This is a genomic window from Mycobacterium hackensackense (assembly GCF_025822555.1).
Lineage (GTDB): Bacteria > Actinomycetota > Actinomycetes > Mycobacteriales > Mycobacteriaceae > Mycobacterium > Mycobacterium fluoranthenivorans.
The window spans coordinates 56,667-114,337 of record NZ_JACKUC010000053.1; the positions used below are offsets into that span (position 1 = coordinate 56,667).

The 57,671-nt window shown below is 64.2% G+C and carries 55 protein-coding genes and 2 pseudogenes (2 of these 57 cut by a window edge); 36 read left to right on the forward strand and 21 right to left on the reverse strand.

Translation table 11 applies throughout. From position 1 onward, the window contains the following. Together eccB and H7J86_RS32170 are read left to right on the forward strand one after the other, a co-directional pair. On the forward strand, positions 1–899 hold the 3' portion of the coding sequence (gene eccB / locus H7J86_RS32165) for a type VII secretion protein EccB (protein WP_267295980.1). It extends 628 nt beyond the left edge of the window; the window shows 899 of its 1,527 coding nt (coding positions 629–1,527); its start codon lies off the left edge, out of view; it ends in the stop codon at positions 897–899. Between the two features lie 65 nt (positions 900–964). Further along, positions 965–5,140 carry an FtsK/SpoIIIE domain-containing protein gene (locus H7J86_RS32170; protein WP_267295982.1) on the forward strand — a complete coding sequence of 1,392 codons (4,176 nt, stop codon included), beginning with the start codon at positions 965–967 and terminating at the stop codon, positions 5,138–5,140. Positions 5,141–5,492: 352 nt separating this feature from the next. Here H7J86_RS32170 and H7J86_RS32175 read toward each other — a convergent pair whose 3' ends face one another. The 4 genes from H7J86_RS32175 to H7J86_RS32190 all read right to left on the reverse strand — a co-directional run bounded on the left by H7J86_RS32175 (position 5,493) and on the right by H7J86_RS32190 (position 7,625). Then, positions 5,493–5,810 (reverse strand): hypothetical protein, encoded by a 318-nt coding sequence (locus H7J86_RS32175; protein WP_267295984.1) that lies wholly within the window; start codon positions 5,808–5,810, stop codon positions 5,493–5,495. Position 5,811: 1 nt separating this feature from the next. After that, entirely contained in the window at positions 5,812–6,063 is a 252-nt protein-coding gene (locus H7J86_RS32180) for a hypothetical protein (RefSeq protein ID WP_267295986.1), read from the reverse strand. A gap of 17 nt (positions 6,064–6,080) precedes the next feature. Then, a complete protein-coding gene (locus tag H7J86_RS32185; RefSeq protein WP_267295988.1) occupies positions 6,081–6,368 on the reverse strand; it encodes a hypothetical protein in 288 nt (95 codons plus the stop codon). 537 nt (positions 6,369–6,905) lie between these two features. Further along, a complete protein-coding gene (locus H7J86_RS32190; RefSeq protein ID WP_267295990.1) occupies positions 6,906–7,625 on the reverse strand; it encodes a hypothetical protein in 720 nt (239 codons plus the stop codon). Between the two features lie 863 nt (positions 7,626–8,488). Here H7J86_RS32190 and H7J86_RS32195 point away from each other — a divergent pair. From H7J86_RS32195 to H7J86_RS32240, 10 genes are all read left to right on the forward strand, one after another. Next, positions 8,489–8,911 (forward strand): hypothetical protein, encoded by a 423-nt coding sequence (locus H7J86_RS32195; RefSeq protein WP_267295992.1) that lies wholly within the window; start codon positions 8,489–8,491, stop codon positions 8,909–8,911. Positions 8,912–9,048: 137 nt separating this feature from the next. Next, positions 9,049–9,264 (forward strand): hypothetical protein, encoded by a 216-nt coding sequence (locus tag H7J86_RS32200; RefSeq protein ID WP_267295994.1) that lies wholly within the window; start codon positions 9,049–9,051, stop codon positions 9,262–9,264. A 6-nt stretch (positions 9,265–9,270) separates the two neighbouring features. Continuing rightward, positions 9,271–12,087, forward strand: a complete 2,817-nt coding sequence (locus tag H7J86_RS32205; protein ID WP_267295996.1) for an ATP-binding protein — start codon at positions 9,271–9,273, stop codon at positions 12,085–12,087. A 5-nt stretch (positions 12,088–12,092) separates the two neighbouring features. After that, positions 12,093–14,285, forward strand: a complete 2,193-nt coding sequence (locus tag H7J86_RS32210; RefSeq protein ID WP_267296340.1) for a hypothetical protein — start codon at positions 12,093–12,095, stop codon at positions 14,283–14,285. A gap of 70 nt (positions 14,286–14,355) precedes the next feature. Next, entirely contained in the window at positions 14,356–16,053 is a 1,698-nt protein-coding gene (locus H7J86_RS32215; RefSeq protein WP_267295998.1) for a MinD/ParA family ATP-binding protein, read from the forward strand. A 65-nt stretch (positions 16,054–16,118) separates the two neighbouring features. Further along, positions 16,119–16,430: a hypothetical protein gene (locus H7J86_RS32220; RefSeq protein ID WP_267296000.1), complete on the forward strand. Its 312-nt coding sequence runs from the start codon at positions 16,119–16,121 to the stop codon at positions 16,428–16,430. 69 nt (positions 16,431–16,499) lie between these two features. Beyond that, positions 16,500–17,984 (forward strand): type VII secretion integral membrane protein EccD, encoded by a 1,485-nt coding sequence (gene eccD / locus H7J86_RS32225; RefSeq protein ID WP_267296002.1) that lies wholly within the window; start codon positions 16,500–16,502, stop codon positions 17,982–17,984. Positions 17,985–18,004: 20 nt separating this feature from the next. Further along, positions 18,005–19,378, forward strand: coding sequence for a type VII secretion-associated serine protease mycosin (gene mycP, locus H7J86_RS32230; protein ID WP_267296004.1), 1,374 nt, complete (start codon positions 18,005–18,007; stop codon positions 19,376–19,378). A 73-nt stretch (positions 19,379–19,451) separates the two neighbouring features. Beyond that, positions 19,452–21,212, forward strand: coding sequence for a type VII secretion protein EccE (eccE, locus tag H7J86_RS32235; protein WP_267296006.1), 1,761 nt, complete (start codon positions 19,452–19,454; stop codon positions 21,210–21,212). A 67-nt stretch (positions 21,213–21,279) separates the two neighbouring features. Further along, positions 21,280–22,221, forward strand: coding sequence for an MPT63 family protein (locus H7J86_RS32240; RefSeq protein ID WP_267296008.1), 942 nt, complete (start codon positions 21,280–21,282; stop codon positions 22,219–22,221). A 24-nt stretch (positions 22,222–22,245) separates the two neighbouring features. Here H7J86_RS32240 and H7J86_RS32245 read toward each other — a convergent pair. Continuing rightward, positions 22,246–22,725: pseudogene (locus H7J86_RS32245) on the reverse strand (transposase); the annotation flags it as partial. Positions 22,726–22,772: 47 nt separating this feature from the next. Between H7J86_RS32245 and H7J86_RS32250 the strand changes: the two are divergent. The 3 genes and pseudogenes from H7J86_RS32250 to H7J86_RS32260 form a co-directional block, all read left to right on the forward strand. Beyond that, positions 22,773–23,393, forward strand: a pseudogene (locus H7J86_RS32250) (site-specific integrase); the annotation flags it as partial. Between the two features lie 316 nt (positions 23,394–23,709). After that, positions 23,710–24,183, forward strand: a complete 474-nt coding sequence (locus H7J86_RS32255) for a helix-turn-helix domain-containing protein (protein ID WP_267296010.1) — start codon at positions 23,710–23,712, stop codon at positions 24,181–24,183. Next, complete coding sequence (locus tag H7J86_RS32260; protein ID WP_267296012.1) at positions 24,180–24,743, forward strand: hypothetical protein; 564 nt, start codon at positions 24,180–24,182, stop codon at positions 24,741–24,743. The genes H7J86_RS32255 and H7J86_RS32260 overlap by 4 nt, the downstream gene beginning before the upstream one ends. Before the next feature lie 172 nt (positions 24,744–24,915). Here H7J86_RS32260 and H7J86_RS32265 read toward each other — a convergent pair whose 3' ends face one another. From H7J86_RS32265 to H7J86_RS32280, 4 genes are all read right to left on the reverse strand, one after another. Then, on the reverse strand, positions 24,916–26,097 hold the full coding sequence (locus tag H7J86_RS32265) for an RNA-guided endonuclease InsQ/TnpB family protein (RefSeq protein WP_267296013.1): 1,182 nt from the start codon (positions 26,095–26,097) through the stop codon (positions 24,916–24,918). Further along, the gene (gene tnpA, locus H7J86_RS32270) at positions 26,097–26,504 is read right to left on the reverse strand and encodes an IS200/IS605 family transposase (protein WP_267296015.1); all 408 of its coding nucleotides are present in this window, start codon (positions 26,502–26,504) and stop codon (positions 26,097–26,099) included. The genes H7J86_RS32265 and tnpA overlap by 1 nt, the downstream gene beginning before the upstream one ends. Before the next feature lie 75 nt (positions 26,505–26,579). Further along, positions 26,580–26,792: a DUF6247 family protein gene (locus tag H7J86_RS32275; protein WP_267296017.1), complete on the reverse strand. Its 213-nt coding sequence runs from the start codon at positions 26,790–26,792 to the stop codon at positions 26,580–26,582. A gap of 24 nt (positions 26,793–26,816) precedes the next feature. After that, positions 26,817–27,548 carry a hypothetical protein gene (locus tag H7J86_RS32280; RefSeq protein ID WP_267296019.1) on the reverse strand — a complete coding sequence of 244 codons (732 nt, stop codon included), beginning with the start codon at positions 27,546–27,548 and terminating at the stop codon, positions 26,817–26,819. 99 nt (positions 27,549–27,647) lie between these two features. Between H7J86_RS32280 and H7J86_RS32285 the strand changes: the two genes are divergently transcribed. The 7 genes from H7J86_RS32285 to H7J86_RS32315 all read left to right on the forward strand — a co-directional run bounded on the left by H7J86_RS32285 (position 27,648) and on the right by H7J86_RS32315 (position 31,452). Next, positions 27,648–28,565 (forward strand): ESX secretion-associated protein EspG, encoded by a 918-nt coding sequence (locus H7J86_RS32285; protein ID WP_267296021.1) that lies wholly within the window; start codon positions 27,648–27,650, stop codon positions 28,563–28,565. A gap of 117 nt (positions 28,566–28,682) precedes the next feature. Further along, positions 28,683–28,985: a hypothetical protein gene (locus tag H7J86_RS32290; protein ID WP_267296023.1), complete on the forward strand. Its 303-nt coding sequence runs from the start codon at positions 28,683–28,685 to the stop codon at positions 28,983–28,985. A gap of 99 nt (positions 28,986–29,084) precedes the next feature. After that, positions 29,085–29,237, forward strand: coding sequence for a hypothetical protein (locus H7J86_RS32295; RefSeq protein ID WP_267296025.1), 153 nt, complete (start codon positions 29,085–29,087; stop codon positions 29,235–29,237). Then, positions 29,234–30,454 carry a PPE family protein gene (locus H7J86_RS32300; RefSeq protein WP_267296027.1) on the forward strand — a complete coding sequence of 407 codons (1,221 nt, stop codon included), beginning with the start codon at positions 29,234–29,236 and terminating at the stop codon, positions 30,452–30,454. The genes H7J86_RS32295 and H7J86_RS32300 overlap by 4 nt, the downstream gene beginning before the upstream one ends. Before the next feature lie 62 nt (positions 30,455–30,516). Next, entirely contained in the window at positions 30,517–30,849 is a 333-nt protein-coding gene (locus H7J86_RS32305; protein ID WP_267296029.1) for a hypothetical protein, read from the forward strand. Positions 30,850–30,882: 33 nt separating this feature from the next. Continuing rightward, the gene (locus H7J86_RS32310) at positions 30,883–31,233 is read left to right on the forward strand and encodes a hypothetical protein (protein WP_267296031.1); all 351 of its coding nucleotides are present in this window, start codon (positions 30,883–30,885) and stop codon (positions 31,231–31,233) included. A gap of 24 nt (positions 31,234–31,257) precedes the next feature. Further along, the gene (locus H7J86_RS32315) at positions 31,258–31,452 is read left to right on the forward strand and encodes a hypothetical protein (protein WP_267296033.1); all 195 of its coding nucleotides are present in this window, start codon (positions 31,258–31,260) and stop codon (positions 31,450–31,452) included. Between the two features lie 37 nt (positions 31,453–31,489). On the opposite strand, the gene H7J86_RS32320 is transcribed toward H7J86_RS32315, so the two are convergent. The 5 genes from H7J86_RS32320 to H7J86_RS32340 form a co-directional block, all read right to left on the reverse strand. Then, the gene (locus H7J86_RS32320; protein ID WP_267296035.1) at positions 31,490–31,735 is read right to left on the reverse strand and encodes a hypothetical protein; all 246 of its coding nucleotides are present in this window, start codon (positions 31,733–31,735) and stop codon (positions 31,490–31,492) included. A 657-nt stretch (positions 31,736–32,392) separates the two neighbouring features. Beyond that, positions 32,393–32,713 (reverse strand): hypothetical protein, encoded by a 321-nt coding sequence (locus H7J86_RS32325; RefSeq protein WP_267296037.1) that lies wholly within the window; start codon positions 32,711–32,713, stop codon positions 32,393–32,395. 396 nt (positions 32,714–33,109) lie between these two features. Beyond that, complete coding sequence (locus H7J86_RS32330) at positions 33,110–34,828, reverse strand: hypothetical protein (protein ID WP_267296039.1); 1,719 nt, start codon at positions 34,826–34,828, stop codon at positions 33,110–33,112. After that, on the reverse strand, positions 34,798–35,412 hold the full coding sequence (locus H7J86_RS32335) for a hypothetical protein (RefSeq protein ID WP_267296041.1): 615 nt from the start codon (positions 35,410–35,412) through the stop codon (positions 34,798–34,800). The genes H7J86_RS32330 and H7J86_RS32335 overlap by 31 nt, the downstream gene beginning before the upstream one ends. 31 nt (positions 35,413–35,443) lie before the next feature. Beyond that, positions 35,444–37,945, reverse strand: a complete 2,502-nt coding sequence (locus H7J86_RS32340; RefSeq protein ID WP_267296043.1) for a hypothetical protein — start codon at positions 37,943–37,945, stop codon at positions 35,444–35,446. A 155-nt stretch (positions 37,946–38,100) separates the two neighbouring features. On the opposite strand from H7J86_RS32340, the gene H7J86_RS32345 reads away from it, so the two are divergent. Both H7J86_RS32345 and H7J86_RS32350 read left to right on the forward strand, forming a co-directional pair. Next, positions 38,101–38,835: a S1 family peptidase gene (locus H7J86_RS32345; protein ID WP_267296045.1), complete on the forward strand. Its 735-nt coding sequence runs from the start codon at positions 38,101–38,103 to the stop codon at positions 38,833–38,835. A gap of 104 nt (positions 38,836–38,939) precedes the next feature. Continuing rightward, the gene (locus H7J86_RS32350) at positions 38,940–39,374 is read left to right on the forward strand and encodes a hypothetical protein (RefSeq protein WP_267296047.1); all 435 of its coding nucleotides are present in this window, start codon (positions 38,940–38,942) and stop codon (positions 39,372–39,374) included. A 166-nt stretch (positions 39,375–39,540) separates the two neighbouring features. Here the strand turns inward: H7J86_RS32350 and H7J86_RS32355 are convergent, their stop codons facing one another. The 5 genes from H7J86_RS32355 to H7J86_RS32375 all read right to left on the reverse strand — a co-directional run bounded on the left by H7J86_RS32355 (position 39,541) and on the right by H7J86_RS32375 (position 42,588). Beyond that, positions 39,541–39,786: a type II toxin-antitoxin system RelE family toxin gene (locus H7J86_RS32355; RefSeq protein WP_267296049.1), complete on the reverse strand. Its 246-nt coding sequence runs from the start codon at positions 39,784–39,786 to the stop codon at positions 39,541–39,543. Further along, a complete protein-coding gene (locus H7J86_RS32360; protein WP_267296051.1) occupies positions 39,786–40,085 on the reverse strand; it encodes a DUF6247 family protein in 300 nt (99 codons plus the stop codon). Before H7J86_RS32360 ends, H7J86_RS32355 begins: the two co-directional genes overlap by 1 nt. 173 nt (positions 40,086–40,258) lie before the next feature. Beyond that, positions 40,259–40,741, reverse strand: coding sequence for an MbcA/ParS/Xre antitoxin family protein (locus tag H7J86_RS33495; protein WP_267296053.1), 483 nt, complete (start codon positions 40,739–40,741; stop codon positions 40,259–40,261). 55 nt (positions 40,742–40,796) lie between these two features. Beyond that, the gene (locus H7J86_RS32370) at positions 40,797–41,882 is read right to left on the reverse strand and encodes a DUF6036 family nucleotidyltransferase (protein ID WP_267296055.1); all 1,086 of its coding nucleotides are present in this window, start codon (positions 41,880–41,882) and stop codon (positions 40,797–40,799) included. Between the two features lie 445 nt (positions 41,883–42,327). Next, entirely contained in the window at positions 42,328–42,588 is a 261-nt protein-coding gene (locus tag H7J86_RS32375) for a hypothetical protein (RefSeq protein WP_267296057.1), read from the reverse strand. Between the two features lie 229 nt (positions 42,589–42,817). Here H7J86_RS32375 and H7J86_RS32380 point away from each other — a divergent pair, with 229 nt between their 5' ends. Continuing rightward, positions 42,818–43,162 carry an IS3 family transposase gene (locus H7J86_RS32380; RefSeq protein ID WP_267296059.1) on the forward strand — a complete coding sequence of 115 codons (345 nt, stop codon included), beginning with the start codon at positions 42,818–42,820 and terminating at the stop codon, positions 43,160–43,162. 97 nt (positions 43,163–43,259) lie between these two features. On the opposite strand, the gene H7J86_RS32385 is transcribed toward H7J86_RS32380, so the two are convergent. Beyond that, positions 43,260–44,288 (reverse strand): PAS domain-containing protein, encoded by a 1,029-nt coding sequence (locus H7J86_RS32385; RefSeq protein ID WP_267296061.1) that lies wholly within the window; start codon positions 44,286–44,288, stop codon positions 43,260–43,262. 146 nt (positions 44,289–44,434) lie between these two features. Further along, complete coding sequence (locus H7J86_RS32390) at positions 44,435–45,676, reverse strand: cation:proton antiporter (protein WP_267296063.1); 1,242 nt, start codon at positions 45,674–45,676, stop codon at positions 44,435–44,437. Positions 45,677–46,347: 671 nt separating this feature from the next. Here H7J86_RS32390 and H7J86_RS32395 point away from each other — a divergent pair. The 11 genes from H7J86_RS32395 to H7J86_RS32445 all read left to right on the forward strand — a co-directional run. Continuing rightward, positions 46,348–46,854, forward strand: coding sequence for an SRPBCC family protein (locus H7J86_RS32395; protein WP_267296065.1), 507 nt, complete (start codon positions 46,348–46,350; stop codon positions 46,852–46,854). Further along, positions 46,851–47,684 (forward strand): LLM class F420-dependent oxidoreductase, encoded by an 834-nt coding sequence (locus H7J86_RS32400; protein ID WP_267296067.1) that lies wholly within the window; start codon positions 46,851–46,853, stop codon positions 47,682–47,684. Before H7J86_RS32395 ends, H7J86_RS32400 begins: the two co-directional genes overlap by 4 nt. Positions 47,685–47,689: 5 nt before the next feature. Then, positions 47,690–48,769, forward strand: coding sequence for an LLM class flavin-dependent oxidoreductase (locus tag H7J86_RS32405; RefSeq protein WP_267296069.1), 1,080 nt, complete (start codon positions 47,690–47,692; stop codon positions 48,767–48,769). Further along, complete coding sequence (locus H7J86_RS32410) at positions 48,766–50,373, forward strand: amino acid adenylation domain-containing protein (protein WP_267296071.1); 1,608 nt, start codon at positions 48,766–48,768, stop codon at positions 50,371–50,373. The genes H7J86_RS32405 and H7J86_RS32410 overlap by 4 nt, the downstream gene beginning before the upstream one ends. Then, positions 50,363–50,614 (forward strand): acyl carrier protein, encoded by a 252-nt coding sequence (locus H7J86_RS32415; protein WP_267296073.1) that lies wholly within the window; start codon positions 50,363–50,365, stop codon positions 50,612–50,614. Before H7J86_RS32410 ends, H7J86_RS32415 begins: the two co-directional genes overlap by 11 nt. Before the next feature lie 35 nt (positions 50,615–50,649). Further along, positions 50,650–51,618 (forward strand): chlorinating enzyme, encoded by a 969-nt coding sequence (locus H7J86_RS32420; protein ID WP_267296075.1) that lies wholly within the window; start codon positions 50,650–50,652, stop codon positions 51,616–51,618. Positions 51,619–51,741: 123 nt separating this feature from the next. Then, positions 51,742–52,827 carry a monodechloroaminopyrrolnitrin synthase PrnB family protein gene (locus H7J86_RS32425; protein ID WP_267296077.1) on the forward strand — a complete coding sequence of 362 codons (1,086 nt, stop codon included), beginning with the start codon at positions 51,742–51,744 and terminating at the stop codon, positions 52,825–52,827. Continuing rightward, the gene (locus tag H7J86_RS32430) at positions 52,828–54,075 is read left to right on the forward strand and encodes an FAD-dependent monooxygenase (RefSeq protein WP_267296079.1); all 1,248 of its coding nucleotides are present in this window, start codon (positions 52,828–52,830) and stop codon (positions 54,073–54,075) included. Continuing rightward, the gene (locus H7J86_RS32435; protein WP_267296081.1) at positions 54,065–55,813 is read left to right on the forward strand and encodes a beta-ketoacyl [acyl carrier protein] synthase domain-containing protein; all 1,749 of its coding nucleotides are present in this window, start codon (positions 54,065–54,067) and stop codon (positions 55,811–55,813) included. Before H7J86_RS32430 ends, H7J86_RS32435 begins: the two co-directional genes overlap by 11 nt. Next, a complete protein-coding gene (locus tag H7J86_RS32440) occupies positions 55,810–56,853 on the forward strand; it encodes a cytochrome P450 family protein (protein WP_267296083.1) in 1,044 nt (347 codons plus the stop codon). The genes H7J86_RS32435 and H7J86_RS32440 overlap by 4 nt, the downstream gene beginning before the upstream one ends. 151 nt (positions 56,854–57,004) lie before the next feature. Then, a protein-coding gene (locus tag H7J86_RS32445) for a glycosyltransferase (protein ID WP_267296085.1) crosses the window boundary here: on the forward strand, positions 57,005–57,671 show its beginning. It continues 1,232 nt past the right edge of the window; 667 of the gene's 1,899 nt are visible here — the first part of the coding sequence; the start codon lies at positions 57,005–57,007; its stop codon lies beyond the right edge, outside the window.

The window sequence follows — 57,671 nt, forward strand, 5'->3', positions numbered from 1 at the left end:
CGCTGATCGCCCCCCAGGACATGGCCACCCGCGCCGCACTCGCGCTCAATCCGACCGTCATCGCCGACGCCATCCCCATCTCGCTGGGCCTGTTCAACGCCATCCCGGCCGCGCCGACACTCACCACGCCCTACATCGCCGACCGAGGCCAAGTAAACCCCGGTCTGCCCGCAGTCCGAAACGGCGACGTCATCACCACCAGCGACGCCGACGGACAACGCCAATATCGCGTCGCGCTCTCCGACGGCCTGCAACTGGTACCTGAATTCGTCGCCCAACTGCTGATCAACACCGGAAGCAACCAGATCACCACCATCGACCCGTCCGACCTTGCCAAACAACCTCTGGCCAACGACATCGACGTCAACCACTACCCCGACCGCGCTCCGACCTTCCGCACACCGCACGTCCTGTGCTGGTCATGGGAGAAGGGCGCACGAGACCAGCGCGCCACCACGACCATCTCCACCGGCGAATCCCTACCCATCGCCCCCGAGGACCTCAGCAAGGTCGTTCCGCTGCTCAAGTCCACCGATCCGAACGCCACAGCCAACGCCAGCTTCACCGACCCCGGCCATGGCTGGTTTGTCCGAATCACCGGCGCCGCACCGGATTCCCACGCCGCCGAACAACTCATGTACATCGACGACACCGGGATCCGCTACATGATCGGGCCCGATTCCTCCGGCCAGTACGACGAGGTGGTCAAGGCGCTCGGGTTGGGAACCCGCGACCCGCTACCCATCCCGTGGTCGATCGCCAAGCTCTACGCACCGGGGTCCACCCTGTCACGCGCCAACGCGCTCACCGTGCACGGCCTACTGCCCGATGACCTCAACCAAAAGGCCCTTCCCGCCAACCCGCAACAGGCCGACCAGGCCGCCGCACCGCCGGGCTGACCCAGTGTCACACCGCCCAAATCCGACTCAACCAATAGCCAACTGCCACAGGGGGAAACGTTCACATGGCCACTGAAGCCTTCGTCTCGCCACCACGGGTACTACCACCGATCGACAGCCAGCCCGTCGTGGTCCCCGACCCGGAGATCCTCGAGGAACAGGCCCCCGGCCCGTGGTACATGCGCCTGATCCCCGTCTTCATCGGTGTCATCATGATCAGCTTCTTCGGCATGATGATCTTCACCGGAACCCGCGTGATCTCACCCATGATGATGATGGCCCCAATGGGCATGGCCGTCGGCGCGCTGGCCTACCTCGGCGTCGGCGGCGCCGGCGGCGGCTCGATGGGCGAACTGAACATCAAGCGCAAGAACTACCTGCTCTCGCTAAGGGAGAAACGCAAACTCGCCCACCAACACGGCCGCCAAATCCACGCCCTGCAATCACAGGTTTACCCGCACCCCGACCTACTGTTCACCCGCGTAGGCCGCCCCACCATGTGGACCGTGCGCCCGGACACCGCCGCCCTCGACGACGCCGACGACGAGCCCGAAGCAGCGCACCCATGGCTGACCGCACGCATCGGCGTCGGCATCACCCGAGTCTTCCCGCGCATCAAGGCCCGCGATCAAGAGCCCGTCGACGAACAGCAGGAGCCCTTCACCTACGCCGCCTACCGACGGTTCCTGCGCACTCAGCAATTCGTCACCAACTGCCCCCTGGGTATGAGCCTGCGAGAACTGCCCGCCTACGCGTTCCGCGGTGACCCGGAGGCCGTCATGGCACTGGCTCGCGCCGTCATCGTCTCCCTCGCCTACAACTCCTCGCCGCGAGATCTGACCATTGGACTCATCTGCGACAACCCCAGCCGCGATGACTGGGACTGGCTCAAATGGTTGCCGCACACCCAAAACCGATTCAGCACCGACCGATCCGGCACCGCTCGCCTGGCATGGCGATCGGTATCAGAATTCGTCAACGACACCCGCGACCGCCCCGCTGAGGACATCAGCCACACCATCGTCTTCGTCGACACCCCCGACTCCGATGTCGCTCTACCCCCCGGCGCGTCTACTGCCAACACCACATTCGTCATCCTGCGCGCTATCAGCGAATCGCTGACCGAGACCGCCGGACGACTCAGGGTCACCGCAAACCGCGAACTATCCACCCCGACCCAGAAGAACTTCGCGCACGCCGACTCGGTCAGCGTCATGCAAGCCCGCCTCATTGCCCAGAAGATGAGCCGGTACCGGCCGCCCAACTGGGACGGCGTCAGCCACACCGAGACAGCCGTCGAAGCCGCAGCTCTGGACTTCCTGACCTCGCTGGGCATCACCAACCTCGAAACCTTCGACCCGCGACCACAGTGGCACCGCAACGCCACCGACTCACATTTCGAAGTGCCGATTGGCTACCGCTCGACCGAGAAATACGAACGAACCAACGAGCTGGTCACCCTCGACTTCGGCGAAGCGTCCGTGCAGGGCAGTGGCCTGCACGGAGCAATTCAGGGCATCACCGGTTCAGGTAAGAGCTACCTGCTCAACGGCATTGTGCTCGCCCTCTGCGTGCTCTTCGGCCCCGACAAGCTCAACCTCATCCTGATGGACTTCAAAGGTGGCTCCACCTTCGCCGGCTTCGAGAAGCTGCCTCACACGGTCGCCAACATCACCAACCTCGTCAAAGAGGAGGAACTCGTCGAACGCGCCTACGAGGTCATCGAAGGCGAGATCTACCGGCGGGAGAACTATCTGCGCGAGTACAAGGCCAAAGACATCGTCGCCTATCGAAAGATGCGCGCCGCCAAGCCAAATCAGTACCCCGCTCTGCCGGAGCTGTTCATCATCGTCGACGAGTTCCGCGAATTCATGGAAACCCACAAGGAAAAGGGCTACCTGAAACTACTGACTCGCACCGGCGCGGTCGGCCGCGGCCTCGGCATGCACATCATTCCGTGCTCGCAGTACATCGACCAGTCGCTGCTGCAAGACCTCATGGAACACCTCACCTTCGGCATCTCACTGAAGACCCAGACCGGACAACGCTCGCGCGCTGTCCTCAAGGACACCGACGCTGCCAAGGATCTGCCGATGGGCCGCGGCGCCTTCATCCTGCGCCGCGATACCGGTGAACGACTCACCAACGCAATCAGCTTCGACGTCGAGGCCCCCTACATCGCCGCCCGCAGCGTGGCGGCCGCCGCGAAAACCGCGACGAAGGACAAGACCGGCGCAGGAGGCCGCCTACACCGCTTCACACTGGCCAACAACTACGAGCAAGCGGCCCCCGAGGAAACCGCCTTGGACGCACCCGCCCAAGCCAACGTCGAACACCCGACCATGCGCGACGCGCTGATCGATCACCTCGCACACTTCGACGACGTCAAAGCCCTCGAACTGTGGAAGCCATCGCTGCGAGCCCCAATCAGCTACGCCGACATCGACATCGCACCAGCCAGCTCCCAACGGCTCGAACTCCGTCTCGGAGACACTGACGCACCACGCCTGCACACACGCCTGCCCTACGTCATCACCCCCGAGGGCGGCAAAGCCCACATCCGAGTCATCGGCCGCGGCTCCTCAGGCCGCACAACGGCAATCGGGGCCATCGTCGCCGCCGCGTGCCGCGCCTACTCGCCAGCATTCTGCTCGTTCTACCTCGTCGACTACGCCGGCGCAAAGCTCGGCGAGATGGAACAGATGCCCAACGTCGGCGGATACGCTCGCAAGTCCGACACCGACAAAGTGGCCCGCCTCATCGGCGAGACATTCCGCCTCATCGACATTCGGGAACGCGAATTCGGTAAGCGCGCCGGCGTCGTCTCACTGGATCAGTACTTCGCCTCCCGCGCCACCGACCCCGTCGAAGACGACCCCTACGGCCACTACTTCCTCGCCATCGACGGATTCCCGAGCTACGTCGACGAGAACCCCGAAGTCAAAGAGACCTTCCTACGGCTCCTCAATGACGGCGGCCGACTCGGAGTGCACCTCATCGTCTCCGGCGAATCGCAGACCCGCATCCCGCTCAAACTCAACGAGTTCTTCGGCACGACCGTGCAGCTGGCCGTCGAAGATCCGGCCGCCGCAATGGGTTTGGATCAGCGGCAGAAAGCACTCCTACGTGCGATACCAGCCCAGCAACCCGGACGCTGCGTCGACCTCGAACGCAGCCTCGCGGCCCGCGTGGTCATCCCCATGTTCGACCCGGTCCAGCCAGTGGGGGAGGAGGAGGGCAACCCTGTCTACGACCCGCACGCCGACTACAGCGCTGGCATCGCGCGGTTCGTGGCAGCCATGCAACAGCTGCACACCGACGACCGAGGTGAGGTCATCCGTGCACCTCGCGTCGACCCGGCGCCCCCTGTCATCGACTACAGCGTGGTGTGGGACGTCTACGACCGCCATCGTGTGCAGACGTGCCAGAGCAAGCTCGGGCATGCCCCGACGCCCGCGGAGTTCGCCGAGTGGTGGAGTGGCCAACGCGCCCTCGACAAGCACCTTCCTATCGGCGTCAGCACCGAGGATCTGCGCATCGTCACCATCCCCGACATGACCTCGCCACACCTCGTTGCGGTCGGCGAGCCGAAGTCGGGGCGGACATCGCTGCTTCGCGGCATCATCAACTCGATCGTCCAGCAGTTCACTCCCGACCAGGCTCAGATCGTCATTTTGGAGACGAAGTACGAGTTCCTGACCGAGCAGGAGGAACTCGCCAAGCGCGGCTACCTCATGGGCTATTCCAGCGACAAGACGACCAGCAGTGAGATTGTCGCGAAGGTCAAGACCGAGATCGAGCGCCGCAACCCGACAATGGACCAACAGCTCACCGCGGCCATGATCCGAGACCGCTCCTGGTACAGCGGCCCCGAGATCTTCGTCTTGGTCGACGGCGTCCAAGCCTTCGGCGGGTCGACCGCCATGTTCGGGCAGGAGAACCCGATCGACCCGATCGCCGGCCTCGTCGAGGGCCGCAACGACCTTGGCCTGCACGTCTACATCACCGGCCCGGCCCAGGGCTTCGCCACTACCCGGATGAGTTCGCGCATCTACAAGGCTCTCGCGGGCGCGCAGTCAGCAACGCTTCTGCTCAGCGGGCCGGTCGCCGAGGGAACGTTGTGGCCCGGAACGGGCATCAAATTCGCACCTCGTCGAGCCGGTCAGGCGATGCTCGTCGATGCGGAAACCATGGTGCCCGAGATCATCCAAACCGCCCACGCACGCCCCTGGGAGCAATAGGGCAGACGCCCGTCCGTCACCTACCGGTCGGACACCTTGAATCTGGCGCTGTGCCTCGGAGCCCGTTTCCGACGCGCAGCGCCAGATTCGTATCTGCGCCCCCTCGCGACGCGGTGCTCCGCCAAGCGTCGTCGTTAAGCGCAGCCTCGCTGCTGCCAGTCGCGCCAAGCGCGTTGGGCAGCTCCACCGCGCCCACACCCGTGCCCCAGAAACTCGCCGTGATCACTGCTGGCCACCCAGCCCAATATGCGGTCGAGGTAAACACGGCCAAAGCATGTCCTCGACTCCCGATCAACCAGTGTGCCGTCACGGCGGATGGTGAACGGCTTCGGCTCGGGCGGACCGATCCGCTTCATCCTGACCGCCGAGAACACACCCGGTAGGGGGACACGGTGCGCTCTTCCAAATGCCACAGCCTCGGAGGGTAGAGGCGGCGGACGTCCTCGAATCGACCCGTGATGCCTTCGACGCTGAGCGAACTGTCAGCGTCCCTGGGCGTGGCTCGATACTCGATGTTGTAGCCGCTGAGTTCGCTCGCATCGCCGACGAGATAGCCGGCCAGCAGGCGACGCAGGACGTCGGTCAACGTGTCACCGTGGGATTGCGCCTTGAGGTGTCCGGCTTCCCACTCGGCGTCGGGTATGCGCACAGTCCGGCGCGGGATTCCCACCTCAGATCACCTGCATCAAAGTCCGGTCGTAGCGCTGCAAAAGGTCGCAGACCTGCTCGTCCTTATAGCGTCCCGTGAACTGCACGGTGCGACGGTCCGGTGTCCAACCATGCCCGCTGGTGACTGCGCCCTTGCGGGACACATTGACCACCGCGACGACGCGATCCTGCGACCGGTCCTTCACCCACAAGGTGCCGGCGGCGTCAGGCTCGGGTAAGGCCACATCGAACCCCACTTCCTTGGCACGCGCCACGACCCGATACATGCCTTTCACCGACTCGCCAAACCCTCCGCGCTGACACTGGTGAGGTGAAGGTTGAGGGCTTCAAGGGCAGCGCGCTTAGCGTTCCGCAATCCCTCCTCGTGGCCGCTGGCGATGGGGCCGGCGCAGTGGCTGTCGTTGTACAGGGCCCAGTCTCGCGCGTTTGTGCCAGTCGTCCACATCGACGGCCGGACCCGGCCAGTGATCTCGATGTAGCACTCGCTCTGGTCGTGGTACCCGTAGACCTCGCCGTCGCGCGACGTGTCCCACGCAATCTCCGCGTTCCTGACTGTCATGCTCATAGCATACATATTGAGCATGACGATGCTCGGTGTGTCGAGCGCCGCCGGGCTCCCTTTCACCGCGCGCCACAGAGCATCGAAGGGCCCACGCGGGCGGCTGGTTGGCTCGCGTGTTGGCATGGGTCATCCGGGAGCACCGGCCACGTCGAGTTCGCACGTCGTTCTGGTAGCGGACGTGGAGTGGGGAGCCCAGAAGCGGTCAAGCCCGACCACACAAGCCAATGGCCGTGAGGTCTGGAGCCGACGCTCGAATTCGGCCGGCCCGAGGGATGTGCAGAGCGGTGTGATGCTGCGCCACCGGGCGTAAACGCATCCGGTAATCGCAGGCTTGTTGGACCAGGAGAGCGGGAACGCTACACCACACACCACACCGAGACGAGCCAGGCTGTCGAGCCCAATCTGACGCGTACCACGTTGGAGTGTCGCCGGAAGCGCGTGGGCACTGGCCGCACGCCCCGCTCCAAATCAGAGTCAGATACATACCGTCCGGCGGCCCGCTGCGGGGTCCGATCAGATCGGCGCCCAGCGGAATCAGTCCGGCGGGGTGGTACCTGAATGCGCGCGGGCGAGACGGTCGTACAACGCCTCGGCGAACCCGTCGGCGAACGTCTCTACGACGTGCAGATGCTCATTGATCGCGGCGATCTGTTCGGCGGATATGTCGAACGCGAAGAGCCCGAGATGGCTGCGAATCAACTCGGCATTGTCGGCGTTCAAGCTCGACATCATGTGGTTCACACCGTGATAACGGGCGTGATTGACCTCGAATTCGCCGGCGGCGGCCACGTCTGTAGGCGGCCTGTAGGCGGCTAGATCGATGACGGTGGCCTCAGGGCGGGTGTAGGAACCGTCGACGAGCTCGACCAACCGCGAACCGTCGATGACTTTCACCAGCCGCCCCGGTGCGCGGTGTTTGACGATCAACGTGAGGTGCTTGTCGGGCTCGCCCGCGATGTTGCGAGTGTCGACATCCACCTCGAATTTCTCGAGCGTGCCATCGAAACTGCGCCCCCAGCGCAGCCGTCCCGAAGTTAGCCGAACGTAGCCGGGCTCGGTGGCGCGGTGGACGTACACGTACTGGCTTCGATCCGTGAGCGCCCAAAAACTCGCATCCGGCGCTTCGGCATTGGCCCACACGATCGAGTCGTCCCGTAGGAAGCCGCGTCGATACAGCTCGGCGAAATCACTGAAGCATTGAGACAGCACATGCGCCGCCGCTCCCGCAGGACTGGCGTAGATGTAGGCCTTCATGACGCGCACGGTAATGGTCTCACCAGCATCAGGGCGGAGGCAGGGGCGTGTCGGGGCATATTTAGGGAGTAGCTAGGGAGCCACGCGGGCGAGAACCGAATTGAGACAGGGGCTTCCAGGGACCTTGTGGGGAGATTGATGCGGACCAAAGCGGTGCTATACACGCATGCACTGCACCCCCTGCGCTCACGGAAATACACACTGAAGCAGACACGGCACCTGGGAAAACGTGTGTGTTCCAGGCTATCGACGCTTTACGCGCAAGCATCGGCTGCATTGCGCCCCATGGGGAGCGGCCGCAAAGTGCTCATGGCAGGGAGATCGGGGCCGTACCGACTGTCTGGGGACCTCCTGGGGCCACCTGCGACGCAACCGCATGACATGCCTCTCGCCGTGATGTTCGGCTGATGCCTGACCACGCAGCGTCTTTCACCTCGGGTCAGACCTTGCGCAGTAACCATCGCCGGCTCCGAGGACCGGCCCGCAGCCCGCACGTACCCAGCACCCACGCCGGGGGCCCACCCCGGCAGGGGCGCCAGGCGGCCGGGTTTGCTCGCAACCAACTCCCAAACCGGTTGTCCTGCGGGTCTGGCCGTGACAACCGTGAGTGTGAGCACCACACCGCTGGGGCCTAACGCCGCCGCCGGCACGGCGTGCGGCGGTATCAGTCGCCGCACGCGGGGGCGGCGAGCGCCGAACGACGCTTTCGGCCGACGATTCCGTCGACGCAATTCGGCGACACTCGCGCACGGCTTGAGATGCGAAAAACGAGACGCCGCAGGGAATGTGGGGCCGGAGAAACTTTGTGCCCCGTAGAAGTGTCGTGTCGCGTCGGCCTCGTGTGGCGTTGTTAGGTTCCCCGCATGAACGGCCCGCTTAGTGTGGCCCGCTCACCCGAACCACCGGACCACAAGCCTCGCCGCCGGGCCGGCGAGGACATGGCCGACGACTGCAGAGGAGCCCTCATGCTGGACCTCATCGAACCGGCGGTGACCGCACTGGCCGCCCACGGTCAGACCGTGCACATCCTGGCGGACATCTCCAGTGACGGCACCTCCAACGGATCCATCATCAGTATCGTGCGCCGGCTGCTCCTCGCCGTCGCTGTCATCGGCGGCGGAGTATTCGGTGTTCTCCTGCTAAAGACCTACATGAAAGACGATGCCGGCAAGACCAAGAAGCTAATCGACGAAGCGAAGAACTTCGCATTGTTCGAGGGCTTCCTCGGTGTCATTTGGGTGATCGCCGAAATCGCCCAGAGCGTCTTCGGTGGCGCAGCGAGCTAGCTCGAACACCAGCGACGTCACCCAGATAGTGAGGGCACTGCGCAATGCGCGTATCGCGAATCTTCAACGGCGTCGACCGAGTCGACGTGGAGTGGACGATCCTAGGGCAACGCTACCGACCGCCCACGATGGGCTTGATGGTCATCGGCATCGTTGTTGGCATTGCCGTCGCGGTGCTCACCAACGCCTGGATCGGATTGGCGGCCACCGTTGTCATGGCTGCAGCGACGATCGCCGCCAACTGGAACCTCAACCAGATGGACCCTGATGGCGCCTTGGGCGAGACCACGCGACTGGCCCTGCTGTGGAGGGCGGCCCGCTACCCCTACATCACCAACACCGGAAGGCACTGACAGCTCATGGGTGACTACTTCCCGGCCCTGAAAAAGCAAGACGGCAACATCCTCTACACCGCCGACGGCACCGTCTGGGCCGTGTACCTCCTGCGGGGTATCAACACCAATCCCTACGACGTCGACAAGATCGACGCCTGCCAAGCAGCGCACGACCGACTGTTCACCCAACTGTCCAAGCTGCGCGCCGCTGATTTCCTCCTGATGGGCGCTAAGGCCAAGACCCCTGCCGCCACGATCATGGCCCGGTGCGCGGCCGGCATTCCGAACTTCACCAAGGAGAACTACCCCGAGCTCGACGACCAGTTCAACGCGCTCTACACCAAAGTCGCCAAGACTGGTGAGCTTGCTGAGTACCAACGCATCTACCTGTTGGCGATCGGTTTCCCCGTCAGTCGCTCCATCGTCGAGTCGATGCTGTCGTCGGTAGCCGTGATCGATCCACACCGTAACGTCTCACGGCGCATGATCACCGAGCTGGAGAACCAGTACTTTCGTGCACTTCCTCGTGAATTCCTCCCGATTCGCGCCACCGAGGAACACACCGCGTGGGTGTTCGACCGAATTCGGCTCCGCGGCATCACCGTCCCGGATTTCCCTGACGCCACCGTCACCCGCGTCGCTGTGCGTAACCCGCGCAGCTTTCCCGAAGTTCACATCAACAAGGCCGCCGACACTGACGCGCTCTACAAGAACTTCCTCGAGAAGGTCAAAGACGACAACCCGGCAGTCACCCAGCGCGGTGGCCGCGGTCTGCCCACCGCGGCGCTGGCCGTGGCATGCCTGGCCGCAGCGGCCGCCGCGGCGACGTTGACCAGCTACCGCTGGATCGGCATCGCGCTCACGGCGCTGGCGATCGCCGCGGTTGTTGCGGGCAGTGTCATCGTCAAGAATTCCTCCCAGACCGCCCGAAACACCCTGCGGCAGAATTTCAAGTCCACGCGGTGGTCTCGGGCGCTGGCCGTGCACAACGTCGAGACGCGATCCCCGGAGTTCCCCGACGGCTACACCAGCTATCAAACCCAGATCGCCATCTCGAGATACCCGTCGGTGGACAGTTTCGACATCAACACCTTCACTTATCTCGTCGACCAGGAGATCGACGTCGACGCCGACTTCGCGTTGCGGTTCGACTTCTCTCAGGAGCTGATCAGCAAGACCGGGATGCGCCGTGCCCGTAAGGAACTCGACGCCGAAGACGCCGCCAACACCCAAGACGAATTCGACGCCGAGGACTACGCCGATCAGCGAGGCGAGCAGCGCGAGTTCCGTCGCCACGTCAAAGTCGAATCCGGTCCCCGCGGCATGCGCGTGGCAGCGATCTTCTCCTTCGCCCACCAACATCTCGAAACTCTCGACGAGCGGGTCGGGGCTATCACCCAGCATTTCACCGACCACGGTTTCACCCCGTTGACCCCGGTAGGCGGTCAGTTTGACTTGTGGCAGGCCATGATCCCCGGCGCACCCTGCCCCGCAGTAGTCGAAGACCTCAAGCAGGCAACCACAGTCGGATTGTTCAGCGGCTTCATGCCGATTCGCCGCACCGTCGTCGGCGATCCGGTCGGCGTCCCCGTGATGATCAACGAAGAGAACGCTCTGGGGCAGATCGTCCACTGGGACATCCTCAACGCCACCGACAAGGGCAACGCCTCCACTGCTGCCAACGGCGCCCAAGGCGCCGGCAAGTCCGAATTCGTCAAGAGCCTGATCGGATGGATGCACGACCTGCGTCGTCCCTGCCACATCATCGACCAAGACCCCGCCGGCGAATACGTCGTGTTCGCCCAATCGCTCACCCAACCCGAGATCGTCGACGTCACCGACCCGACCGTCGAGATCGGCGGTGGCCTCTCACTCGACATTCTCAAGTGCTTCCCACCCGCGGAGGCTGCCCGAATCTTCCTCGACCTGTGGCTACCGCTGCTCGGTTTCGACCGCCGCAGCGAGGAGGTCGCCCTGCTGGCCAACATGTTGGCCCCCGACTACCGGAAAGCAATGCGCATCGCCTCCACCCGCGACCTCATCGAGCACCTGCCGACCGTCGCAGGACAACCCTCCCGCAACCTCAACATGGCGCTCTCCGCGTGGGCGCGGCTGCCCTACACCCACGCGTTCATCGATCCCATCATCAACGGCGAACGCATCACCTACCCCGCCTTCACGGCGCGCGCCCAAACCGTGGTCTTCCGAACCCACAAACTGTCGGTGCACCGCCCCAAGCCGGGCGAATCCTCCACTGAGGCAGAGGATTCACAGAACTTCGCCGCCATGGCCTACACCGCGATCGCTCACCTCACCGCGGAACGGTTCGCCACGATCCCGGGCGCCTGCGCGTTCGTCGCCGACGAACTCAAACTGCTCAAGGGCTCCAAGGTGATGCAACGCCTCGTCGAACAACCCGACCGGATGGGCCGCAAAGCCGGCAACTTCGTCCTCATCGCCTTCCAGCTCGCCGCCGACGCCGACGAACACACCGCACTCATCGAACGAAAACTCGTCATGCGTCAAAAGACCAGGGAAAACGCCGCCGCAAGCCTGCGTTGGGCCGACGTCCCGCCCACGCAGCGCCTGGTCACCCGATGCGTTGAGCAAACGTCTCCCATCGACCAGGAGACAAAGCGGCCCATCGCCAATCGCGCCGGCGAGGGTTGGTACAACGACAGCGGCAACATCGCCCGGGTCCGCACCATCGGACATCTGCTGCCCGAGCGCCGCCGCTACAGCGACACCACCTCGTCCAAGCGCATCCGGGCCCACGACCTCGTCGCGACGCCGTCGTCGCCCATGCCGACTGGTCCCGTTGCGGACGGGGTCGCGTCGTGACCACGATGCTGCCCGCAGCACCGCAGTTGCCGGGCCCCGACATCCCCGCCACCCAGCCGGCCAATCCATTCCTCGACTGGCTCAACCTGTCCGACAGCGACGGTGGCGACGTCGCCCACTACCGCCTGCTGCTGGAACCGAAATTCTTCGACATCCTGCACCGGACGGTCTACAGCGGCGCAGCCGAGACCTTCTACAGCATCTATCTTCTCGGGGCCTCGTACGCGGCCGCCCTGATGAAACTCATCCTTGACCCGGACCTGTGGCTGAATCCGCTGACCGACTTCTACAACGGGGTCACCTCCAGGGTCTACGCCGTACTCCCACCTACCGCAATCATGGTCGGCACCTTCGCCATCCTGCTGCTCAGCGTCTTCCTCGTGCGCTCCGGTCCCAAGCCAGCTGGCCCCCCCGGCCGCCCGGCCACCACTGCTCCGTCGTGGCTCGATCAATGGCTGCCGTCGGACACGCAAATCGGCAAAGCGCAATGGCAACGCCTGGGATCCGGGCTGGTCATGATGGCCGTCGTCGTCGTGCTGGCCGCCAACCCGTTCAAGATCATCCGAGAGATCATCAACGGTGTACTGGCCCTTTCCTCGACGCTGTCCTTCACCGGTGGGGACGCCGACGCGACCACGAACTACGTCACCACCACCCACAACGACATGATTCGGTCGGTCACCTTCCTGGTGAACTATCGCGAATTTCTCGACCCGGCGTGCGCACGCCTGTGGTCAATCAGCATCAACGCCGGCGGCGCGAACCCCGCCTGCCTGACCCCCGCCCAATCCACGGCCGCCGACCCCGATCTGTGGACCGTTCTCATCGCCTTCGCGACCGTGTTCATCGCCTGGGGCTTCCTGAGCTTCGGCATCATCGTCGCCATCGAATTCTTCAAACATCTCTCCCTGGCCGTCGGTTACGGCATCGGCGCGACGTGGGTCGCAGCCCTCACCCTGGCCAACCGCCGCCCCTACGACCCGCTGGCCACCGCAGCCAGCCGCGGCGCAGTGCACTTCATCCTGGCGATCGCCGTCCTGTTCGTCTCCGCCACCGGACCCACACTCTTCCTGCAGCTCGTCACCTCGGTTCTCTCGTTCCTTCCCACCCTCATCCAGGTCCTCCTCGCCGCTGCTGGCTACTACCTTTCCGGCAAGCTCATCCTGTTCATCATGGAGAAGAAGACCTCGCTGTTCAGCCTCTTCAAATCCAAGGTCACCGCATCCAAGACCTGGCTCAACCTCTATCCACCGAACCCCCCGGAAACGGTCATGTCCACCATGTTCGGCGGTGCCTTCGACCAACCAACAACCTGGGCCAAGCACAACTACCAACAGCTACGTGAGCGCACCACCAACCAGTGGAGCAAACTCAAAGACACAGCCACCGCATGGGGTGCAAGCCAGGAAGGGAGCGCGAGCATGACAACGCCGATCCTGCCGGACACGCCGGAATTCACCGCCGCCACCGAGCGAATCAAACTCGCCGACAAGCCCACCGACACCGTCATCGTCTCCGGCCTCGGCAACATTGTCACCGCCGGCCATCAGGGCGACCACCCCGCCGGCACGGTTGCACCGGTGGCAGTGCTCGGACCCACAGGGGCCCTCCTGCCCGCCGTGCCCGCACCGATCGGCAGCGACCCGCTGCCAGTGGCCGACATGCCGACGGTGTGGTTCCGCGGTGGAATACCGCAGCTCGCGCCGCCGCCTGACCACGCCATCTCAGCGCTCACCACCACCGCCGGACAGGACACCCAGCCGGTCGCGGGAGGCGCGACCGAGCAGGCCGCGGCAACTGTCCCGCCAGCGGCTCCAGGCACGCTGCAGGCCCGGCGCCTGGACTCCGCACGCGCTGAAGCCGCACAACTCCACGGTCAGACAACCCCGCAACTCGACCAAGACGACGCCATCGCGCGCACCACCGCACTGTTCCGGAGTTACCGCTCTACGCCGGCGACACCCACTGAATCACCCCGTCGAACCGACTTGCCAGGACTGCGGTCGGTGGTGTCGGCAGCCCAGTGGACCCAGAAGTTCAACCACGCCCGCAACGTGCTGCTCGCCCGGGGCGTCGAGGCCATCCCGGAAATTCCCGCGGATGAGGAGGACATCGACCGCCTAGTGTTTGCAGCAGACACAGCAGGGCTGATCCGCATCGAGCGGAAAAATGATCGTGGTTTCGGGGACTGGATATGACAGCCACCCACAAAGCAACTGTAAACTTCGCCGTAAGAATCGACGCCGCGCCAGCCGGGGGACAGGGACAATGACCAAATACAACAGCAGCGAACTCGACAGCGCCGCGCTGCGCGCCGCCCAAGATCGCTTCGCCAACGAAAACCGGGCCGCCGAACCAGGTAGCCAGCCGCCCGCGCCGCCCGCCGCCCCCGACCAGCCCGACACCGGACAGGAAGCACCCTCGCTGGGGCAGGCGCTGGAATCGCAGGCGGCCACCGACAACGAACCACCACCGCCGGCACGCAACCCCGCTGCACCGGAACACCCGGACACCCACACCCCGCCCGCCGCGCTCGAACCCGAACCGAACGCCGACCCCGCGCCGGCCACCCGCGCCGCAGGGCCGCCGCTCTACCACGCCACCCCCGACGCGCCACGCCACGCGAGTCCCGACGCCCCCACCCCGGGCAACCCTCCGCAGCCCGCCCAGCCTCCGGCGCCGGGAACGCCTCCGCGCCCCACGCACTACGGACCACCGCAGCCTGCCAGCCAGGGAATCCCACCGGCGTCACCGCAGCGGCCCTCGCAGCAGTTCACCCCACCGCCGCCGCCGAGCTGGCCGCAGCGACCGGCAGGCTTCGGCGCCCAACCCCACCCCGACATCGAGCGCACCGAGGTCGTGCAGCGCCGCGACCTCTACCCAGGAGCGGGTAGCGACTGGCCTCGCCCGCCGCAGACACCAGCCGCGCCATCGCAAGAGGGCTACAGCGGCTACCCGTCGCAACCTCCCGCGCCGGGCCCCGACACCGGCTACGGCCAGCAACCCCGCGGAGGGTTCACCGCCACCCCACGCCCGCCCGCGCCGTTCACCCCGGCCGGCGACCGCGGCGCCGACCGCTCCTTCACCCTGCAGAGCCAGCGCAAAGAAGGCCCGCAGCAGGGATGGCGCGCCAAGCTGCACCGCATGCACATCCCGGTCGGCAAGAGCGCGGCCGAGGTCGAGTACGACCTGGACATCTCCAAGATCAACAAGGTTCTGCGCTATCCGAAAGCCATCGGTTTCGCCGCACTCAAGGGCGGTGTCGGCAAGACAGTCTGCGCGATGAGCATCGCCTCCACCATCGCCGCTCACCGGCAGAAGGGCGAGGTCGTCGCCCTCGACACCGATCACAGCGGATCCCTGGCCCGTCGCGTGCGCGGCGACCAGATCAGCGACATCAAGCGCTTCGTCGCCGACGAGCACCTGTTCTCAGCCAACGACGTCAAGGCCCACATGCAGTCCAATCACCACCGCCTGTCGGTGCTGGGCTCCAGCCGCGAACCGTTGGCGACCGCCCTGACCCCCGAGGAATACCTGCGGGCACTGGAGATCCTCCAAGCCGGACACCTGTTCACCATCGTCGACATGGACCACTCAGCAGCCTCACCGGCCTACGAGACCGTCATGCGCAGCCTCGACGCCCTCGTCGTGGTCACCGCAACCTCCCTCGACAGCGCCGAAGCCAGCCAGGACATCATGGACTGGCTGCGAGCCCGCCATCTCAACGAATTACTCACCCGCACAGTGGTGTTGATCAACCACCAGAGCCCGGCCAAGCCGCACCTGGACCTCGACGCCACCGTGTCGCATTTCCGCAACAGCGAGCAACACGAGGTAATCGAAATCCCGTGGGACGAGCACCTCGCCGAGGCCGGACCCATCAACCTCGATCTACTCAACAAGACGACCCGCCGCCAGTTCGTCAAGGTCGCCGCCATGCTCGTCGACAGCCTGCCGCCCACCTGACAACCACCACCCACCAATAGCCCGACGTCACCACACAGCACACCGCGTACGAGGGGAGTTCCACCATGACCGAAGCCAACGTGATCACCGACCGCCAACGCATCGCCGACATCGTCAACGCCGGCCTCAACGAACTCGACCAGCTGCGCAACAACTTCCAGGACGCCCAGCGCCGGGTGTCCGAAGCGCAGGAGGCAGAGGCCCACGCCGGCGAGGTCTACGCCAACAAGATCAACGAAGTACTCGCCACCGGCTGGGCCACCCCGCAAGGCCTCGCCGCACAAGGGCACGAAGCCCCCAAGCGGCGAGCCGCCACCGGACGCAGCAAGCGCCACAGCGCCAACGACGCCACGCCACACAACAACGGCGAGAGCTAAGCCCTCTTCACCACGCCGCGCAGACCAAACCACACCAATCACTTTCCCGGGGGAAGCGAGCACCACTCCATGGCAACCACACAAGCCGAAGCGCGGGTCCAGATCACCGTCCCCGGGCACGTCATCGACGTGCCCATGTCGAACTACATGCTCATCGGGGACAGCCTGGCAGAACTGATTCCGTTCCTGCGCAACGAACTTGAACGCGCCGGCAAAGACGCCAGCTGGCTCGCCGACCCCGACGCCCACTGGACCCTGCGCCGCCCCTTCCACAGCCAGCCCCTCGACCCCGAGAAAACACTCGACGCCGAGAAAGTCCGCGACGGATCCCGCCTCCTGCTCGTCAAACTCGACCCAGGGGAGAAGTACCCACCCCTGATCGACGACGTCGCCGAAGCGATCACCTACTGGCTACGCGAACACTTCCCCTCCTGGGACGGCCGCGTCTCCCAACGCGTCACCCTCGTCGTCACACCCGCCATCATCGCGTTCGTATGCGCACTGGCCATCTTCTGGACCTCCACCGCCACACCCAACTTCACCGCCCGCCTGGTCGTCTGCACGCTGATGGTCATCGGAGCCGTACTGGCAGCAGCCATTTCGATCGTGGTCGTACGAACAGACAAAGACAGCTACACGCCCATCGTGGCGCCCTTCCTCACCATCACCTATGTCCTCGCCGGCACCGCCGCACTCCTGATCACCCCACGGCCACTGGGCATCTACCAACTCGTCGCCGCCGGAGCCGTCCTGTTCACCCTGTCGGTATCCCTGGCCGTCATCACCCGAACCAACGCCCGCCTGCATTACGGAATCGCTTCTGCCGCAGCCGCCGTCACGATCATCGCTGCACTCAACATGGCCTACCGCAGCCCCACCGCAGTCCTCGGCGTACAGCTCATCGCCCTGTGCTTCCTCACCATTCTGGTCAGCGGCCGAATCTCCCTGGCACTGGCGCGCATCTCGTTGCCCTACGTCCCAGCCACCGGTGAGAGCTACGTCAAGGGCGCCGACCGAGCCGGCGATCTCGACGCCGGCGACCTGCCACGCGACGGCCGCGCCAACGAATCCATCCTCAACCAGGAACAGCAGACACTCACCGCCTACGACTGCATCGTCGGCATCCTGTCCGGCGCCCTCGTAACACTCTGCGCCACAGGCTTCTTCGCGGGCCGCGCCATGGACAACCACCAATGGATCATCTTCGCCGCCGTGCTCACCACCGCACTGGCACTCCTCTACCGCGGCAAGAGCTATGACGACGCCCGACTGCAAGGCATCACCTTGGTAGCCACAGCCCTCCTGCTCGCCGCGTTCGGCGCAGGCCTGCTGGCCTCCCCGGACTACGCAGGCAATCAACTGCGAGCAGCCATAGTGATCGGCATCCTGGTCCTCGGCACGCTCATCGCCACGGTGTACTCAATCCAGCAACGTCGCATCGTCAGCCCCGTCGTCAACCGACTCCTGGAACGAATCGAATGGCTGCTCTACGCCGCACCACTGGTCTATGTAGTCCTCGCCATGGACCTCTTCCAGAAGGCCCGAGCACGCTGATGATGCGTGCATTACGGCGGATGGCGGCGATCACCGCGACCCTCCTGGTCACCAGCTCGATTGGGCTGGCCCCCCAGGCGGCCGCGATCCCCGCACCCCAAATCGATCCGGCCGTCGACATCGCTCCACCCGACGGCGATCCCGGCCCCGCCGTACCCGGCGGAATGAAACAGACATCTGTGTGCGCCACGTCGGCAGTCCTGGCCGAGTCGCAGTTCCGAACCATCCCCGCCAGCGCGGTATTCGACGTCGAAGGGCTACACAACTTCGCCCGCGGTGACGGCCAGGTCGTGGCCGTCATCGACTCCGGCGTCCAACCAGTGTCGCGCCTGCCGCGCCTGCGCGGTGGAGGCGACTACATCGCTCGAGGAGACGGCCTTTCCGACTGTGACCACCACGGCACCCTGGTCGCCGGAATCATCGCCGCGGCCCCCTCACCCAACGACGGATTCGTCGGCGTCGCCCCCGGCGCCGAAATCCTGTCCATCCGCCAAACCAGCGCCGCCTACGGAGAAGCCAACGCACCCCAAGGCTGGTCGGAAGCCGACCGCTCCGCAGCCAACCTCTCCGCACTGGCCCGCTCCATCGTCCACGCAGCCAACCTCGGCGCCACCGTCATCAACCTGTCCGTCACCGCCTGCGTCGACGCCGGCAGCCCCGTCGACCTGCGCGAGCTCGCCGGCGCCCTCTACTACGCCGCGGTCGTCAAGAACGTCGTCGTCGTCTCCGCCGCCGGCAACATCGGTGGCCAAACCTGCCAACCCAACCCCGGCTACGACCCAGCCAACCCCGCAGACCCTCGCAACTGGGAAGGCGTACGCAGCGTCTCACTACCCTCCTACTTCTCCGACCTCGTCTTGTCCGTAGCCGGAACAACCCTGACCGGTGACCCCTACGTCAACACCATGCCCGGCCCCTGGGTAGGGGTCGCAGCACCGGCGATGAACATCGTCTCCCTCGACCCGACCGAACCCACCCCCGGAGCGCTCACCAACGCCGCGATCGTCAAAAGCGTGCCCACCCCGGTCAACGGAACGTCCTTCGCCGCCGCATACGTCTCCGGCCTGGCAGCACTGATCCGCGAGAAAGTCCCAGATCTCACCGCACACCAGGTCATCAACCGCATCCTCGCAACGGCACACACCCCCGCAGACGGCCTCAACAACACCCTCGGAGCAGGCGTCATCGACCCAGTCGCCGCACTGACTGCACAAGTCGCGCCCGGCGACCCGATCGCCGCCGGAGTGCCAAGCGTCCACGCCCCCACCCCGACACCGCCTCCCACCCCCGATCACACCGCCCGCAACGTCGCTCTCATCGCCCTGGCCGTCGGCGCCGCAGTCCTCATCACCGTTGCTCTGGCCGTCTTCGCATTCCGAAAGAAACCGGCGTGACCACCACCGACCACACCCCACCAGCGACCGCGGCATCCGGTCACCGGCACCCACCGACCACGAGGACCTCGCGATGAAAAACGACCGTCGAATCGGCGTCGGACTCGGCCCACCCAACATCATGTTCCTCGTCATCGTCGGTATCGCCGCCGTCCTGGCCACGAACCTGCTCGACCTCAAACCCCCTGTGATCTGGGAAGTGTGGGCCGCAGTGGCGCTCGTCGCGCTCCTGACCGGAGTATTCACCTACCGATCCCGCACCCTTTTCGGCTGGATCCACCGACGCCTCACCCTGCGCCGCAGCCCACGAAACACCATCGCCATCTACGAAGCAGACGGCGTCGGATTCACCTGGGACGGCGACCGCGCCGCCGCCTACATCGAGGTCCTCCCACAGGCCTACGCCACCACCGTGATCGGCACCGACCGCGAAACCGTCATCCGCGCTCTCCCCATGGACGACATCCGAGAAGAACTCGTACAGTTCGACATTCGATGCGACGCCGTCACCACGGTCACCGTCGGATACAACTACGAGCGCCCCAGCCAAGCCGCGACCGCACTACAAGCCGCCATCGGGCCAGTCGACGCCCTGCTCTACGGCAGAACCTTCATCGAAGTCGGTATCAACCTCTCAGCCTCACTCGACAGTATCTACGCCCGCCGCGGCTCCGACGACATCCCCGCCGGCATCAGCCGCACCGTCAAAATCGCCACCGAACGCATCCGCCGCCGAGTGGCCCACGCCGGCTGGAACACCCAAATCCTGGCCAAGACCACCCTCCAGGACCTCCACGCCGACCTCGCCCCGCAGTTCACCACCGCACTAGCCGAAGAAAACTGGTCCTCCTGCGGCCCAAACTCCATGCGCGCCATCGCATTCACGCCCGCGGCAAACGCCTGGACCACCGGCAACTACCGCGAATGGTGCCGACTCAACACCCACCGCCAGGTGCACATCACCCGACTCGAACGGCTGCGCAGCGGCCGCGACCACGCCGAAATGTACGTCGGATTCCTCACCGCCGATCCCAGCGCGCTGTCCACCGTCACCGCTCTCGGGCTGCGTCGCGAACACGGCCAACAAGGCGATATCTTCACTGCAGCACTCCCTTTGGCGAAAACAGTCCGCCCCACCGCCGTCGCAGGCAAGACGCTGGCCGAGGGGAGCTCGTTCCCGATCCCGCTAGCCCCCGGCGGCATCGGCACGTTCATCGGTCACACTGCTAACCGCGCTCAGGTGTTCGTCAACTTCACCGTGGGTTCCGAACCCTTCTACATCTTCGGCCCTGCCGTCATGTGCCAGCAGCTCCTCGTCTGGCTCTCCACCAGCGGTCGCAGCATCGACATCACGCTGCCCGGTGACGAATGGAAACTCTTCGCCTCGCGCATCGGAGCCACCTACGGCACCCATCGCGACGCGGACATCATCGTCAGCGACAACAACTCGTACACCGATCCCACCCACGCCCACCAGGTACGGCTTGTCTGGTCGACAACAGCACCCGACACTGCACCGAGTTTCGCGATCGTCGCCGGCCCAGAGGAATGCATCCTGCACAGCCCCACCGGGCAGCTCCGCTACCGCTGGTCGGTGTCCACGGCCGAAGAGTCGTTCTTCACCGTGGCACGCCCACAACGCCGCGAGCCCGCCAAACGCACCCCCGCCGCCGCCGCAACACCGCCCCTGCGAACAGAAGCGCCCAAGCGGCCAGACCTGCCCAGGCCCTCGGAACGGCCAACCCGCAGGCAACCACCCCCGCCGCCACCACGACCGGACCCGCCGACCGGCGGCCGACATGCAACACCCACACCGCGGCCGCCGCAGCGTTAAAAGGCCCTGCGACACTTACCCTTCGAACCACATCCGTCGCCGCCCGAGCCTGACAACCCCGAAAACCATGAGGACGACCGTGAACACCGCCACCAAAGCCGCAATCACCGCCGCAGCCACGACAATATGGCTCGGCACCCTACTCGCGCCCACGGCGTCTGCCGACGACTCGGCGATCCACTCCCTCGGCAGCCCAGCAGAATTGGCCAACGGCGACATCGTGCAGGCCTGGACGATCAGAGACCTCAAACCCAGCACAGACACCATCGCCTACCCCGTAGCCGGAACCCTCTGGGAGGCAACCGCGACAGACACCGCAGTACGTGGCACCGTCCAACCAGTCGTATCCAACCTCAACGCCCGGGCCCGCAGCGGCCAGACCTACCGAGTGCTGTTCGGCGTCGCCACACCCCAAGGAGTCAACCCGGCCCCGCTCGCCGAAGGCCAACAGACCACGGGCAAGGTGTACTTCGACGTCACCGGAGACACCCCGGACAGCGTGCTCTACAACGCAGGCGGCCCCGATCTCGCGATATGGGTGCAACAGCCCTCCAACTCCCCGCGACCCACGCCGTACGACCCAGGATCGCCGACACGATCGTTATCGGCCGGCGGCGCACCCGCCGCCGCTGCTGAGGCCACACCCGCCGCGCCAGCCCCAGGCGCTGCACCCGCAGCAACCCCGGCCTCCACCGGCACACCCGTCACCCCCGGAAGCCAGGGAACCCCCATCACCCAAGGCAGCAGCGGCACACCCGTAGCCCCCGGAAGCCAAGGCACCCCCATCCCCGACAGCGCAGGCACACCGACCGCCACCCCGACTCCGGGCACCGAGGCAGGTACGCAGCCGGCCACAGTGGCACCCGCGGCACCCCACGGCGCATCGCCCACAGGCAGCTCCGGCACCCCAGTAGTCGGGGGTTCGAGTGCCGCGGGCCAAACCCCGCTTACTGCGCCATCGACAACTATCACCGCACCTCCCGCCAGCGAGCAGGGGACTGTCAGATAAACGGTGGATCTGGCTTGGCATTGGTTAGTTGCCAGTCGGAGTGATCCGGCCGTTGAAGGTGATTGCGAACGCATTGAGTGCGGGCTTCCACCTCATGGCCCATCGTGCCTTGCCGCGGCCGGTGGGGTCCAGGGATCGGGTCACTAGGTAGAGGCACTTCATCGCGGCCTGCTCGGTCGGGAAGTGCCCACGGGCCCGAATCGCCCGCCGGTAGCGAGCGTTCAGTGATTCCACCGTGTTCGTCGAGCAGATGACGCGGCGGATCTCGATGTCGTAGTCCAGGAACGGTACGAACTCCCTCCAGGCGTTCTCCCACAGCTGGGTGATCGCCGGGTACCGAGCTCCCCATTTCTCGGTGAACTCGGTGAAGCGCTCCTTGGCCGCGGCCTCGGTCGCTGCGGTGTAGACCGACCGGATGTCCTTGGCGATCTGATCCCAGTACTTGCGCGATGCGTACCGAAAGGTGTTGCGCAGAAGATGAATCACACACGTCTGTACCACCGCGCGACGCGGCTGCGCGGATCAGCTCGGTGGGATCGAGTTCGGCGATGCTGGCCGGCCCGTATCAGCGGCTGCACACCAGCCGCGGTAAACGTGGCCGCTCCCGCTACATCCCGATGCTGGCCGGAGTCGGGCCCGCGCCACCAGCCAACGACCGCCCGATCTACACGGTGCGCCGCGGGAACCGGGCGAGTACTCCGGTGCTGCTGCCCGCCCAAGTCGGGCTCAGTTTGGATGGCTGCGCCACCCAAACTGGGCACCAGTGGTCCGGGCCGGCATCCGGGTTGCGCGACCGGCTGCTGTTTGCCGTCCTCGCCGAAACGGGCATGCGCCTGGGGGAGGCGTTGTCGTTGCGTCACCACGACTTTCACATCGGCGCTGGCGGGACACCGTGGATCGATATCGCCGCCCGCTAAGACCATCCCCGCGGAGCACGGGGCAAGACGCTGTCCCCGCGGCGGGTCTACATCGGTGACGACCTGGAAGCCCTGTACTCGTCGTATGTGTGCCATCTGATCGATCACGGCGCAGACCTGGCCGTGCCCGATCTGACCACGCATTTCGTGTTCGTCAACCTTACCGCCGGGACACTGTTCGCCCCGATGCGTCCTGAAACCGTCTACGCCAAAGTCGATTCGGTCACCAACCTCGCCGGCCCTCCAACCCCCGAACCCGCCGTCGTCACCAAAATGCGCCAGGCGATCGGCCAAGCAACCAGGGCTCGTAGGACACTGCCAATCGCTTGGAGGGCCGCGGTGATGCAGGCCGTGCGGGTGTCGCATTCCTGGGCGTGGTAGATGACCAACCGCAGGACCGGCAACCTTCCGTCCGCAGCAAGGGTTGCGAATGTGGATCCCTTCAGAAGATCAATCGGTGGCTAGGATAGATCGTGGACGCGATAGTTGCGATCGCAAGATATGTTGGTAAAAAGCAAGTCTCAGCTTTTTCGAAAGACGCACTGCTATTGGCGGGGATAGCATCCGCGCCATGACTCCGCCTGTGGGCTCAACGAGCTCCGGGCGCACCGTTGACGCCAATAACTCGTTGCCGTGGCGATACAACACCCGGACCCGTGTCTCGCCTGTGGACCCAACCACCTTTACTGGCAAGCTCAATCGACTGTTCGCCGTGATCTACCCGCCGGGCCGCGGCCCCTACACCAGTCGAGAGGTATCACTGACCCTCAGAATGCGCGGCTGCGACGTCTCCGAGCCCTACCTATCGCAACTTCGTTCTGGGAAGCGCAAGCAGCCGTCCTGGCGCGTTATCACTGAGTTGGCCGAATTCTTCGGCGTGCGGCCCCAGTACTTCACCGACGCGGATCCGGACTACACCAAGCTGCTCGACGCCGAACTGCATTGGCTTGAACTGGCTCACGATCCGCATGTGCGAAAGCTGACGACCGCGCTGCTGGAGCTGCCGGCCGAACTTCGTGACGATGCCCTGCGTGCAGTGTCATGACCCGCCGCACCACCAACACATTGCTCTGCGATGTGTTCACCACGCCAGACGGCAACATGCTCACCATCGAGGACCCCGGCGCCGCCGGGCACGCTGGAACCTACGTCCACGCAGATCTCGACTCCGGTACTGCGCTCGAGCCACTACGGGCATTGTGGGTGCACACGATGGGTGCTCACGAATGTGACCAAACCGGCCGGCGGGTGCGGGTGCGGGTGCTTGCCGGAACGGACCGTCTCGGTCTGGGAACGCTGGTGTTCGATGGCCAACTCACTATCGGCAGCGGGATCTTGGCGATCGGTGACGCTCGCAGTCCAGATCGACACCTGTTGGTCGGTCCACCATCGACCGTCAATGTCAGTGTCTTCGCCGAATATGTCGTCGAACTGCTGCACTTCGAAGACCCGGACGTGGGCTATCCGGTCTCGGGGCCAAGTGATATCACGGTTCTGCTGGGCGGAGATCCAGGAATCACGTACATCGGGCCCGGTACTGAGCGGCCGTGGTGGCGCCGACTTGGCAGATGGAAGTCAGCTCCCAGACGCGGCAGACTCCGATGATGCAACAGGCCGAGTGTCCGGGACTGTCGTTTACCTGTAACTACCTAGCGGTGTGGTACTTCTGTTCCCCATAGGGGTTGGAGAGCTCGCCGGACCCGTGAAGCCCGCTCCTCTGGAGTTGGTGGGTTGAGACGGAGGTGACTTCTCTGGCGGCTGAAGCCGCCAGCTTCTTTTACGCTGCGGGTGCGGCGTGTAGGGCCAGTCCAGCCCTGAGGATGTTGCGTGCGGCGTGTTCATCTGCTGCTGCGGTGTGACCGCAGCGTTGGCAGACGAATTCCGCTTGGCTGACGCGGTTCTCGGGTGCTGCGTGCTGGCAGGCTTCGCAGCGGTCGGAGGTGTGCCGGGGATCGACCTCGATCCAAGTGCGCCCAGCGTCTTCCGCTTTGGCGCGCAGTATCGAGACGAACTGGCCCCAGCCCGCATCACTGATGCTTCGGTTGAGCCCGGTCTTCGCTCGGGCCCCGTTCGGCAGAAACTGACCCGGATTGTCGGGATCGGGTTTGGGTTCGGCGCGGCGCATCATGTTGGCGATCGCCAGGTCCTCCACCACAATCACGTCGTGGCGGGCAACCAGGTCGCGGGCTTGTTTGTGCTGAAAGTCTTTGCGCCGGTTGGCGACCTTGCGGTGCCGCGCGGCCACGGTCTCGCGGCACGCAGCGCGGTTGTTGGAGCCGCGCCGGGCCCGGGCCAGGCGCCGCTGGGCTCTCTCCAACCGGTTGGCTTCCTGACGCGCCCAGCGGGGATTCTCAACGGTGGTGCCGTCGGACATTGTTGCGAAGGTGACCACGCCGACGTCGATGCCGACCTGCTGACCGGTGGCCGGCAACGGATTGGCCGGCACATCATCACACGACAGGACCAGCATCCAGCGCCGGCCCTGGCGCTTGATCTGGATCGTTTTCACCCGGCCCTGCACAGGGCGGTGCACGGTGGCTTTCACCTGGCCGATGCCCCGCAGATACACCCGGTCATGCTCCTGGTGCCAGCGGGCGCCGTCACCGTCTTTGGGCCACTCCACCGAATCGAACCGGGCCTTGCCCTTGAACCGCGGATACCCCGGTGCCTGCCCGGCCTTGACCCGACGGAAGAACCCGTCGAACGCTTTGTTCAACCGCCGCAGGGTGGCCTGCTGGCTGGAAAACGACCACACCGCCTGATCCGCACGCACACCGCGGATCGCGGTCAGCTGCCCGGACTGATCGCCGTAGCGGATCCGGGTTTTGTTGTGCGACCACGCATCCCGACGTTCCTGCAACGCGGCGTTATACAGCTCCCGGTGCGCATCCAGGCACGCATTGAGCGCGATGTGTTGACGCGCGGTCGGACGTAACCTGAACACATATGCCCGGCGCATCAGGCGACCTTGTCCCAGCGGTGCTCGATGTAGCGGCGCACCGTCGACTCCGACACATATGCGACTGAGGCGGCGATATACGACGGCGACCCCAACAACTTCGCGAAGTTACGCAAATGTGGGAACTCCGCCCGCAACACCCGCGCCGTCCGGCCCTTGAAGGCACGCACGACCCCACTGCGGGCACTGGTCGGCCCGACGCGCACGAACAGATGCACATGATCGGGCATCACTTCGTGAGCCACGATGTCCCAGCCATGTTCGGCGGCGATCGCCACGATGAGTTCATCCAGACGGCGAGCTACCCGTCCACCCAGCACACGGCGGCGGTACTTGGGGCACCACACCAGATGCAGGCCCAGCGAGCAGACGCCTCCCGGCGTGCAACGAAACCGCTGACCTGCCATACCGCGCACCCTACGAGACGACACCGACAAAACTCACGAACCGCCGTGTGTCACCCGACCCGATTCCCCCAGCGGCTAAAGCCGCCGGTCCCCTCGGGGCGCACTGATGGGCGCGTCCCACCACCGGTCGAGTACCGCAGTCACGTGGGATAAGTCGAAGTCATCATCGGCCTCGGCGAGCGCGATCCGGAACTCGGCCTCGAATTCCGGCAGCTCATCAGGCGAGGCTTCGGCGAGCGCGGCGCGGATGGCCGGCCCGCTGCGCTCGACGCGAACGTATTCCGGCATGGAGTCAATCCGTTGGCCTGCCAGTCATCGGGCCCGACTCTCGCACGTGACACTGACCGCTTCGATCAATGCGTCGCGCTGTTCAGAGGTGGCAGTCACTGACCCCTGCCTCATCATCTGGTAAGCGCCGGCCTGGGAGAACAGCAGGTAGGGGGAGTAGTCGGCGGCCGGGTCCATGGTCGTCACTGTGTCCAAGGCCGTGGCCTGTGCACTCAGCGTTCCCGCGGTCTGCTCGAATCGTTGCGCGAAGGACGGAAAGTCGATGCTGGTGTCGTTGGGGTGCGCGAGGCCATACAGTATCCAACCTTGGGCGACGGTGACGTCGGTGCCGGCGGGGATGCGCTCGGTCACGGCTTGTGCTTCTGGCGTGGGCCTTCCGTCGGCATCCAGTGCCGGCGGCGGTGGTGCCGGTGCAGGCGCTGCTTCCTCGGCACCCGGCACCGATGCGGTGTCGACAACCTGCGCCGTCGTCGGGGTCGGGGGAGTAGCGCAGATCGCCGGCACCTGCGGTCGGCCATCTCCGCCTCGTCCACCGAAGATCCATGCCGTGGCGGTATCGGCAACGGTGATGGGGAACTGAGCCAGCGCCCCTGCCACCAAGAATCCAGCACCGACCACCACAACCGCTGCCAGCAGCAGCCACCGGCGCCGCGCAGCCCCACGGCCGGACCTCAGCATGGCCACCACCGCGGCCGGCGCGCCGCGTCTGGCGGCAGAAACACCTGCGCGTGCCACGCGGATGAGCGATCTCTGCATCGCTCAACGGTAAACTTCGCCGTACATTAGCCGGGTTTGAGCGCATCGTGTTGGCCGTATTTTCAGGCCGCGCCCGTGCGCATTCGAGGGGAGGTCGACGTGGCAGCCGACGTGTTCGACCAACGGCACCTGATCGCTCTCTACCAGCGGGGCCTCATCAATGAGTTGCCGATCGAGCTGGGGCCCATGCCTGTCTTCGACCTCGGACCCAGCGTCGACGAGGATCTCAAACGCTGGAACATCGTCGACCCGTCCACCAACGAACTGACCGAACCGGCCCGGGAGTACTTCGCCGGCCTCGTCGGCTACGAGTGGGCGGTGTGGGGCATCGTGCTGCTCTACAACCAGCGCACGGAAATCGTCTCCGATCTTCCCGAGGAATTCCTGCAGTACGGGGTGCAGTACGCGATCAGGGACGTGCCCCGCGTCACCTTTCTCATCGGGTACCGCGATGACACCTTCACGACCGCGACGTTGGCGGCGGGGCAACTTGCTTTGGCGACCGATCGCGCACGGAGCAACACTGACGAGCACTGCAACGAGGCGGTCGGACAGATCATCATGGCCATCCTCGACCCTCAGAAGCAGTGGAAGCCCTACCCGATGGAACGGATCTCCATCCCGGCCACCGCCGCCGAAACGCTCAAGCGCGACCGCACCGACGACACCGAGGACGTCCTCGAAACCACGCGCGACGGCCTGCGCGACGCAGGCATGGCCCGCAGCACCGTGAGGGGCCTTGCCGAGCTGCTCTCCCAAGACAACGTCGCCGTTTCGCAGATCACCATTTCCCGCCGCGCCCCCCAGGGCAAGCAGACCGTCTATCACAACGCCGTGGGCGTCATGTTCTTTGTGGGCGAGCCTGGTGGGGTCGTGGTCAGTTACCCGTCCCGCGGTCTGGACGGCCGTCAGTGGATCAACTACGAACCGGCGACCCCGGCGGCCATGACCGAGGCGGTAGCTGCCCTGCGTCGCGGGCTCGCAAGAGCCAACCCCGAAGACATCGCGTTGCGGTGAAAACCCGTGGGAAACGAAACGCCGACCACGCGAAACTTGCGGGTGGCACCACTCCCGCGATCCGCTATTCTTGAACTCAAGTTTGCTGTCCAGCCCCGGGGGAAAGGTGAATCCACAATGAGCGGAATTGTCGGAATCGGCAGTGTGCCAGCAATGGCCGGATCGGTTGCAGTGCTGCAGGGCATCCAAGCCCAGCTCGGCGCGATGACCGCAGCCAACAGCGCGGTCGCAGCCAGCGTCGTCCCCGCAGGCAATGAGGGCGCCTCGGCGCTCGCCATGGCCAAGCAGCAGATGAACGCGGCCCAGTTCGCCGCCGCTTTCGGCGCGGGCATCGAGCAGATGCTGGAGTTGAGCACGACCATCCAGGCTGCGTCCGCCAGCACCGTGGCCACCGACCTCGGCAGCGCCCGCGTCATCTAAGGCTCGCCTCATCGCGCCGTGCCCGAACACCGAGCGTAACTGGGCACGAGCGCGGTGCTGGGCCGGTGTCGACGCCAAGTGGATGAGGGGAGAAGTGCTGTGACTGGAGCCTGGGAGCAGTGCCCGCCCGAGATAAATCCGGCCCGGAAGCTGCTCGACTCGCACGCCACCACCCCCGCGGGCGGCACCACCTTCTCCGGCCCGACACCGGCCACCGCGTCGGCTAACCAACACGATCAGGTGCAGCGATGACCGAACCGTGGGGTGGATACATCCCCGAAGTCAACGCCGGTCGACAAGAAACCGGGGCCGGCCCAGCAACCTGGCTCGCTTCTGCCACCATGTGGACCGACTTCGCCGCCCTCGTCGGCGAAGCGATGGCCGTCATGACCGCCGAGCTGGCCGCACTCGGAATCAACTGGCAAGGCCTCGCCCCTACAGCAATGGGCGCAGCAGTCGTCCCCTTCATGACCTGGCTAGCCACCATGGAAGCCAACGCCGCAGCCAACGCACTCTCCTGCCTCGCCGTCGCCGAAGCCTTCGCCATCGCCACCGGCACCATGATCCCCACCCCCGTGGTCAACATGAACCGCATCAGCGAGGCAATCGCCGAGGCCACCAACTTCCTCGGCGTCAACAGCGGCATCATCCTCGCCCTCAACACCCAATACGGCGAATTCTGGGGCAACAACGGCGGCACGATGACGACCTACGACGCAGCAGTGCAGGCCGCCACCGTCCCCAAGCCCGTAACCCCCCCACCACCGCTCGCCAACGCCGCCGGCGCCCTAGGCCAAGTTGGCGAATCAGCCGCCCGCTCCGCAGCTGAGTCAGCCATCGGCAACGGCACCGACGCGGCCATGCAGGCAGCCGGCCAGACCGGACAAGGCGCCACCCAGGCCGGCTCAACCGCCAGCGAGATCCCGCAGAGCATGATGAGCAGCGTCGGCCAATTCGCCAGCGCCCCAGGGCAATTACTGCAGGCCGCCAACCCCAGCACGCTGACCCAACCGCTCCAATCCCTCATGGAACCCCTGCAATCGCTGCTCGGAAACATGGGAGGCAGCACCACCGACGCCGCCGGTTTCGGTATGGGCCCCGGCGCGCCGAGCCCGTTTACCGGTATCGCCGCGTCGGCAGGCGCGGGTGCCGGCGGCGACGCTGGCGGCGCGGGTGCCGGCGGCGGTTTCGTCGGCGGTGGCCTTGGCGGCGGAATGCTCGGTCAGACCTACATGGGCGCCTCCGGTGGCCCGGTGAAGAGCCAGCAAGTGTTCTCCGGGGTGTCCGCCAGGCCGACCATCGAGACAGTGGGATCGATGGGCCCGAGCGGCAGCGGCGGTGGTGGCGGTATGTCGCCGATGATGGGGCATGGAGCTGGTGCGGGCAGTTCATCGGGCACCAAATCCCGGTCGGGAGACACGATCTTCGCGACACCCGACGCGGCACCGACCGAAGAGCGCCCCGCCTGAAACTGGCAGGGCCAAACTGCCGCATCACCCAGATTGACCTGTGCCGCAGATAGAATCGGTGCATGGACACGACCCGCAAAGCGAGACGCTGGTGGCTCATCGCCGCCATCCTCACCGTCGTGGCGTGGTTCCTGGGCGCTTACCTGTCACCGGTGTCCAACCTCTGGGTGTGGCTCAACCTACTGACCCCGGCCGGACACCCGCACCTGACCGTTCTACCGTTGGCGTACCCGGCGGTCGGGGTCGACGGCCACACGCTGCTATCGCTGTTCGGCCTGGTGCTCGTGATCGCGGCGGCGACACGCTGGATCAGCTACCTCGAGCTTTTCAATCCGCCCGCGAACACCGCAGAGGCAACGGCGATCCCCAATGTGCCTCTGCCACCGCGACCTTGACCACCGACTGAACTGTGAAAAGGGGAACTGAACATGGCTGACGCCAACACCAACATCAAGGCCGACATCGACAACCTGCGGTCTGTGGCAGCGCAGCTCAAGAGTGTCGCCCAAGACGTCGAGGCCCTGCTTCCCGACATCAAGGACATCCACGCCACGGCAATGAAGGAAGCCTCGACCAACACCGTCGACGGCGGCCCGGCCCCGGTGTTCTCACCGCTACTCGCCTCGCTCGCGCAGGTCACCCAGAAAGTCGGCACCAACGTCGGCCAGCTCCACCAGAACATCGCCGGCGATGCCGAAGCCCTCCTGAAACTGGCCGACCAGCTTGAGAGCACCGACCAAGGCCACGGTCAGCGCATCACCAACATCAACGCGAAATAGCCTCAACGGCAAGGCTTCACAGTCATGGCGAACGTGCCGACGGACCTCTTGATCAACTGGTTTGAACAACGCGGCCAACTGCACGACTTGCGCGCCAAGGCGCACTTGTCCGACTCCGACGAACGTCAAGTGTGGCTCCTGTTGAATGAGCTGGTGGCGGTCGCCGACGACATCGTGGCCAGCGTCGCTCCGAACGGCCTTGGTTCGGCACCGCGCTAACTGGGTGCATCGGCAGGCCAATGAAGCCGTCGGCCGGCTAGGTCTCCTCTTCGAATATTTTCGCGGTGAAAGCCGCTGCCGCGCAGGCGGCTGCCTCGATTCCACAGTCGGAAAGCTCGCGTGGGCTTTCCAGCGCACGTTCTACCAGTGCATCAAGGCCCGGCCGGCCCGTCCGGACGAATTGATGGAGATGTTGTTCGTCCTGCGCGAGTCGGTGCAGATTGTCGGCCAGTCGGCCGAATAGTTCGGCCGCAGCAGCGTTGGCGTCGCCCACGTCACTCATGCTCAGGTTCCTCTGGTCGATGAAGTTGCGTCGCGTTCTATTGTCGCGCCGCTCACGACGAGGTTGTCCGCTTAAGGCGGCGCGATCGTCGTGAAACAGTCGCACGGCCCGGGACTCGGAGGCACCCCCTACTCGCAGCACCCGCATGCCCATAAAGCGCGTATAGCACTTATAGCAGTCATAGGGCAGCGACGACGTAAAGCGGATAAAGCGGACCTAGCGTGTAACGCATCAGTCACGTGACGAATCAGCCGGAGGGGGTTTGGTCGAGATGCCGCACCCCCTGCGCACACCCAAGACTTCGTCTCACCAACACTGAGGCCCGTCTTGCGATGAAGGGTCCTGCCCGCTCCCATCGGTCGGCCGCGATCGCAATTCCTCGGCGATCGACACGGCGGCCTCAAGCTGATCCGCGGTGTACATCCACCCGTCGCGGGTCCACGTCCTCGGAACCAGTTGCGCAACAACAGGTTGCGGTAATCCGCACGCATCCGCCACATCTTTGACGGTGAACACGGCGGCCGACTCCGGCGCTGAACCTTTGACTAGCCGCAAGGCTGGCCGGCGTGGCTGATCGCACATCACCTAAGCCTAAGTGAGCGTCGGCGAGCTCCTCGGCGCCAACTTCGACAGGTAGCCCCGCCCGGGGAGGCGGTCTCAGTCCGACGTGCTCGGGGGAGTGGCCGAGGGATCTGAGAACCGCATCGCGCGGCGGTTCAAGATGTCCACTCCGATGACGGCCGCGGCCTCAGCGCACAAACCCACGACCATCGCGACCAGCGCCCACATCGTCGGCTGCTGTCCGGTTGCTGCCATCGCCACCGTGGTGGCCGCCAGCAAGACCACCACGCCGGCGGCCACGATCATCGCTAGACGCCGCTGAGCTGTCGCGTCCTCGATCGACATCGCGGTCCGGACAGTCGCGACGGCCGCGGCCAGCCCAGCCAGCCCAGTCAGCCATGACAACACATCAACCACGGCACGTCCCCCTCAAACCATCTGTGTTGCTACCTGTCTACCAGTCGTGCACCGCCGCACCCGCAAACCGGGCAGTGTCGGAACGCCTGTTTATAGGTACGTCCCGCCGTCTGGCGGCCTCGCCTGGTATCGGCCACTGCCCGCAGTCCCTCATGCGGTCGTCGACAGGTGATCGGCTCTGCCGTCCCGTTCGCAACGTGGTGTTCCAGGCAAGGTACAGCACCTCTGGGTGCCTCGCCGGATGATGTATCCGAATCCGCACGCTGGACACTTCGGCAGTTCAACACTGGCACTTGTGCCGTCGTCTTGCGCGCTCGGCCGTCGTCCGGCGAACGGCCACCGTGCACCGCTGTAATTATCTCCGATACGCGCCAATGGTCGGCCCCGGGTGGATGCTTACAGCCCGGCGATATCGTCAGCGAAGACGCTGAGCGGCGCTTGGTGGGACTCGATGTAACGCACCAACTCTGGCGCCGGCCCCGCCGGCAGGGACGTCTCGCGCACATCGGAGTCAGCTGAAACCCGCAGCAGCGCAACTGTCCTGGCCAGCTCGGACGGCCCTCTGCCTTCGTAGCCCGAGGTGTAGTAGCCGCCCATCGCCGGAACCGGCATCGGCCACACCCAGCCGTCGGCCCGGAAGAACGCCGCCGTGCAGCTGTCGGCGAGTTCGAACTCAGTCAACCGCCCATGAGCCGCGCCGCAGCGGCTGGCCACCGTAGCGTGGTAAGTGCCATCGAGGGTTTCCACGATCCAGCAGTTGCCGTCCTCGGGGTCCTTCCACCACGTCCGCGGCTGCGCGCGCTGCTCGTCGGTCATCATCATTTCAGCGAAAGCGGCCCCGAGCGTCTGTGGGTCCTCGCACGGCTCAAGCCGCGATAACCACTCCTGCGCCAATGGACCGTCAGTTGCTCGCGCTCTGATGGTGTAGGAAACCGCGGCTTCCATCTCCGGGCGGCCACGCAGAAGGTCGCGTGCGGCGGCCCTGGTGGCGTGTGCGGCGCCCGACAATCCGAGCAGTGCCTGGGCCTCGAACCAGCGCAGCGGTTGAGGGGGGTCGGTGATGGAGTAGAACGGCCGCGCGGCTTGCACGAGTCCCGGCCGTTCCACGCATCCGGGAACATCTGCGCCCACAAGGGGTGTCCGGTAGATCTCGCCCTCGATCCGTCGATTGAGTGAGTCGACGAGCGGCGCACATTGTGAAGTCTGTTGTGGGTCACTCTCTTTGAGCAGATCGCCGAGCACCGAGTCGTCGAAACGGCCCGGAATGGTCGGCCGGATGGCCTGCGGGCTCGCCCCCGGCCGCCACGCGGCGATGTCACTGGGCCGCCGCAACCCCGCCGGCCACCACGGCAGATTCACGCGTAGCAGCGCGGCCAGAGCGAACCAGCCGCGGCGATAGGTGCCGACGTGGCGCTCAGCGACCGCGATCTCAGGCTGAAACGACTCGTCGACCGAATCAGCGGCAGCGAAATGGCACAGCGCATCGGTGATGACCGCGACCGCACTCACGTTGGGTAGGCGCTCCAGAAGTTCAGCGGCCCGGTCTTCTGAATCCGCGGTGTGGTGCTCGCCGTAGGCCACCGCGACGGGCCCACGCGCATCAGCGGGCTGCCAGAGGTGGATGACCCAGGTCTGAGGTCGGCCGGTATCTGAGGGAAGGTCGATGGTTTCGCTCGCCACGAAGACCGCGGGCTGCAGGTTGTCGCCGGCGTGAAATAGACGCGGAATCATCATGCGGCGCTTCGGTCGCGCCGCGTCGATCCACGAGTACACGTCCGCCGGAGCGAAACACGGGCGGCCAATGTGATCGACCGGTGTCGGGAAGTCTTTCTCCCGGGAGCGGTATTGCCGTAGTGCGTCGACCTTCACGCCCAGGAGTTCGGCGAAGCGTTCGCTGGTGAGGTCGCGATCGCGGCGCCACCATCCCGAGACCTCACGCCAATACTGGTCATCTGCAATCGGTTCCGACGAGATCCCAGAGGCTAGCCGCTTTGGATGGCGACTCAAGATGCGCATGCGAACCACATTAGCAGCTGTCACGACAGAACGTGACACATTGTCACGCGGAAGCGTGACAATGCGGGTTATTGGCCAACAACCGGCGCGAAACCCCAATACGACGGCCGCGGCGCATAGATCAACGCCCGCACATCCGGCCCCAACGTCATCGGATCCGGATCACCACTATCCAACCCCGCCAGGTCACTGAGCGTGAACAAACCACCAGCCGACTCGTACGCCGCGGCAGCCACCGCACCCCCGGCCAGACGCGACAACCGCAACATGTCGAACTCCGGCTGCCGCGCCACCCGATCCCGAGGATTCACCAACCGATACGCGAACGCCCCCTCGGCATGCCCGCACACACCAGCCGCGGCCGCCGACATCTCCAAAAACCACACCCGCGCCGGATCCTCATCCCCGACCACGGGCCCCGGCTCCCACGGCTCGATCGGCATCCGCCGCAACTCATCCACCGCACCGGCCGCATCCCACGCCAACGGACCCTCCGGCCGAGGCAACTCATCACGCCACCCAGCCGACAAAGTCCCCAACCGCGCCTTCCACAGCACCGGAAGCAACAACCACGACCGAGCCACCGCCGCCCGCCGCCGCAACAACGGCATCACATCCGGACTCTCCACCGGAACCTCAGCGAAAGCACCCCGATACGCGTAATCGACCAACTCGTTGATCATCGCAACCCAAACCCGTTGCTAGCCAACAGATTCAGGCGTCAAGAGGTTCGACCGACAACATCGACGCCGCCGAATACGCCGCCTCGTCGAGCCGCCCAGCGCGCAACGCCTCCAGCCCCTCCACATAGAGGTAGGTCGCCAACAACGCCGGATAATCATCGCTACGCGACCGCGCACGACCCCACCGCGCCGCCCACAACATCGCCCGCGCCGAATTCAGATCATCAGCAGTGGCGTCATGGAAACCCCACGCAGCACCGAACGCCGCCAACGCCTCCTGCGCCTGCTCCTCCCGAATCGGCAAGCCCCGCACGATCTCCGTACGCGGCGCGACCGCCGAAGTAGCCCGATTGTCCCGAATCAACCCGGTCGTCTCCGCCGCAGTCTGATACACCTCGGCCACATCACCGCTACGCCCCGGCGACTGCACCGCATCCGAATCGGTCGACACCAGATACACCAGCCGACCAACCTGCTCCGAGTACTCACTGGCCAACGCCGCCAACTTCCGTCCCGGATGATCGTTACCGCTCCAATCCGACACGAAGCTCGACCGAACCCGCTGCTGCGACAACAACTCCACACCCGCAGGCGTCGCAATACCCAACGGAATCAACGACAACCCGTCACTGGTCGCAACGATGTACCGCAACCGCGGCTGCAACACCGTGCCATCCATGAACACACCTACCGCGATCCGCTCGGACTCCCAACCACGCGTCCGAAACACCTTCGCCAACCCGGCCAGATGGTTCTCCGCGGTGGCGTGCTCAGGCGGCAACGCCAAGATCCGCTCCACCGGGGCATCACCGGCCGGCTCCCGGTGCGCATCGCGCGCCACTACCGCGCCGCCGATCGCGGCGGGCACCGCCGCCAGCACCGGTGACACCGAACCGCCACCACCGCCACCACCGGCGCCCATACCGCCCATCGGGGGCATCATCGGCATCCCGCCCATCGGAGGCGTCGGCCCCGGCATACCGCCCGGCGCCGGGTAGGCCCCCAGAAGCCCGCCCTGGGCTTGAGGATTCGGCGTCGGCGACGCCGGCGCAGGAGCACCCGGCCCCGTGATACCTGCCGCCGCAGTGTGCGTGTGCAACCCCGCGTTCTCCACCGTCGGCGGCTGAACCTGCGCCGACGCATGCTGCACCGTCGCCGCGGGCACATTGTCATCAGCCGACAACTCCGTCATCGGCGCCGACACCGCCACCGGAGGAGCCGTCACTACCGGAGCGGCCGGCGACGGCGCGCCACCATGCGACGCCGCCGGATTGTTCAACGCCGGGTTCGTGTTCGACGCCGAATACGGGTCCGTCGGCGCCCGCACACCCGTCACCTGATCATGCGACCCAGCATCCTTCTTCGGATCACCCCCGAGATGATCGCCCTTACCGTCCCCGCCCTTGCCGTCACCCGAACCGTCATCAGAGGGAGCCAACTGGTCACCACCAGCGCCACCCTCGCCGCCCTGAGCGGCCAGCAGCTTGTCCAACGTCTGCTCCGACACCGGAACACCGCCCGCGCCCGCGCCACCGTCCTTACCGGCCAGCTTGCTCACCATGTCCGACACCGGCTTGGCCACCTCACCCACCGGCCCGCCACCAGCACCGGCACCGCCGCCCTGGGGCATCTGCGGCGGCTGCATCGGCATTCCACCCATCGGGGAACCGCCCATCGGCATGCCACCCATCCCAGAACCCATACCCGACCCGGCCCCGGCAGCGCCCTCACCCGCAGACGCCGCAGGTGACGAACCGAGCGCCGACGCAGGATCACCACCCAATCCCGTCGGGGGAGCGGCGGGCGCCGCGAAGACCGACGGAGGCAGAGCCGGCGCAGCAGGAGCGGCCGAGGCCCCTCCGCCACCACCAGCGCTGGCCGACGGCGCCCCGGCACCACCACCAGGAACCGACGCGACAGGAGCGTCTCCGGGAAGTCCGGCGCCCGCACTTTCGTTCTGGGTTCGGGCTGCGCCTGCATCGTCGGGGATCGCGGGCGTGCCGCCGAAGGGTGTGGGGATCGCGTCGGCCTGGACCGCGCGGTCGGCGGCGTCCAGGGCGCTGTCCATCGAACCTTTGGCGTCGGCGACGAGACTCTGCTTCTCTTCCAGGTCGGTATCCTTGACCTGCTGCGTCGCTCCCTTGCCGCCCTTGGCGGCAGCTGGTGCCGAGATGGTCGGCATGTCGTGGATCGCCTGATGGGCTGCAGCGGCTTCGTTCATCGCCAGCTTCGCCGCCTTGATCGCGGTCGCTGCGTACTTCGCCCACCCAGCCGCTTTTGCGAAGTCCTCGGCGCTCTGCATGTGCTTCGCAGCGTCCATGCCTGCGGCCTTGGCCAACGCATCGAGGGTCTGGCTGCTCGTTTCGGACTGCGCGTACTGCTGCTCGGCCTGCTTGGCCTGCGCCGCCTTCTGGGCCTGCGAAGCCTTCTCGAGCAGCGCCGTCGCGTACGCCGTGTAGGAGTCTTCGTTCTCGGTCGGCCAGTTCGAACCGATGACCTCGTCGGCGCACCCGCCGCCCTTGCTCACACTCATGAAAACGAGACCCCCAGATCCACGTCCGGCCAGCTTGAACGGCCGAAACACCTGGCCTACATGCTACGACGAGCAAACGCACCTATGCCGGGAACGCGTGGCCAGATACACTTGTTATTAAGTGTGTCCAATACCAGAAGGAGGTGACAACGACGATGAAGAAGCTCAAGAACAGCCCCACGATCTCTGCGGTGCTGGCAGCCATCGCCGTCGTGTTCGCCTCCCCGGCCGCTGCAGCGCCCCCGCTGCCGCCCTCGCCGGCGATCACACCAGGCGCTGGCTTGGCCGTTTACAACGCCGACGCCACCGGTGGTGATACCTGCACTGCCGGGTGGCTCGCCCACGACGCTGATGGTCAGCCTGTGATGTTCACCGCGGGACACTGTGACATGGGCGGCAAAGTCGCCATGAAGTGGACCGCAAGCGACGCCTACGAGACCATCGGATCGTTCGCGAAGTCAGTGAACGAAGGGAAGGGTGCCGAGGATTCCGACATCGCCATCATCTCGCTCAACAACGGCGCGATTCCCGGAGATAGCCGGATCCTCGACCGGCGTCCCGTCGAAGGCGTGACCACCGACGTGAAGGTGGGCGACGTGCTGTGCAAGTACGGAAATACGACCCAGCGTCAGTGCGGCCCGGTTACTGCTGCACCGACGCCGAGCAAGGTGCAGTTCGCCGCGGCCGGAGCTCCCGGTGACTCTGGCGGACCGGTTTACCTGATCCAGCCGGACGGAGATGCCGTCGCAGTCGGGATTACGTTGGGGCGGAATTCAGCGGGTGGCGAGGTTGCCGAGCTGGTCCAGCCTTGGCTTGAGAAGTGGCAGTTGACGTTGGATACGTCGAAGTCCGCCACGGTTGGCGCGCAGCCCGTCGGGTACGGAAAGTAGAACCTCTCCGCCCGGCGGGTGGCCCGCCTGGGCGGATCTAAGCGTCGTAGATCGTCGGGGGGTATCGGATGAGGCGGCTCGTAGTTTTCGCGTGCGGGGTTGCGATGGTCGTAGTGGCGTTGAAGCAGCCGTGGTTGAATGCCTCCACGATGGCTGACGGTGGGCTGCAGATGACCGGCGCCGGTGCCTGGTTGGTTCGGGGAGCGGATGCGCACGCAACGGGCTGGCCGTTGCAGTGGTCAGCCGTCGCAGGCGGAATCCTGGTCGTGATCGGTAGCCTGACGAGCCGCATCTTCTCGTATGGTTTGCGGGTTCTGTCAGGCTCGACTGCGGCCGCGGGAACCGCCCTCGTCGCATTCGTGGCCACCGAGAAGGTGTCCGGAATTCCGCCGACGCAGCTCTATGGTGTGGCGTTGGAGACGGGGACGGCCCCGAAGGCGCTGCTGGCGCTCGCGGTCGTCGCCGTCGTGGTGACATGGTCCACGCCGGTACCTGTTGACCAGGGCACCGAGGTGGACCAGGTCTCTCCCGAGGTCTGATCAGTGGCGGCAAGGCGCAGTCGAAGCAAGAAGTCCAAGCCTGTGGCCGTCCGTGAACGCAGACGTGCGGTCTGTGCAACCGGTGGGTTTGTGCCCGGCTGATCTGACCTCGACGCGTCTTCGCGTCACTCCCCGCGGGGGCCGCTGCCACGGTGCTGGCGAGCGGTCATACCGAGATGATGCGTAGCAGAACGACTTTCACGCGTTCATGAGAGACAACGTACAGGATGAAGCCGGTGCCTTCCCCGAAGGTGGCCGACCAGTGATCAGCGTCTTTGTCGTAGACGCCGTAGCGCTCCGGATTGGTGCGTAACAGCGCGAGAGTGTCGTCGACGCGGGCTTGAACGTCCGACGGTAGTGACCGGTACTGCTCGAAAGGAACGTCGCTCCAAACGATTTCGTAACCGGGCATCAGTGTCTGGTCCAGCTCCCGTCAGCATTTCTGGACAGCAGGCCTGAATCGTCGCCAGCTAGGAAACGGCCGACGAGGGCGCGTTCTTCCTCTGTGGGGGGATGAAGGACCGAGTAGGCGATAGGCCACCACTTATCGATTACGGCTTCTACCGGTGCGAGGTCGAAGTCGTCATCCGCCCCGGCCAAGGCGATGCGGAATTCCGCCTCGAACTCCACGCATCTCTCAGGGGCGTGCTGCGAAAGCACCGCATGGATCGACGGGCCTGAACGCTCGACTCCGACAGATGTCGACGTCATCTCACACCTCCCCTGGTCTGTGCCGAATCATAGACGAGAGGCCCGTCAGAGGCGTGAGGCTTGCCCACCACCGTGGCGCGAGCTCGCCGACCAGCGGGGCACGGATTTCGCTGACGTAGAGCTGGCGGCGACGGTCGAGGAACGCCAGAAGTAGCCAAACGACGCCGACGCACTCAGGCTGCCCCGCCCCACATCTCAGCGTCGAGCGCTTCAAGGACGCGGGCCGGCCCGGCGGTCAGCAGGACGTCGAGTGGCCGCGCGCCGCTGAGGAACGCGTTGGTGCTTTCCAGCCAAATGCGGGCCGTCTGCTCGCCCCACACCAGGCGAGCGCGCGAGTAGACGTGCTCGAGGTCGATGAGGGCTGGCGCGGCGGCTGGGCCGGGACGTTCGGCGCCTGATGCCCACCGTGAGGTTTGCGATGGGCTGACGCCGATCCAGCGGGCCAGCTCAGCGCGAGAAAAGACGGCGACCAGGTATTCGACCCGGTTCACCGATAGTGGGTCGTCGGCGGCGATACGGGCAGCCTGAGGGCCTGCGGCTGCGGCCTTGCGGAGGGCAGTGGTCGGGCCTGAGCTGCGGATAGGTGCCCGCTTCACGGCATGGCGGACAGCGGCCTTTGCGGTCGCGGCTTCGACGGCGCGCTTCTTGGTCGCCACTTCCACAACTTACCCAACTTTTTTCGTGGGCAGCGGCCGGGCGGAATTGCGTCGCTCAGGCCGAGAGCAGATCCTCGACGAGCGCGCGAGCCCGCGCCGGGATCTCCGTTCCGGGAAAGAACCGGCCCACGATGGGCCACACCTCGTCGGGGCGGCTGATCGCGAGGTGGCGGAAAAGGGTTCTCAGGTCGTCGGCGTCGCGGGTGGCGCGCGCGGCAAGTACCTTCATCGCCATCAGATGATCGGCCGGTGTTGCCATCACCTGGAGATTTGGGTGATCGAAAACGCGTTGGCCCTGTCCTGGCGTGCGGGAGACATACACGGCGGCTTGGTTGTTGAGCCACGTTGTGGGCCAGTGGTTCTCGGTGGCGATCTCGCGGATCGCGGCGATCATCGGTCCGTCTGGGCTGAACAGCGCGTCGATGTCTCGCGTGGCGGTTCGGGTCGGGTCGTAGGCCAGCAGCATGGCCGCTCCACCGAAGGCGTGGATCTGGCCGATGATCTTGCGTTGCTGCAGCTTGTCGGCGAGGGCTGTGAGTGCGGCGTGGATTCCGCCGCTGTCAAAGAGTGGTTCGGGCATGGGGGGGTGGGCTCCGTCGTGGTTGATGTCGTGGCGGGACAGGTAGATGCCGCGGCGGCGGAATGCGGCAGGTGTCCACAGGGCCGCTTCGGTGCGTGCCGATGGCAGTGCGGAGATCCACCAGGGCGAGTCAAGGAATCGGTCGACGGTCAAGGTCCATAGGGGGCCGGGCCGGTGGTAGCGGGAGGCGATGTGTTCTGCGCTCGCGGCGAGTAGGGCGTCGAAGCGTGTGTCGCCGGTCAGGGGCGGTTCGTCGGTGGTGAGTGGTAGTGCGGCAGTGTCGGATTCGTCGGCGCCGCGCATGAATTCGAAGAAGAGGCGGAGGCGGTGTTTGTCGTCGCCAGAGTGCAGGTTCATCGCTTCGGCGATCGCGGTGAGCGGCCATGCCGTGGTTGGCGAGGCAAGGTCGGAGCGGGCGCCTTGGCGGCGTTTGACTGCGCGTACATCGTCGGCGCGGTAGCCCGAGATTCGGGTGATGTGCCTGCTTGAGAGTATGCCGCGGGCGCGGGCCGGTGTGACGCCCCAGTGCTGGGCGGCCTGGTCTGCAGTCCATAGCTCCACAATCAGTATCTTACGCGCGTGGTGCGCGGATGTCTGGTGTGGTTCTGACCGCTAGGTCGACCGCCGCGACGGCGCCCGATCGTTCAGGATCGGGAGGGTGCCGTCATGACCGTTCGCGAGGATGCACCAGTGGTCTTGCTTGCATCCGTAGCGGTCATTTCCCTCTTCGGTGTCCGCGACCTCCATGCGACCATCGGAACGCAGACGGGTATGGTTCGTGGCTTCTGGGGTGCTTGTCATGGTTCCATTCTGCAAAACGGGTGCGACAACGCCTGGGCTGATCGCATTGGTGTCAGGCCTCGCGATTACGCTGATGGACCCCGGCGTCCGGAGCGGTCCGCCTTCGACCTCGCGTCCGCAACTGCGTTGGCCGTTGAACGCGAATAGCGCTGTAAAAGCGCATTTCCCGAGGCGAACCCGTGTTGCTGGGGGTGCACCGTTCCCGTCACTGCGGCGCGTCCCCGTCGTCGCGCAGTTCCTCTGGTATCTGGTGGTCGTACCCGGGGAGAAGGATGGATTTGCCGAACCGGGGTGCGTCGGGGGCTTCGCGCACGTAGTGCATGAGTGTGGAGGCCTGTCCCACCGCCTCGCCGTGGATGAGGACCAGCGCGGTCTTGTTGTCTCGACCCCCCGCTGGGAGGCATGAGGCTCGTCCGTGGCGAGCTGCGAGGAGTAGCTGTCGGCGTAATGCGTTGTAGTTGGTCATGATTCACCTGTCGCGTCGAAGGTGCGGTACGTGTTGTGCCGGCTGGCGGGCATTGTCGCAAGGGGCTTCGGCGTCTCGGGTGTAGCGACACCGATCCGGCGCGGCGACGCGCGCGGTCGCCCGGCCCGCGTCGCATCGTGGGTTCGTGGCATTTGGTGCGCAACCGGGGTGCCGAGGCAGCGGAGGCGAAGCGTGAACGTTGAGACCGAATCAGGGGTACGTACAGCTGGTGCGATCGCTGCTGCAATACCGCCGGCGAGCTCGCGTTCCGGATCGCGAGGTGCGTCGGTTGATCGGCGCTGACACGATCACCGAAATCTATCAGTGGTCGCGCGGTACGTACGGACGCAACCGCGTCCGTGCCGCGTTACTCGCCGACTACGAGATGAACGTCAACCACAAGCTGGTCAACTCGATCATGTCCGAGCACGGCCTCTACCGGCTGTCACGGCCCGGGCGACGTAAACCCAACTTGATGGTCTCTACACGCCGGTTGACCTGGTCAATCGGCGGTTCACTGCAGGCCCGCCCATGGAGTAGCGGTCCTTCCGTGTATCTCAGATTCTCTGTATGAGTGAGAGGTTCTTGCCTTGCGGCCCCATTTCGAAACTCGCCGCCTTCGAAGGTCGGCGCCCTAGTGTCGACTTTCCGTGGTCACGGCAGGGCGCTGACTAGACAAGACGAGGATGGACGAAGGGGGCTAGCTCCGATTCGGTGGGCAATCTGACCGACACTAGTCCCGCGTGAGCGTCGGAACTGAGCGGTAGGTGGCAAATGGTGAGGTGGACGAATGTCCAACCTCCCGAAGCGCTTCGGAACCGCAGAACTCCGGTGGCAGGCCCTTGCGCGAATTGCTTTTGCATGGAGGAAAGCAACGGGGCGTCGTCAGGATGGATTAGGATCTTGTCCGAGCGCTCGCCTCGCCAGTCAACGTGCGGATACGGTTCATCGATCCATTTGAGTAGTGTCCAGGTTTCAAGTCCAATCAGGAATCTGTGCTCACCCGGACGTGCCATTGCTTTAATTATGCCTTGGGCCAGATTCCCTGCCAATTTCCTATCGTCCGCGGATCGGGGAACACGCCAATTCATCGCACGCAATACGAGCTCTTTGTCGCCGGTGCCAGAGACCTGTACGAGGGCACGTGAGGTGAACGCGACGCGGATGGGTTGCCCGTCGCGAGCCGTTACATCCCATGTAGTGCAAAGGGTGTCACCGGGTTCGGCGTTCATGGTGAGAGCGAGCGCGGACCCTTCTTCATGGTGAAGATTGCTGATGGAGAGGTCATCAGCGAAGCAACGGCCCTCCAGCGGCTCTGTCGCGGGATCGATACCGCCGTTGATCAGGGCCTCTGGAGTGTCTGAAGCGACGCCGGTCGTGAGGTTCCATACAACAGCACCAATTCGTGGCGGCGGTGGCGGCACGTCAGCGCGGCTACCCGCCCACAACTGAACACCGTGGATACGACCGTCAGGCATCGCGACCGGCCGGGTGTAGAGACAGCGCTGTTCGGCAGTAGATCTGAGGTCGATAGGCTTTCCCTGTCGTATAGTTTCAGCGATAGCCGCGGAAATCGATGACAGCATGGAGTTTCTTCGTAGGAAGATTCCAAGGGGTACCATTTTCTTCAGCTGCGAACCTTGGCTGACCACAACTGGTTTAGAGCCCAAAGTCTCGATAAGCAGCCAGTCACGATTCACGTGCCACCCCCCATAGGTTGGCGACAGCTTAGCGATGCCTATCGCCCATTCCCTGTATGCAAAATATACATGACGGTATAGCCTCTAAGCGCATAAACTGCGGCTCTCTGCCCCCTTTTGCATCGTCGTCCCGTTGGACGCCTAATTTAGCGCGTCGGGAGATCGGCAAGGGCGGGAACCGGGTCAGAACGTCCCGATCGCCCGGACCGATAGGGGTCGCCGAAAAGCCGCAATAGAGGCGCGGTCATTGCTGTCGTAATCAACGCCATGGCAACAAACACAGCGTACAAACCTGCCGGCAAAATGCCGGTGGATACTCCCACTGACACCGCGATGAGCTCGGTCACTCCGCGGCTATTCATAAGAGCAGCCAGTCGACCCGCTTCACCCCTGTCCAACCGAATCAATCGGGCCGCCAAGTACGTACCTCCAATTTTGCCAAGGACGGCGATAGCCAGGACCAGCGCCAGATCGATGGCCGTACGCCAGCTGCCTTCGAACTGGGCCGCACGTGTGCCCGCAAGCACGAAGAACACCGGGAGAAGCACTGATGCCAAAGATCTGGTCGAATCAATGATCGTGGACCCTTCGGCTCGCGGGAAGACAAGGCCGAAAAGAAACGCACCGAAAACGAAATGCAGCCCGACGATCTCCGTGGCCGCACCGCATACGAGTGCACCGACCATAGCGACGAATAGCGGCGACCGCTGGCATAGGGCTGCCACGCGTGAGACGCGTAGCAGCCGACCGGCCGCAAGAATTGCGGCGATCACTGGGGGACCGCCTAGAAGCGTCGTCAACCCACCCGGATGCTGCCGATTGTCGGCCAGAACGACCGCGGTCCCGAGGAGTAACCACGCGGCCACGTCATTCAAGGCGGCGCAACTGATCGCAAACTGTCCAACTTGGGTCTTCTCGAGTCGATGTTCAACAACGATCCTCACCAGAACCGGTAGCGCAGTGACTGCCAATGCCACGCCGACGAAGAGAGCAAATCCGGCTCCCGCGGCCCCATAGCGCGGGCCAAGATAGAGCACGGCGACTGCAACTCCCAAGCACAGCGGCACCAGCAGTGCAGCACCCGCGACCACCCCCACCCGGCCGCCGTTGCGCCGAACTAGCTGCGTGTCGACCTCAAGGCCGCTGACCAACATAAAGAGGATGACACCTACGTTGGCGAACGCCGTCAGGTAGCTCAAAAGGTCGCCGCTCAGAAGCGCATCTAGTGCGCCCATATGGGGCAACGCGACACCCAGCCCGACCCCCAGTGCGATCTCACCAACGACGACCGGTTGCCCGATTCGCTGAAACAAGCCACCTACAAGTCGAGCTGACACCGCGATGAATGCGATGAACAGCAATAGCCTGACAAAAACATCAGTCGACACGACGGCTCCACATCTTTCGCGCCCAACGCTGCGGACGAGACGACAACAAGACGGGTCAGTACTCAGGGAATGCCAAACGCGGCGAGTCAGTCACGCTGACGGGTGCGCCTGCCTATGCGCGGACCTTTGATGCGCATCTGCTCGTTGCACCGACTCGGCGGTCGAAAGCAATACGATCATATCGGTCGGGCAGTCGCGACGCCAGCGTTAAATATCCTCGAGAATCGCGACCGTGACCGGGCGGGTCGTCCATCACACGGGCTGTGAATGCGCTTCGGTACAGCCCGACGTGGCCCCAAGGCGCCGTCCTGCGCGCACAACGGGACACGGGTTCATCTGAGCATCGCGAATTTCACTTAGGGGCTTCCTGTGTCCGGGATCACGTGCTAGCGTCAGTCGACGAGAGCGCCAATACGACTCTCGCGCAGCAACTTCCAAGCGGGCTCGGTACCTAATAACTTTGAGCCGCTCTGGTGCTTGCGCTACGCCCTCCTAGATGGAGGATGCGATGTGTCATTTCCGCAGCTTCGTTTAGGCCACGTTCGTCGTCTACGTTCGTTCGCCTGCAGTACCACTTCACCGCTCATGCCGCTGCGTCTTGAGGGACCACTGAGTTTGCCCTGCCCTCACGACCGCACCGCAGATTCGCAAGTCTTGCTGCAGGGAGATCCATGACTACTCCAACCATTGAATTCTCGGTCAACACAGAGATCCGCGCAGACGTAACCACCCTGTGGGAGTACGTCATTCGACCGGAAGGGTTCGCCCATGAACTAGGTCCCCACCTGCGCATGACCATTCCCGCAGGTTTTCAAGGGCAGCCGTCAGAGCTTTCAGGCGGCCAGGTGGTGGGTTCCAGCACCGTCCTGTTGTGGGGCCTGATTCCTATCGAGCGTGCGCGCATCACGATCCTGGAAATCGATCCGCCGCATCGAATCCGCGAACTACACACCATGGTGTTCTTCAGCCGGTGGCAACAAACCCGAGAATTGTCTCCGGTTGGCCCTGACCGAACCCGTGTAACCGACACCATCACATACAGCCTGCGACGGCCGTGGATTGACATAAAGCCGCTTGCACGAAGGCTCGAAGTAGCGTGGCTGCACCACATACAGGCGCGACAGAAACGATTGGCGGCGGCCTTTGAATCGATGGAGTCCCGCAAGGAGACAACATGATCCGCATTGCCGCTCACATTCGCACTGGCGGAGTGAGCAGTTACGACGAAGTACGGTCGGCAGTCAAGCGAAGCGATGAGCTCGGAGCAGACTTCGTTTTCGGCAACGACCACTTCCACCCGCCCGCCGTGTCCGGGCTCAGCGACAACGGTGAGATGGTTCTGCAGCGCGAACAACCCGATACCAGCAACTTCGAATCATGGACAGCACTCGCTTCATGGGCCGAGGTAACCCGCCGTTGTAGCCTAGGCATACTCGTCTCCTGCGCGAGCTTCAGGAACGCGGATCTGCTGGCCGATATGGTCCGCACTGTCGATCACATCTCAGGCGGGCGCGCAGTCCTGGGACTGGGAGCGGGCTGGCACGAGCGTGACTTCGTAAGTTACGGCTACGATTTCGCGACAGCGGCAACACGATCAAGGCGCCTGCAAGAGACCCTTCAGCGATCCACACAGCGGTTACTACAGCTCAATCCCGCTCCCTTGAGACAAATCCCGGTGCTCATCGGTGGCGCTGGCGAACGCCGGACGATTCCGCTAGTCGCCGAGTATGCCGATATCTGGCACGTTCCGGTATCGACTGACATTCAACTCAAACACAAACTCGAAGCCCTCGCGGCCTATCAAACTCAGATCGGCAAACACCGAAGGGTCGAGATCGCTGTCGATTGGACCGATGAGGGCGACGCGGAACGGTATGTCGCACACGGTGCGTCCATCTTTGCGGTGCCACTCGACGCCAATCCGTACTACGACCTTTCACCGCTAATAGAAGCCCTAGCTTGGCGCCACACTTTTGCGAAAGGACAACAGCAATGCGTGCAGGTCTAACACTCATGTTCGCCGGCGACGACTACCAGGGTGGTGAACAACTGGTTCCCCATGGCGCTGACCACGCCGTCATCCAGCGCGAAGTAGCCATCGGCCGACTAGCCGAAGAGTATGGCTTCAATTCACTGTGGGTACCGGAGCACCACTTCTCGGGATACTCGGTCATGCCGGCCCCGTTGCAAGCACTGGCCTACCTTGCCGCGCGCACCACAACCATCAAATTTGGAACCATGGTCCTCGTACTGCCATGGCACAACCCGGCACGCTTGGCCGGCGAACTGGCCATGCTCGACAACCTCAGCGGCGGACGCCTCATCCTGGGCGTGGGACGAGGTCTAAGCCGCATGGAATATCGTGGAATGTCCTGCGACATGAACGAATCCGCTACGGACTTCGATAACACCCTGCACTCAGTGCTCGCCAGTCTGGACGGGGGACTGGTCCAGAAGAACGGCCCGGGCGCGGATTCCGACATCGCTCTCCGGCCGACGCCAACTGCACCCTTCCACGATCGAACCTATGGCGCGGCAATTTCGCCGTCGACGTTCCTCAAATTGGCCGACCTCGGACTGGGGCTGCTCATCATCCCCCAGGCGCCATGGGAATCGATCAAGTCCAACGTCGGGCTGTACAGAGAACGATTCGCCACAGTGCACGGTCGCCGTGCCCCCGATCCCATCATCGCGTGCCAAGTCTTCTGCGACGAAGACCCCGGACGCGCCAAAGAACTTGGCCAACAGCACATTGGTGACTACTACCAATCCTGCCTAAGGCACTACGAGCTCGGTGGACAGCACTTCAGCTCAATCCGCGGGTACTCGTCCTACGCCTCGGCCAGCGACAGCGGACAACGGGCCACGACCGAATCAGTATTGATCGACTACTGCGCACTGCAGTGCATCGGCACGCCAGATGAGTGCCTTGACCACATCCACACCCTGGCAGCAGACATCGGCTGCGGCGAAATGTTGGGGATGTTCAGCTACGCCGGTCTCGGACTCGAAGACGCAACACGCAACGTGGCGACGTTCGCCTCATCGGTTCTTCCTCGAATGGCGGCAATTTCGCCGACGACCACACAATGACCGCCGTGTTCGCCCATAGCGGAATAGATGACGCCGACCAGCCGTCAACTGTCACTCCGCCAGTCCCGGACGTCGATACCCGTCGCCCAACAGGCGTTCTCGATCGGTTCGCCCACATGGCGAGGACAGCGCCCGACCGCGTCGCCGTGACAGACGGGCTTCACTCGATGACCTACCAGCAACTTGCAGACTCAGCAGCGCTTCTCGCCGAACACCTTCGCGAGCAACACGACGTCCAGGCCGGGGACATCGTGGTAGCGCACCTGAACCCCGGTCCTGACGCAGTCGTAGCTCTACTCTCCATCCTGGCAGCAGGCGCGTGCTACGTGGCCATCGCGACCGACACGCCGCAACCGAGACTGATGTCGATTCTCGAAGACGCTCAGCCAAAGATTGTATTGACGCACAGCCGAAACGGCGAGTCCGGCCAGCAACGCCCACCATACGTGGTAGCTGATGCCCGCATCTGGCAGCAATCACGTGACGGTAGCGACGCCGGGTTCCGCCATGTCGGACCAGATGCGTTGTGCTACATGGTGTATACCTCCGGCACAACTGGTCGGCCGAAAGGCGTTCCCGTCACCCATGCGAACCTCGACGCGCTGATCACCGCTGCCCTCCAGGTGTGTGATCTGCGCCAAGACGACCGATGGCTTCAATTTCACACGATGGCGTTCGACTTTTCGGTGTGGGAGGTCTGGGGCTGCCTCTCCACCGGGGGGACGCTCGTTGTCGCCGACAGCCGAACACGGCTTGATCCCGAGCTGACTGCCGAAGTCATCGAACGCGAGCGCATCTCAATACTGAGTCAGACTCCTACCGCATTCGCCGCGTTGTCTCAACACCTACACACACGCGACGTTTCGAACCTGCGATACGTCGTGTTCGGCGGGGAAGCGCTCACAAGTTCTGTCCTCAGAGCGTGGGCGCAGAACCACGATGTACGCAACCCGGTGCTGCTCAACATGTATGGCATCACGGAGTGCACGGTGCACCTGACATGTCATCGAATCACCGACGAGGATCTCCACCTACCGACTGTCCCGATCGGCAAACCATTGCCGGGTTTCGAGGCCACACTCGTTGATGGAGAGGGACGAACTGACGCGACGTATGGAGTACTCCACGTCCGGGGTCCGCAGGTCGTGCATGGCTACTGGAATCGCCCGGAGGAGACCGCACGCCGCTTCGATCGCGTCGTCGACGAGTCAGTGGCTCGCTACTTCTCGACAGGCGATCTGTGTCGCATCGAAGATGGTGTCCTTCACTATATTTCGCGTGTCGATCAACAGGTTCAGCTGAATGGATTTCGCGTCGAGATCACGGAAGTGCACGACGCAGCTCTTGCCATTCCCTTTGTGGCGCAGTGCAAAGTCCTGCCGATCACCCCAAGTGACGGTATCGGCACCGCGTTAGCACTCGTCTATACCACCGTAGACCAACGCCGCCGACACATCAGGGACGTCCGCCGCCACCTCCTGCAGACTTTGCCGAGGTACATGCTGCCGCAAACCATTGTCTATCGACCAACGATGCCACTCACGACCAACGGAAAGTTGGACGAGTCAACCCTTCGAAAGGAGATCATCCACCATGAGTACTAACGAGATGACCAAAACGGTTCTTACAGCTGAGATCACCGACGCGGTTCTCGCCTGGCTCAGAAACGCACTCGATGACCCAGACATCGGCCCCGACGACAACTTCCTCGATGTCGGAGGTAACTCGCGAATGTCAATGAAGGTGCGCCACGAGGTGCGTGTCGAGTTTGGCGCCAGCCTCGATCCCGTAGATCTGTTTCAGCTGACAATCGCGCAAGCAATCATCAAGGCCACAGATCGGTAACTGTCCAACTCATTCGAACAACCAAAGGAGCAACAATGGAGACAAAGAGCGACTTCCGGCTCACCGAGGAAGAGATCGCGTCGTTCAAGAAGAACGGCTTCCTCTTCCCGATCACACTCTACGAGCCCGAGGAGATCGACCTGCTGTGGCGGCAGGCTCGAACGGAACTCCTCGACCGCAGCAACGCTGCCTACTCGGCAGACAGCGTCGCCGCGGTCAACGGTGTGACCAACATCGCCAACTACGACCGACACCTCGACAACGAATTCCTCGCCAACCACATCTGCTTACCGCAGATCGTTGACCGCGTCGCCTCGCTACTCGGGCCAGACATCCTTTGCTGGAGGACCGAGTTCTTTCCCAAAGAGCCGGGCGACGAGGGCACAGACTGGCACCAAGCCGACACCTTCGCCAACGCCAGCGGTTCACCTCAGATCCTCTGGCCAGCCAACGACGAGAACTTCGTTCGCGGTGGCACCGTCACCGTTTGGACAGCACTGACCGACACGACAATCCGAACCGCGTGCCTGCAATTCATCCCAGGCACGCACAATCATATGAACTACGACGAGTCCAAACCAATGGACTACCGGCCCGAATACATGAACCGCACAACCAAGGGCGGCGTGAACCGGGGCTTCTACGGCTACGACTACCGCCAACTACAGATCGATCCCAACTTCGTTCCCGATGAGACGCAGGCGATCCCCGTCGAGCTGAAACGGGGACAGTGCGTGATGTTCCTATCCACCCTGATGCACGCGTCCTATCCAAACAACGGCGGCCCCAGAGAGTCCCGCCTGGGCTTCGCCTCGCGCTACGTTCCGACAAGGGTCAGGGTCTACCCCGACACGGAAGTAGTCGAAGAGTACGGAGGCTCCGTGCCGCTGGACCGGTACGGTGCTGTCGTCGTCAGCGGTGAGGACCGCTACGGCTTCAACGCCATCGCTTCCTCCACATTGACCGGCGTCCCTTTCGTGTCGCGGGCACCCCAGAGGGCCTAGATCTGCGGCGTGAGCTGTTGCCAGGCGGCCTGGGTCGCTGCCTGGCAACAGAACGTCGGATTGCCCAGTCTGAGAGCTATGCGAATCAGCCGGCACTTGACCACTACAAGAAAGGCCACACGCGTGGCAACCGGGTATCTAGACACAAGCTTTGTCGCCGCCACACAATCGCTGGATCCATTGGATTTTGACCACGAGATCTCTACGGTTATCTCTGCGAACAAAGCGAGTGAAATTCGCGCCCTATCACAACTTTTGCAGCGCATGGTTGAGGCTGCCCGTCACGTCAACACCACCTCGTCAGCGGTGATCGCTTCAGTCCGCGACCTTGGAATCGTCATGGGGTCCATCCGGCGACTCGGCGAACAACCTGCACAACTATGCCCGGAGCTAACGCAAGTCCTATCCCGCTGGACCGCGATCCACCACATGATTCCCCGCGACACCGTCTACCACTACACCCTTTGGAACCCAGAAGGCGTCCGAAGGCGCCGCTACACCGACAACGACATGGAGTTGCACCTCATCGCTGCAGTCTCCCATGCGCTGCCGGACATCTGTGCCGCCGTCGACCGGGCCTTTGCCCTGTCCGAGGCAGAGCTTGACGATGTCACCACCGCGCTGACAGTCAGCGCAATTGCCCTCGCAGCCGGCCGGCTCGTGCATGTCATCGACGAAGTACTTGCCAACGTCACCGGAAGCTTCTTCGCCACTCAGCTACGGCCCTTCTTTGAGCCTGTCGTGATCGGGGACGTCGAGTACTTCGGCCCAGCAGCGGCCCACGTACCCGTGGCGCTGCTGGATCTCTGCCTATGGGCCAGTGACGCAAGCTGTGAGGAGTACGCGAGTTTCTGGCGGACGTCCTCGGCCTACGGCCTGCCGGGCTGGGCCACACGCGCACAACTGCTGGAGCAACGACCGTCGCTGACTACACGGCTAAGTCGACACCACGGTGACCCAGCGTCACCGACGGTGATCTCATGCGCCGAAGCCATGGCCCGGTCGCTACGCGCACTACTTGAGTTCCGCGCCAAGCATCTCAAACTGGCCAAAGCAGCCTATGACCCCGCGCTCACCCATCTGCAGAAAGGGAGCGGCGGTGAGACCATATCGTTCCTCGAGTCCGTCGTTGAACTGACGAAAGCCAACCGGGACGCGGTTAAGCGGATGCTCGGCACCGACCGGGCCCACGCGCCCCAGGCAGTGTAAATGGCCAGTCATTTCTCAATCTTGATCGCAGGCGCGGGAATCTCGGGCCTCACCACGGCGATTGAAGTCGCCGCCCACGGGTCAGGTGACACGACGCTCATCGAACGCCGATCACAGAGGGACGCATCGGGATTCGGCTTGAACATCTGCCCCCACGCGGTGGAATTGCTGCAACGCCGAGGGATCCTGACTGACGGACGGTCCGACCACGTCGAAGGCAATCTTCTGCATCTCATATCGAAGAGTGGACGAGAACTCGCCTGCATCCAACGGCAGCGGCGAAATGGCTACCCGCACATCATGATCCACCGGGCCGAGCTCATGCGCGCACTCGACGCAAAGCTGAAGCAGGTCGCAAAGTCCGGCAGCGTGCTGTACGGCGCTGAGCTCAGGGAAGTACTTCGATATCGCCGCCCAGTTGCTAAAGTCCGCCGCGGCTCACGTGAACACCAAATCGCGGCCGATTGCATCGCTGTCGCCACGGGATCGACGTCAAGTTTCCGCCGCCAGGTCAACGCACTAAGCCCCATTCGACAGCGTGAAGTCATGCACCTCTGGCGAGGAATTGCCCACCTCGATGGTCGCCGACTCGGCGACGACATGTTCGTGTTCGGCGACGATGTGAGTCGCGTCGTAATGTACCCGGTGCGCCATACACGGTTTGGTACCGACGTGAACTGGGTGGCCGCTCTACCTGGGGATGCCAAATACCGTGCGATGCAACAATCGTCGCCGTCAGCCGTGAAGGCGTCTCTCACGGAATTCTTCTCGGGATGGGCCATTCAGCCAGTTGGGATGCGTGAACTCATGTCCGCAAGCCGGACGATACGCGCAGAAACACTCATCGACCACAAGCCGATTCAGGCGTGGTCGCGAGGCGACGTTCTCCTGATCGGAGATGCCGCCCACCCGATGCTACCCATGGGATCTAGCGGTGCCGGCCAGGCCATAGCTGACGGCATCATGCTTGCCAGCTCCCTGCGGGACGGGCCACCCGGCAAGACAGAGATCGCCTTTCGCAACTACCACCGTCAACGCCGTGACAGGGTAAACAAACTCGTAGAGTTGAACCGGTCAATGGGACCCGAACAGATTCTCACCGACTACCACCTCCGGACCGGTGGGCGCGGGCCCGTTGAAGACTGCTTTACCGCTGCCGAGCTGCAGCACTATGGGTCCGAATACCAAGCGGCGCTGGAAAAGAGCTTCGCCAACATAGCGTCGGAAGGGTCAGGTCATGCAGGTTGACCAGATCGCAATCGTGGGATGTGCGGTCCGCCTCCCCGGAGTCGACTCGCTCACATCCATGTGGCAGACAATGGTGGACCTCGTTGACGTCAGTTCGGACACCCCCCGAGATCGATACGATGCGCAGCGACTCCATCGCCCACACAGCACCCCCGGTGGGGTCATCGCCACTCGTGGTTACTACATCGCCGGCGTTGACGAGTTCGACGCAGCATTTTTCGGTATCGATCCAAAGGATGCCGACCTCTTGGACCCTCAGCAGCGGATTGTGCTGCAACTAGTGTGGATGGCGCTCGAAGATGCAGGCATACCCCCCGCGACACTTCGCGGCACCACCACCAACGTCGTCATCGGGTCCGCGCATACCGACTACTGGGACAACATCATTCGACGCGGTCTGCACACCGTGCCGGGCGAAGCGGTGATGAACGTACGAAGCATGCTCGCCGGGCGCATCAGCTACCACTATGACCTACGGGGTGCTTCGATCACCCTTGACACCGCGTGCTCATCATCACTGGTCGGTGTACAACTCGCAAAGCAGGCGCTGCTGTCTGGCGAGGCCGATACATGCATCGTAGGAGGGGTCAACCTCAAGCTCAATGAGTACCAGGACGTCGTGCTCTCACAGATCCCAGTACTTTCCCCCGAAGGAAAATGCAGGTTCGCAGACGCAGACGCCGACGGGTTCGTTGCTGCAGACGGTGCCGGGGTGCTCATCCTACGTCGCAGCCGTGACGCAGCACGAGACGGAAACCGCGTGCGCGCGATCATCCGTAGCGCAATTGTCACCAACGATGGGGCCCGCGGCGGATCCGCTACCGCACCCGCCGCCGACGCCCATGTCGAACTCCTCACCGCCGCAATGAATTCAGCCGATGTCGTGGCCAACGACATCGACTTTATCGAAGCCCACGGCCCCGGTGCGCCGATGATCGACCGGATGGAATTGGAGGCCCTGGACGCGGTTTTTGGGCGGGACCACCACCGGGACCGCCCGTTGTTCGTCAGCTCCGGAAAATCCGTGTTCGGACATTCAGAAGCTGCCGCCGGCGTGACGTCACTGACTCGCGCAATCTTGTCATTGGAGAAGCGGACCGCGCTACCGTCCAATCATATTCGACGCCTCAATCCAGCGATCGACTGGTCAACGTCCAATCTGCACATTCCGCGCGAACCGACAGCGCTCGAAGGATCGGGACGCCTCATTGCTGGTGTCAGTGCTCAAGGCATTTCATCGGTCAACGCCCATGTGCTACTGGAGACGCCGCCCCCGCCAGCGAGACGAGCCAGCGACGTGAGAACACCGCTGTGCCTTGCAGTATCCGGCCCGACACGAATCTCACTGGAGAGGCTCGTCACCGCCTACCGACGGTTCCTCTCCGAGACGCCCGACGCTGCAACGCTTGTCGCAGACTTCGCCTGGACAGCGCTCGTCGGGCGTGAGGTCTTCCACCATAGAGTCGTCTTCGTGGGCGATACGCTGGATCAAATCGTGTTGCAGATGCAGTCGTGGACCGCCGACCCAAGGTCTGAGTGCGTAGTTGCGACCCATGCGGACAGTGATCTGGCGGACACGATCCGCGCAGCGCGAGCCTTCATCGCCAACGGCGAGCGCCAACCGTTGGCAAGCGGCATCGCACGCGGCAACATCATCTCGATACCCGGGTATCAGTGGTCACCCACCAAGCATTGGCTTCCAAATTCCGCAACACAAACTGCAGGCCTCGTGCGATGAACACCACCCACATATTCGACAGTCCCGATGAAGTCGTGGCTGCGCTGTCGGCGCCAGGGATTCAACGTGCAGCCTACGTATCACGGCATCGGCAGGTGCCGTCCACGCGCATAGACTGGCCCCATATTCACGACTCGAAGTTCGCCGCCATCAATCTTGATGGCCCCTACCACACGGAGCTGAACCGACTGCTCGTAGAGGCTCTCAGAGCGTCATACCCGCAAGCGGTATCCAAAGCACTCATCGTCGCTGCACAACAACTTGCAAAGACGCCGCAGCGCGCAGCGTTCGATGTTCAGCGAACCGTGATTGTGCCGACAGCAGCGGAGTTGGTCGCGCGCATGTTGTTTGGGGATCTGGAGGATGCTCCCCGCTTATCTGACCTTATGGTCTCAATTTACTTCGCAGGTCCGGGCGAGGTCGAGCCATTGATTGAGCGCGTGCTTCTCCTCCTCCAGAGAACTATCGGGGCAACCGGGGGAACTGCCGAAGACGGTAAATGTATCCAAACTCTGCTTTCCAGAGTTCCAGATCGGCGGTTTGCCTACGTCAACGCGGCAGCATTTGCGACGGCAGGCTTTCAGAACCTCGCAGCGGTAACAGGATCGGCGCTCTCGCATTGCTTGTCAGATTGCAACCTGTGCAACGGAGTTTCCGACGTCGAAAGGGGTCACGTGTTGCGGAGCCTGTCGTTCCAGCACGAGTGCTTTGCGCGTGAAGCCTGCACCGATCTACAGATCGGTGCGGCACAGATCCGAACCGGCGACGAGGTCCGGCTGCAACTTGACTCCGCAGATCGCCTACTTGAACAGATTGTTCTTGCAGACGTTAATCCAGCCATTGGGGGAAGCGAGCAGACCTTCAAATTCGGATGGGGACCTCATCGCTGTCCCGCAGCTGAGGTGAGTAGCGACTTCGTTTTCACCATGATCGGATTGGTCAAGAGGGCGCATCCGGGTTCCAAGGTTCAGTCCACTGTCGCCGACGTTGCCCAAATTGTCCGACCGATTGAAATCCTGCTGGCCCAATTGACCTCCTAGTACCAACGTGCTCCCGCTGGGATGGGAGCTCCGACGACGGCGAATGCACCTTTGCAGGGAAGCCTCACGGCCGCGTATTGTGCCGCGCACTGTCAAAAGACCTGCACTGCTGCATCCCGTAAGATTGCAGCGAAGACGTGGGAGGGACTCCATGAGTGACGGTGTGTCATTGTTGTCGCGGGTATTGTTGCCGCGACCCGGCGAACCGCTCGATGTACGCAAGCTGTACATCGAAGAGTCCTCCACCAATGCGCGGCGGGCGCACGCCCCGACCCGCACCACACTGGAGATCAGTCGCGAGTCCGAGGTGTCCTTCGCCACCTATTTCAACGCCTTCCCCGCCAGCTACTGGAGGCGATGGTCGATCCTGGAATCGGTAGTGCTGCGGGTGGAGATCACCGGCAGCGCCCGGGTCGACGTTTACCGGTCCAAGGCGACCGGAGCGCGGATCACCCTGGGCGGCACCGAGATTGTCGAGTCCGGTGTGGCCGAGTTCGAGATTGACCTGGAACCGTTCGAGGACGGCGGCTGGATCTGGTTCGACATCACCACCGACACCGCGGTGCGAGTGCACAGCGCCGGTTGGTACGCCGCGAAGCCCGCACCCGGCCGTGCCAATGTCGCCGTCGGTATCCCGACCTTCAACAGGCCCTCGGACTGCGTCAACGCGCTGGCCGCGCTCACCTCGGATCCCCTCGTGGACGAGGTGATCAGCGCCGTCATCGTCACCGACCAGGGCACCAACAAGGCCGTCGACCATCCCGGTTTCGCGGAAGCGGCTGCGGCCCTTGGCGATCGGCTGCGGATTCACGACCAGC

Bases quoted from the DNA above. Each gene is read 5' to 3' on its own strand.
- H7J86_RS32215 (WP_267295998.1), top strand. From the start codon at position 14,356: ATGACCAAATACAACAGCAGCGAACTCGACAGCGCCGCGCTGCGCGCC.
- H7J86_RS32205 (WP_267295996.1), top strand. From the start codon at position 9,271: ATGGGTGACTACTTCCCGGCCCTGAAAAAGCAAGACGGCAACATCCTC.
- H7J86_RS32355 (WP_267296049.1), bottom strand. From the start codon at position 39,786: ATGCCCGGTTACGAAATCGTTTGGAGCGACGTTCCTTTCGAGCAGTAC.
- H7J86_RS32410 (WP_267296071.1), top strand. From the start codon at position 48,766: ATGACCGCCGTGTTCGCCCATAGCGGAATAGATGACGCCGACCAGCCG.
- H7J86_RS32405 (WP_267296069.1), top strand. From the start codon at position 47,690: ATGTTCGCCGGCGACGACTACCAGGGTGGTGAACAACTGGTTCCCCAT.
- H7J86_RS32300 (WP_267296027.1), top strand. From the start codon at position 29,234: ATGACCGAACCGTGGGGTGGATACATCCCCGAAGTCAACGCCGGTCGA.
- H7J86_RS32190 (WP_267295990.1), bottom strand. From the start codon at position 7,625: ATGAAGGCCTACATCTACGCCAGTCCTGCGGGAGCGGCGGCGCATGTG.
- H7J86_RS32185 (WP_267295988.1), bottom strand. From the start codon at position 6,368: ATGACAGTCAGGAACGCGGAGATTGCGTGGGACACGTCGCGCGACGGC.
- H7J86_RS32415 (WP_267296073.1), top strand. From the start codon at position 50,363: ATGAGTACTAACGAGATGACCAAAACGGTTCTTACAGCTGAGATCACC.
- H7J86_RS32200 (WP_267295994.1), top strand. From the start codon at position 9,049: ATGGTCATCGGCATCGTTGTTGGCATTGCCGTCGCGGTGCTCACCAAC.
- mycP (WP_267296004.1), top strand. From the start codon at position 18,005: ATGGCGGCGATCACCGCGACCCTCCTGGTCACCAGCTCGATTGGGCTG.
- H7J86_RS32255 (WP_267296010.1), top strand. From the start codon at position 23,710: ATGACTCCGCCTGTGGGCTCAACGAGCTCCGGGCGCACCGTTGACGCC.
- H7J86_RS32440 (WP_267296083.1), top strand. From the start codon at position 55,810: ATGAACACCACCCACATATTCGACAGTCCCGATGAAGTCGTGGCTGCG.
- H7J86_RS32320 (WP_267296035.1), bottom strand. From the start codon at position 31,735: ATGAGTGACGTGGGCGACGCCAACGCTGCTGCGGCCGAACTATTCGGC.
- H7J86_RS32395 (WP_267296065.1), top strand. From the start codon at position 46,348: ATGACTACTCCAACCATTGAATTCTCGGTCAACACAGAGATCCGCGCA.
- H7J86_RS32275 (WP_267296017.1), bottom strand. From the start codon at position 26,792: ATGCCGGAATACGTTCGCGTCGAGCGCAGCGGGCCGGCCATCCGCGCC.
- H7J86_RS32310 (WP_267296031.1), top strand. From the start codon at position 30,883: ATGGCTGACGCCAACACCAACATCAAGGCCGACATCGACAACCTGCGG.
- H7J86_RS32335 (WP_267296041.1), bottom strand. From the start codon at position 35,412: ATGATCAACGAGTTGGTCGATTACGCGTATCGGGGTGCTTTCGCTGAG.
- H7J86_RS32210 (WP_267296340.1), top strand. From the start codon at position 12,093: ATGCTGCCCGCAGCACCGCAGTTGCCGGGCCCCGACATCCCCGCCACC.
- H7J86_RS32280 (WP_267296019.1), bottom strand. From the start codon at position 27,548: ATGCAGAGATCGCTCATCCGCGTGGCACGCGCAGGTGTTTCTGCCGCC.
- H7J86_RS32260 (WP_267296012.1), top strand. From the start codon at position 24,180: ATGACCCGCCGCACCACCAACACATTGCTCTGCGATGTGTTCACCACG.
- H7J86_RS32195 (WP_267295992.1), top strand. From the start codon at position 8,489: ATGAACGGCCCGCTTAGTGTGGCCCGCTCACCCGAACCACCGGACCAC.
- H7J86_RS32240 (WP_267296008.1), top strand. From the start codon at position 21,280: ATGAGGACGACCGTGAACACCGCCACCAAAGCCGCAATCACCGCCGCA.
- H7J86_RS32340 (WP_267296043.1), bottom strand. From the start codon at position 37,945: ATGAGTGTGAGCAAGGGCGGCGGGTGCGCCGACGAGGTCATCGGTTCG.
- H7J86_RS32220 (WP_267296000.1), top strand. From the start codon at position 16,119: ATGACCGAAGCCAACGTGATCACCGACCGCCAACGCATCGCCGACATC.
- eccE (WP_267296006.1), top strand. From the start codon at position 19,452: ATGAAAAACGACCGTCGAATCGGCGTCGGACTCGGCCCACCCAACATC.
- H7J86_RS32360 (WP_267296051.1), bottom strand. From the start codon at position 40,085: ATGACGTCGACATCTGTCGGAGTCGAGCGTTCAGGCCCGTCGATCCAT.
- eccD (WP_267296002.1), top strand. From the start codon at position 16,500: ATGGCAACCACACAAGCCGAAGCGCGGGTCCAGATCACCGTCCCCGGG.
- H7J86_RS32265 (WP_267296013.1), bottom strand. From the start codon at position 26,097: ATGCGCCGGGCATATGTGTTCAGGTTACGTCCGACCGCGCGTCAACAC.
- H7J86_RS32345 (WP_267296045.1), top strand. From the start codon at position 38,101: ATGAAGAAGCTCAAGAACAGCCCCACGATCTCTGCGGTGCTGGCAGCC.
- tnpA (WP_267296015.1), bottom strand. From the start codon at position 26,504: ATGGCAGGTCAGCGGTTTCGTTGCACGCCGGGAGGCGTCTGCTCGCTG.
- H7J86_RS32430 (WP_267296079.1), top strand. From the start codon at position 52,828: ATGGCCAGTCATTTCTCAATCTTGATCGCAGGCGCGGGAATCTCGGGC.
- H7J86_RS32420 (WP_267296075.1), top strand. From the start codon at position 50,650: ATGGAGACAAAGAGCGACTTCCGGCTCACCGAGGAAGAGATCGCGTCG.
- H7J86_RS32305 (WP_267296029.1), top strand. From the start codon at position 30,517: ATGGACACGACCCGCAAAGCGAGACGCTGGTGGCTCATCGCCGCCATC.
- H7J86_RS32435 (WP_267296081.1), top strand. From the start codon at position 54,065: ATGCAGGTTGACCAGATCGCAATCGTGGGATGTGCGGTCCGCCTCCCC.
- H7J86_RS32400 (WP_267296067.1), top strand. From the start codon at position 46,851: ATGATCCGCATTGCCGCTCACATTCGCACTGGCGGAGTGAGCAGTTAC.
- H7J86_RS32350 (WP_267296047.1), top strand. From the start codon at position 38,940: ATGGTCGTAGTGGCGTTGAAGCAGCCGTGGTTGAATGCCTCCACGATG.
- H7J86_RS32290 (WP_267296023.1), top strand. From the start codon at position 28,683: ATGAGCGGAATTGTCGGAATCGGCAGTGTGCCAGCAATGGCCGGATCG.
- H7J86_RS32375 (WP_267296057.1), bottom strand. From the start codon at position 42,588: ATGACCAACTACAACGCATTACGCCGACAGCTACTCCTCGCAGCTCGC.
- H7J86_RS32315 (WP_267296033.1), top strand. From the start codon at position 31,258: ATGGCGAACGTGCCGACGGACCTCTTGATCAACTGGTTTGAACAACGC.
- H7J86_RS32170 (WP_267295982.1), top strand. From the start codon at position 965: ATGGCCACTGAAGCCTTCGTCTCGCCACCACGGGTACTACCACCGATC.